This window comes from Streptomyces sp. NPDC001270 (assembly GCF_042896695.1).
Classification (GTDB): Bacteria; Actinomycetota; Actinomycetes; order Streptomycetales; family Streptomycetaceae; genus Streptomyces.
On record NZ_JBIAXM010000046.1, the window covers coordinates 1 to 55,466 of the forward strand.

Consider the following 55,466-nt stretch of genomic DNA (forward strand, 5'->3'; position numbering starts at 1 on the left):
GTTGACTTTTGGCACGCTGTTGAGTTCTCAAGGAACGGACGCTTCCTTCGTACTCACCCTCTCGGGCTTTCCTCCGGGCGCTTCCCTTCGGTGTTTCCGACTCTATCAGACCTTTTCTCGGTCCGATTTCCTCGGTGCTTTCCAGGGTCTCGCTCTCGCGTTTCCCTTTCCGGCGCTTCCGACTTTATCAGATCCTTTCGGCGTCTGATTCCCCGTCAGAAGGGGGTTGTCTTCCCGGCCGTTGGGCCGTTCCGACGTTTCAAACCTTAGCGGATCCTCTCGGCGATTCCCAATCGGGGTTTGCGTCCCGAGTGGTGCAAGCCGAGTCCCTGGAAACGGTGCGAATTGAATTCGGGCACGCCGAAATCGACCCGTTCGGGAGATCGTGCTGGTGGTTTGGGTGCCGCTGACGCGGCGGGAGTGTTGCCGCTCGACCGTTACGGCCACGCGACAACCCGCAGAACTTTACGAGTCCGGCGAGGGGCTGTCAACACCCCCTGTCAAGATCTTTTAATCGAGGTCGCTGAGGCGTCCGCCCGCGTCCGGCTGGGCGTGCTCCACCCTGCGCAGGAGTCGGGTCAGCACCTCGCCCAGCAGGCCCCGCTCCTCCGCCGAGAGGTCCTGGAGCAGGTCGGCCTCGAAGACCGAGGCGAGGTGCATGGCTTCCAGCCACTTCTCACGGCCTTCGTGGGTCAGCTCCACGATGACCCGGACGCGGTTCTGCTCGTCCCGCTCCCGGGTGACCAGGCCCTCCGCCACCATCCGGTCGATGCGGTGGGTCATGGCGGCCGGGGTCAGGCCGAGTCGTTTGGCGAGGTCGCTGGGGCCCAGGCGGTAGGGAGTGCCGGCGAGGACCAGGGCCTTCAGGACCTCCCACTCCGCGTTGCTGATGCCGAGGGCGGCGGTCTGGCGGCCGTAGGCGACGTTCATCCGGCGGTTCAGGCGGGACAGTGCCGAGACCACCTTCTCGACCTGGGGGTCCAGGTCGTGGAACTCGCGTTGGTAGGCCGCTATCTGCTCGTCGAGGCTCGGCTCGTTGCCGATGGCAGGGCCGGCTGCGTCGGGGGTGTCGGGGTGGTCGCCCATGGTCCGCAGTATCGCACGATGACGCTTGGTCTTAAAGTCCTTGGAGGTGTAGTGTTTACCTTCGAAATTTATCTTCGAAGTCTTCAGTTCTGAGTACTGGGCCTGCACTGACCGGCCCTACGACTTGAGAGAGGTGAACGTGACCAGGGCGATGGGCGCAGCGATGCGCCGGATACACGTGGGCAACGCACTCAGCGCGTTCGGGCTCGGCTTCACCGTCCCCTACCTGTACGTCTATGTGGCGCAGGTGCGGGGGCTCGGTGCCATGACGGCGGGGACGGTTCTCGCCGTCTTCGCCGTGGCCGCGTTGATCGTGCTGCCGTTCGCCGGCCGGGCGATCGTGCGGCGTGGCCCGCTGCCGGTGTTGCTCGGCGCCCTGGTCGTGGCCGCGCTCGGGGCGATGGGCCTGGGTCTCGCGGCCGACGCGACGGCCGTACTGGCCGCCGCGACCGCGCTCGGGGCCGGGCAGGCCGTGATGCAGCCGGCGCTCGCGACGATGATCGTGGACTGCTCGACGGCGCAGACGCGGTCGCGGGCGTTCGCGACGCAGTTCTTCCTGCAGAACCTGGGGCTCGGTGTCGGTGGCCTCATCGGCGGTCATCTCGTCGACACCACGCGCGTGTCGTCGTTCACGCTGCTGTTCGCGATCGAGGCGGCGATGTTCCTGCTGCTGGCCGCGGTGCTGTCGACGGTGCGGATACCGCACTCGTCGCCGGCCGGTGACGGGTCGCGGCCGTCGGCTCGGGGCAGCTGGCGGCAGCTGCTGGGCAACCGGGCGATGGTGCAGCTGGGCGTGCTGGGCTTCGTGCTGTTCTTCGCCTGCTACGGGCAGTTCGACTCGGGGCTGAGCGCATACGGCGTGGAGGCCGCCGGGGTGTCCACGTCCGCGCTGGGCACGGCGCTGGCCGCGAACACGGCGATGATCGTGGTGGCGCAGTTCGCCGTGTTGAAGTTCGTGGAGCGGCGCAGGCGGTCCCGGGTGATCGCCGCCGTGGGGCTGATCTGGGCCGTGGCCTGGGTCGCCGCCGGGTACGCGGGGCTGGGGCACGGCAGCCAGGAGATGGCCACGGCCGCGTTCGTCTCGACGTACGCCCTGTTCGGGCTGGGTGAGGCGATGCTGTCGCCGACCGTCGCGCCGCTGGTGGCCGATCTCGCGCCGGAGGGGATGGCCGGGCAGTACAACTCGGCCTTCGCCCTGGTCAAGCAGCTCGCGCTGGCGGTCGGTCCGGCGGTGGGCGGGCCGATGGCGGCCGCGCTGCACGGGCCGTACATCGTGACGTTCCTGCTGTTCTCCCTGGGGATCACTGCGCTCGCGGTGCGGCTCGGGCGGAGTCTCACGGAGGTCCAGGACCGGCCGTGGCTCGCCGCGAGGAGCAGGGTGGTGGCCCAGGGTGCCGCGCCGCGCGGTTCGGCGCGGTCCAGTCGCTCCGGTGTGTGAGGTCCGTGACCGCAGCGGGCGATGCGGCGGTCACGGGAAGGGGACCGTCGGGGGAAAGGGGACGGTCGGGTCGGGGGCGGCTTCGGGTCAGGGGCGGGGGAGCGCGAACTCGCACCAGACGGCTTTTCCGCCGCCCGGTGTTCTGCGTGATCCCCAGCTGGCGGCGATCGTCGCCACGATGGCGATGCCCCGGCCCGACTCGTCCCCCGGTTCGGCACGGCGGCGCCTGGGGAGGTGGTCGTCGCCGTCGGTGACCTCGACGATGAGGCGGCGGTCCGTGCGGCGCAGCCGCAACCGCATGGGCGGGGTGCCGTGCTGGAGGGAGTTGGCGACCAGTTCACTGGCCGCCAGGACGCCCAGGTCGTGCAGGTCGGTGGGGAAGCGCCAGCTCGTCAGGACGCCGGAGGCGAAGGCACGCGCGCGTGGGGCCGCCTCCACTCCGCCGAGGAGTTCCAGGGCGGCGTTGCGGAAGAGTTCGCCGTCGGTGCCGGTGCGGGCGGGGTGCTGGAGGACCAGGACCGCGACGTCGTCGTCGTGGTCGGCCATGACGCCGGCCGAGCGGACCAGGCGGTCGCACATCACCTGAGGGGTGCCGATGGCGCCGGCCAGGGCGTGTTCGAGCGCCGCGATCCCCTCGTCGAGGTCCGCGTCCCGGCGCTCGACGAGGCCGTCCGTGTAGAGGACCGCCGTGCAGCCGGGGCCCAGCGGGACCGAGCCGGAGGCGTGGATCCAGCCGCCGGTGCCGAGCGGCGGGCCGGTCGGTTCGTCGGTGCGCAGGACGGTGCCGTTCTCGTCGCGGACCAGGATGGGGAGGTGGCCCGCGGAGGCGTACACCAGCCGGCCCTCGTTCGGGTCGTGGACGGCGTACACGCACGTGGCGATCTGGTTGGCGTCGATCTCGGCGGCGAGGCCGTCGAGGAGCTGGAGGACCTCGTGCGGGGGGAGGTCGAGGCGGGCGTACGCGCGGACCGCGGTGCGCAACTGGCCCATCACCGCCGCCGCCCGCACCCCTCGGCCCATCACGTCGCCGATCACCAGTGCCGTGCGGCCGCCGCCCAGGGTGATGACGTCGTACCAGTCGCCGCCGACCGCGGCCTCCGTGCCGCCGGGCTGGTAGGTGGCGGCGATGCGCAGGTCGTCGGGTTGCTCCAGTTCCTGTGGGAGGAGTGAGCGCTGCAGGGTCACCGCGGTCTCGCGCTGCCGGCGTTCGCTGGCACGGAGGCGTTCGGCGGCCTCGGCGTGGTCGGTGACGTCGGTGGCGAACACGAGGACGCCGGTGCCGTCGCCCTGCTCCGCGGCGGGGGTGCAGGTGAACGTGTAGGAGCGGCCGTCGACGGCCTTGCGGGACTTGAGCGTGCGGGGCTTGCCGCTGCGCAGGACCTGGTCGAGGAGGGGCAGCAGGCCGAGTTCGGCCAGCTCCGGGAGGGCTTCGCGGGCCGGTTCGCCCAGCGGACGGGTGCCGAAGGCGGCGGCGTACGCGTCGTTGACGTACGCGATGCGGTGGTCGGTGCCGTGCACCAGGGCGACGAGGGCCGGGACGCGGTCGAGGACGTCACGGGCGGGGAGTCCGTCGACGGCGGGCATGGGGACCGGTTCGTCGGTCAGTTGTTCGGCACGGGCCGCGGGCACGGAGCCTTCCCCCCGCCGGTCCGGGGAGACCGCGTGTTCGGTCCGCGCTGCCGCGCGGCGCTGCGTTCCGGGGAGCCGGGCGCTCCAGCGCGTGAAGTTCACTTGGGAAGAAGCCTCGTGGGTGCTGAGGACGGGCGGGTGCCCGTCCGAGGTCGTGGGGCAGTCTGGCAGTGTGTCGGACCGCGGCGACATCCGTCAGACGCCGGGGCGGGCCGTGGAGTTCCTCAGTCCGGTCAGTTCGACCCCTTCGGGTCGTCCGAGGGGTCGGGGTGAAGCTTTCCGCCGGCCGCGAGTTCGAACTCGGCTCGGGGATGTTCGAGCGAGCCGAGGGAGACGATCTCCCGTTTGAAGAGGCCGGAGAGGGTCCATTCGGCGAGGACGCGGGCTTTGCGGTTCCAGGTGGGCACCCTGCTGAGGTGGTAGACGCGGTGCATGAACCACGCAGGGTAGCCCTTCAGCCTGCGTCCGTAGATCTGGGCGACGCCCTTGTGCAGTCCGAGGGAGGCGACGGACCCGGCGTACGAGTGGGCATACGTCTGCAGGGGTTCGCCGCGCAGGGCGTGGACGATGTTGTCGCCGAGGACCCTGGCCTGGCGGACCGCGTGCTGGGCGTTGGGGGCGGTCAGGGCGCCGGGTTCGGCCGCGGTGACGTCGGGGACGGCCGCCGCGTCGCCCGCGGCCCACGCGTGCTCGGCACCGTCGACGGTCAGCTGGGCGGTGCACTTCAGACGCCCGCGCGCGGTGCGGGGGAGATCGGTGGCGTCGAGGAGGGGATGCGGCTTGACGCCGGCGGTCCAGACGACCGTACGGGTGGGCAGGCGCTGGCCATCGCTGAGGACGGCGACGCGGCCCGCGCAGGATTCGAGGCGGGTCTCCAGGAGTACCTGGATGTTGCGGCGGCGCAGTTCGGTGACGGCGTAGCGGCCCATCTCCGCACCGACCTCGGGGAGGATGCGGTCGGCGGCCTCGACGAGGATCCACTTCATGTCCTCGTGCCGGACGTTGTGGTAGTAGCGCGCGGCGTAGCGGGCCATGTCCTCCAGTTCGGCGAGCGCCTCCACGCCGGCGTAGCCACCGCCCACGAAGACGAAGGTGAGGGCGGCGTCGCGGATGGCCGGATCGCGGGTGGAGGAGGCGATGTCCATCTGCTCGATCACGTGGTTGCGCAGGCCGATGGCCTCCTCGACGGTCTTGAAGCCGATGCCGTACTCCGCGAGGCCGGGGACGGGCAGGGTGCGGGAGACCGAGCCGGGGGCGAGGACGAGTTCGTCGTAACCGATCTCGTCGGCGCCGTCGCCCTCTTCGTCGGTGGCGAGGGTGGTGAGGGTCGCGGTGCGTTTCGTGTGGTCGATGGCGGTCACCTCGCCGACGACGACGTGGCACCGGTCAAGGACACGACGCAGCGGTACGACGACATGACGAGGGGAAATCGAACCGGCGGCTGCTTCCGGCAGAAACGGCTGGTACGTCATGTACGGGTCGGGCGTGACGACGGTGATCTCGACATCACCCTGCCTGAGCTCCCGTTTCAGCTTCTGTTGCAGGCGCAGGGCGGTGTACATCCCGACGTAGCCGCCGCCGACAACGAGAATGCGCGCACGTTCCTTCACCATCCCATGACGCACCCGGCGCTGGTGTTTGTCCACAGCCCCGGCAATTTGTGTGACCGGTGGTTCTGTGGGTCCGTGCTCGGCGCGGGCCTCGGCGTGGAACGAAAGCGGGCAGGTCAGCGGGGGCGTACGGGAGGGCATGGGGGTGTGCAATCCGGACGAATGTGCGCCGTACTCCGATCGGGGGGCGCTCCGTGCGGAACCTCCCTCTTCTGAATTGACCCCCTCTCAACTATGTTCGTGTCGACGGGGTGTAGGGGATGTGGTCGAACGGAGCCGCGACGGGCGGTCACGGTCGTGCCACAGTGCCCGTTCCGAGCACTCCGGATTCAGTGGCGCGGAGTCTCCGGGGGGAGACGTCATTTAACCGGGGGAACGGTATGCATATTCAGGACACGCATCATTGGTCATCCTCATCAGCCGTCGCGCCCGGGGGCGCGGCGGGCGGCTCCGCGGCGACCGGCGCCGCGGTGGGCTCCGCGGTGGGCGGCGGACGGCCGGACGTGCAGCGGGCGGCTCCGCTGCGGGTGGACGCACAGCGCAATCTGGAGCATGTGCTGCGAGCGGCGCGCGAGGTCTTCGGCGAGCTGGGCTACGGCGCGCCGATGGAGGACGTGGCGCGGCGCGCGCGGGTCGGCGTCGGCACGGTGTACCGGCGCTTTCCCAGCAAGGACGTCCTGGTCCGGCGGATAGCCGACGAGGAGACGTCCCGGCTGACCGACCAGGCGCGGTCGGCGCTCGGGCAGGAGGACGAGCCGTGGTCGGCGCTGTCGCGGTTCCTGCGCACGTCGGTGGCCTCGGGCGCGGGGCGGCTGCTGCCGCCGCACGTGCTGCGGGTCGGGGTTCTGGACGAGACCACTGCCGGGTCCGACGAGGCACGGGTGCCGCAGCAGCGGAGCCAGCCGGGCACGGGTGAGCTGCGGCTGGTGCCGGAGGACCCGGCGGTCGCCGAGGACTCGGGGGCGGCGGCGCTGCTCGACGTGGTGGGCCAGCTCGTGGAGCGGGCGCGCACGGCGGGCGAGCTGCGACCGGACGTGTCGGTGTCGGACGTCCTGCTGGTGATCGCGACAGCCGCGCCCTCGCTGCCGGACGCGGCCCAGCAGGCGGCGGCCTCCGCACGGCTGCTGGACATCCTGCTGGACGGGTTGCGGTCGCGGCCTGCGTGAGGGGTGGCGGTTCGCGGGTTGTTCGGGGTTCGCGGGGTGCGGGCGCGGCCTGTGTGGGGGGCGGTGGTTCGCGGGGTTCGCGAGGTGTGGGCGCGGGCCGCGTGATGGCTGACGGTTCGCAGGGTTTCGCGGGGCACGGGCGCGGGCCCTGCGACTGCGGCGGTTCGTGGGGGGAACGGTTGTGGCTCGTGTGTGACGGCCGGTGATTCACGGGTTGTGGTTGTGGCTCGTGTGGCGGTCAGTGATCCATGGGGTGCGGTCGTGGGTCGTAGCAGAGGTGGCGGCTCGCGGGCTGCGGTCGTGAGCCCGTGGCCAACGGTTCATGGGGTGCGGTCGCGGCCCCGGTGGCGGCCACGGGGCTTCGGTTGCAGGCCAACGGCCACGGGGCTTCGGTTGCAGGCCAGGTGAGGGCCCGCGGTTCATGGGTGCGGTCGTGGCCGTGTGACGGACGGTGATTCGTGGGCTGTGGTCGTGGTCCGGGTGCGGGCCGGTGGTCGTGAACGGCATCGTCGGTGGAGGGGAGCGTGAGGTGCGGCGCGGGGCGCTATGGTCGGTCAAGTCCCGGTCGGGGCGGGCCAGTTGAGTCTGCCCCGAGCGGGTGGCCGTCAGTACCACGGGATGCCAAGTCCGCTCGGACGAGTGGATGACTTGTCCGAGGGGTTCTGAACAAAAGCCAATATGGCACTCTGACCCGGTGATCGGGTCGGGCTGGGCGGGCTGCGGGGGCTTTCCACGATGAGCGTTGACGGGCGGGACGAGTCACGCGGCGAGGGCGACACGGGATCGGAGGGGCCGGACTCGCCGCAGGTGCCGAGCCAGGGCGGCCGGGCGGACGCCCAGCGGCCGGGACCCGGGCGAGTCGGACCGGTGGAGCGCAGCGTCCCGACGCAGCGCGAGGGCAGCGTCCTGCCGCCGCGCGAGCTGCCGCCGGCCGACGGCGAACTCATCGCCCTGATGCGCTCGGGCGACGACAGCGCGTACGAGGAGCTGTACCGCAGGCACGCCGACGCGGTGCGCCGCTACGCCCGGACCTGCTGCCGCGACGCCCACACCGCGGACGACCTGACCGCGGAGGTCTTCGCCCGGATGCTCCAGGCGGTGCGCGGCGGCTCCGGCCCCGAGTACGCCGTACGCGCCTATCTGCTCACCTCCGTCCGGCGGGTCGCCGCGCACTGGTCGAACTCGGCCCGGCGCGAGCACCTGGTCGACGACTTCGCGGTGTTCGCGGCACAGGCCGTGCGGACGTCCGAGGTGTCCGGCGACGACACGCTGGACCTCGGCGCCGATGTGCGCACCATGCACGAGGCCGAGCAGTCCATGGCCATGCGGGCGTTCCGCTCGCTGCCCGAGCGCTGGCAGGCGGTCCTGTGGCACACCGAGGTGGAGGACGAGTCACCCAGCGATGTCGCCACCCTGTTCGGTCTGGACGCCAACGGCACGCGGGTGCTCGCCAGCCGGGCCCGTGAAGGGCTCAAGCAGGCATATCTCCAGGCCCACGTCAGCGCCGCTCTCGTCGGTGACGAGGGGTGCGCCCGCTATGCCGACCAGCTCGGCAGCTACGCCCGGCGCAAGCTGCGCATCCGCGCCGAGCGGGGGCTGCGCAAGCATCTGGAGGAGTGCGCCAGGTGCCGGCTGGCCGCCGCGCAGATCGAGGAAGTGGCGAGCGGTATCCCCGCCGTCGTCCCGGTCGCGGTCATCGGCTGGTTCGGCGCCGCCGGGTACGCCAAGGCGCTCGGGCTTCTCGCCGGTGGCGCCGGAGTGGGCGCGGCGGGTACGGCCGCGGCGGCGACGAGCGGTGGTTCCGCGGGCGGGAGCGCGGGCGGCGGCGCGGCGGCCTCGGAAGGGGTGGGCGCGCCGATCAAGGCCGGTATCGCGGCGGGTGTGGTCGCGGTGGCCGTCGCCGCGGTGGCGCTCGCGCTGACGAACAACAGCCATCCGGCGAAGGAGGTGGCCAAGCCGTCGCCGTCCCCGTCGGTCGTGCAGCCGGAACCGCCGGCGCCCGCTCCACCCGAGCCGAAACCCGTGCCCAAACCCGAGCCGAAGCCCGCGCCGAAGCCCGCGCCGAAGCCCGTGCCGAAGGTGCCGGTCTCCGTTCCCCGGCCGGTCCCGACGCCGACGCCCACCCCGTCACCGCCCCCGTCGCGGACGCCCAGTCCGAGCCCCGAGCCGACCAAGACGCCTTCTCCCACACCCACCCCCACCCCCACCCCGACTCCGCCCCCCACGCCCACTCCGCCGCCCGCGCCGACCGTCTACCAGTGGAGCGAGCTGCGCTACGACATCACCGGCGACGGCACCGAACCGGAGATGCGGCTGGCCGGCAGCAGCTGGGTGTGGCAGCGGACCGCCGTGTCCATCGCCGGCCGGACCTACGCGCACGGCGTGACCGTGCACGGCAGGTCCTCCGCCACCATCGACCTCAACCGCACGTGCTCGGCCTACGACGCGCTGGTCGGCGTGGACGACCTGACCCTCGGCCTCGGCAAGGTCTATTTCTCCGTCTACGCGGACGGCGTCCGGCTGTGGAAGTCCGGGCTGGTCGCGGGCGGCGACCCGGCCGTCCCCGTCCATGTGAACCTGACCGGGCACAAGACCGTACAGCTGGTGGTCGAACCGCACAGCGGCCCCCTCGACGCCCTCGCGCTGGCGGACTGGGCCAACGCCAGGCTCACCTGCCAGTAGGGACAGCGGGGGCGGAAACGTTCACCTGGCGGCAGGGGGAACGCGTTGACCTGCCGCCGGGACGCGGAATGCATTCACCCGCCGCCAGGGTGCGGACCGCCTTCACCTGCCGCCGGGGCGCGGAACCCGTTCACCTGCCGCTCGGGGCAGCACGCCCGGTGGTGGTGTGCTGTCCGCCGAGCTGTTCCAGGACATCGTCCACGGTGAGCGCGGCGCCGCAGGCGCGCTCGGCCGTGCAGCGGTCCGCGGGCAGGCTCTCCCGGGCGGCGGCCTCGATCCGCTCGGCCTGTGTCCGCTCCGGCAGGGGGCGCGGCCGGCCGGCCCGCCAGTGGTCGGCCGCCGCGAGCAGCCGGAGTGCACCCGGCAGGTCACCGAGGGCGGCCAGCAGCTGCGCCCCGATGTCCGCGAGCCCCGCGGTGACCGTCTCGGCGCACCGCTCCGCCACCGCCTCCCGCAGGGCACCGACCAGGATCGGCAGGCCCTGGCCCGACCCGGACTCCGCTGCGGTGATCAGGGCGTCGAGGGCGCCCAGCGCGCTGGTGAACTGGGGTGGCGGGGTGCCACGCACCGCCTCCGCACGCGCTGCGTCGCACAGTTCGCGCGCGCCGGTGGCGTCGCCGCCGTCCAGCGCGATGTGCGCCCGCAGCATCAGGGTGAACGAAAGCGCGTCCGCCACCCCGTACCGTTCGGCACTCTCGCCCGCCTCGTCCAGGGCGGCCAGGGCGCCCTCCCGGTCGCCGGAGCGGTAGGCGATCTCGGCGAGCCGGGAGACGAGGAACGGCGACTCGGCCCAGGCGCCTACCTCGCGGGCGAGCCGCAGCGCCTCCTCGTACTCGCTCCTGGCCTCCTCGAACCGGCCGCGGGCCAGGGCTGCCTCCCCGGCCGCGCTGCACACCTGCGCGCGCATCCAGCGATCGCCCACCCGACGGCTGAGGATCCGCAGCTCCGCCAGGTCGTCGTCGACGCCCCGCAGGTTGCCCGGTGAGTCGACGACCATGTGGGTGCGGAACATCAGGATGACGCCGACCTCCCAGTCGCCGCCGTACGCACGGCAGTTGGCGAGCGCCGCGTCCATCGTCGGCCGGACCTCGACCGGATCGTCCAGGAAGTACGCGACCAGCGGCCACACCAGGCCCGGCATCCGGGCCGCCCGTGGACCGCCGTACCGGAAGGCGTCCCGCACGCGGGTGATGTAGGCCGGGGTCCGGTGGTCCGTCGCGAGATCCGAGGTGCCGGACTCGAAGGCCAGGAACGCGTGCAGCATCCGCAGGTCCATGCGCAGGGCCTGCCGTGGATGCCGGGCCTGCTCGTCGGTGGCGGCGAGGAAGGCGGCCACCGGGTCGGCGCGCTCGATGAGCCGGGGCAGTTCGCCGGCCGGAGCACCGTCGGCCACGGCGTCCAGGGCGGCACCCAGCCGCAGCACGAGGTGCACCCATTCGACGGCCTCCAGACGGTAGTTGCGCAGCCACCAGAACCAGCCGATGGCGACGACGATCGCTCCGGCGTCCTCCTCCCGGCAGTCGCGCACCGCACGCCGCAGGGCCGCGCGGATGTTGTCGTGCTCGCTCTCCAGGCGGCCGATCCACGGCAGTTGCTCCGCCGAGCGCAGCAGCGGCTCGGCCCGCTCGGCGAGGACGCGCACCCATGCGCAGTGCCGCAGTTCGGCCGCCGCACGCTGCTCGGGTGCCTCGTCCGCGCGCCCGGCGGCGTACTCGTGGATGGTCTCCAGCATGCGGTAGCGCATGCCGCCGGTGCTGGTGCCTGCACCTGTGCCAGCGCCAGTGCCTGTGCCGTAGGCGTGCGGGCCGTTTTGGACGTGCGGGTGGCCGAGGGGCCGGGCGCCGTCGGGGGTGGCCACGATCAGGGACTTGTCGACGAGTGCCCCGATCAGGTCGGCCGCGGGGCCGGTGCACACGGCCTCGGCCGCCGTGAGGTCCCAGCCACCGGCGAACACCGAGACCTCGCGCAGCGTCGTCCGCTCGGCCTCGTCCAGCAGGTCCCAGGACCAGTCGACGACCGCGCGCAGGGTCTGCTGGCGGGGCAGGGCCGTACGGCTTCCGGAGGTGAGGAGGCGGAAGCGGTCGTCGAGCCGGTCGGCGATCTGCCGGGGGGTGAGCAGTCGCAGCCGGGCGGCGGCGAGTTCGACAGCGAGGGGCAGGCCGTCGAGACGCCGGCAGATCTCGGTGACGGCCTCCTCGTCCCGGAGCACGACGGCCGCGTCGGGACGGACGGCGGTCGCGCGCTCCGCGAAGAGGCGGCGCGCCTGCTCGGGGGTGAGGGGTTCGACCGGGCGCACCGACTCGCCGGGGACGCCCAGGGGTTCACGGCTGGTGGCGAGGATCGTGAGCCCCGGGCAGCGGGTGAGCAGGGTCTCGGCGAGGGCGGCGGCCGCACCGATGACGTGTTCGCAGTTGTCAAGGATCAGGAGTTGGCTGCGCGGGGCGCAGTACTCGACGAGCAGGGCGACCGGGTCGCTCTGCGGGGTCACCAGGTCGTTGGTCATGAGCACGGTCTCGCGCAGACCGAGCGCGCTGACCACCGCGCCAGGCACCGCCTCCGGCTGGTCGAGCGGGGCCAGCTCGACGAGCCACGCCTGCGGAAGCCCCACGGCGGCTTCCTCGGCGAGACGGGTCTTTCCCGAGCCGCCCGGTCCGGTGAGGGTGACGAGGCGGGCCCTGTGCAATTCCGAACGAACGGCTTCGAGTTCGGGTTCCCGGCCGACGAAGGAATTCAGCCGGGGGCGGATGTTGCCGGTGCGCTCGGGGGGCGGGGCGAGGGAGGCGGCGGGCACGGCCTGCGCCGGTACGGCCGTCGGTGGGCTCTGCGTCAGCAACGTGCGGTGCAGCTCGCGGAGTTCCCGGCCGGGGTCGGTGCCGAGACCGTCGGAGAGGGTGCGGCGGGCCGTCTCGTACGCGGCGAGGGCGTCGCCGCCGCGGCCGGCGTCGCGCAGGGCGCGGACGAGGAGGGCGTGCAGGGACTCGTCGTAGGGGTGGGTCGCGGTCAGCTCGCGCAGCTCCGGTACGACGTCGTGGGCGCGGCCGAGCCGGAGCGCCGCCTCGGCCCGGGCCCGGACCGCCTCCAGGCGCAGCGCGTCGGCCCGGGACGCGGCGGTGCGGTCGGGAAGGTCGGCGAGCGCGGGGCCGCGCCAGAGGGCGAGCGCTTGGGTGAGGGTGTGGGACGCGGTGGCCGGGGCGCCGGTCTCCAGGGCGGCGGCGCCGTCGCGCACCAGCCGTTCGAAGACGAACAGGTCGATGTCGTCGCGGGCCGCTTCGAGGCGGTAGCCGCCCGGTACGGAGGTGACGGTCTGCCTGCCGAGGGCACGGCGGAGGCGGCCGACGAGCGCCTGGAGGGCGGCCGTGGCGTCCCGGGGCGGGTCGTCCGCCCAGACCGCGGCGATGAGGGTCTCGGAGGTGACGGTGCGCCCGGGGCGCAGGGCGAGGGCGGTGAGCAGCGTACGGAGCCGGGGGCCGCCGACGGGCACGCCGTCGCCCGCTTCGTCCGTCGTTTGGGCCACTCCCAGGATTCTGTACCGCACCGGGCCATTGTCGCCGGGTGCGCCGCCGGGGACACGGGGGTTTCGCGGAGGAGGGGCGGGCGAGGGGCCGCGGCATACGGGGGCCGCCGTACGAGAGCCGCTGTACGAGAGCCGCTGTACGAGAGTCGGCGTACGGGGGGCCGCGCCGCGCAGGTCGCCGTCGGCGGTGTACGGCCTTCTCGGCCGGCCCCGGGCAGCAGCCGCTCATCCGCCGGAGGCGAGCGCTCCCCGTCTGGGGGCTATGCCCGCCGGGACCGCACGCGCGCGTGCCGGTGTGCCGGTCCAGCAGGTGCCGCGGCGGGCCAGGAGGCGGCGCAGCCACAGCTCCAGGGAGACCAGGTCCGCGAGGCCGTCCAGGGGCAGCGGTTCGCCGGCCGCCGCGCCGCGCAGCGCCTTGCGCACCACCCTGCCCTCGATCAGGCCCGCCTCCGCGAGCAGCGGGTCCGTGAAGAGGGAGATCAGCGAGTCCGCGGCGACCCGCAGGCCGGTGCGGGCGGCGGCGGTCGAGGAGGCGTGGGAGGGGGCGCCCCAGCCGGGCGGGAGGTCGGTGACGCCGGCGCCCTCCAGGACCGTACGGAGGATCTCGGCGCGGGCGCCCGGCTGGACGCGCAGGGCCTCGGGCAGGGCGCGGCAGGCGCGCACGACCTGGTTGTCGAGAAAGGGCGCGTGCAGGCGCTGGGAGCGGACCTCGGCGGCCTGTTCCAGGACGCGCAGATCGGCGGCGTGCCGGGCGAGGGCGGCACGCGCGCGGTAGTCGCCGGGGCGCTGGCCGGGGCCGACGCCCGAGCGGTTCGTCGCGCTCTGAAGAAGAACCGATACTTCAGCCAGCGCCTCTCCGGTCAGCCAGCGGGCCGCCGGTCCGGGTCTGGCCCAGGTGAGCGCGGCGAGGGAGGCACCGACCGCGCCACCGGGGTCCTCGAAGCGACGGCGCAGCAGGCGGTCGGCGAGCGTCTCCACGCCCTCGTGATAGGGCGTCCGGGCCAGTCGCCGCGCCGCGCTGTACACGCGCGCGGGGACCAGCACCGAGCCGTCCGCCTTGGCCAGCGCGGCGACCGGGCGCACCAGGTGGCGCCGCTTGCGGTCCATCAACAGGTCCGCGAGGCGCGCGGGATGCGCGTCCAGGACCTGCCGGGCGCCGTAGCCGGTGAAGTGGTCGGCGCTGCCCGCGGCCAGGCGCACGCGGTGCCGGGCGGCCGACACCAGGGACGGCCCCGGCTCGTCCGTCAGCGGGCCTTCCAGGTCGCCGTACGGGAGCAGTTCCTCGCCGCCGGTCACCACCACGTGGTGCAGGCGCGGGTTGGCCGCGAGCGTCCCCGCCCGTTCCAGCTCGGCCTCCCGGCCGCCCACGGCGAGGTCGTTGAAGGTGACGGCCAGCAGGCGCTCGCCCGCGCCCGTGCCGTGTCCCAGGAGCGTGCCCGGTCTGCCCGGCAGGCCGGCCGCCAGCAGGGCGAGCGTCCCGGAAGCGGGACCGCCGGACAGGTCGGCGCCGATCCCCGGTACCGGCATTCCGCGCGCGGCACGCCGTTCGGCGGGCCCCATGCCGGGCACGGGACCGGGGTCCATGTCGGAGCCGGGTACGTGCCGGGGTGCGGCGAGACGGGTGCGTACGGCCTCCACGAGCGCGTCGCGCACGGCGTCCACGGCGCTGTCCGGATCGGCGGGCGGCGCCGCCACCGCGAGGGAGGAGACCGGCTCGTACCCGGCGACCTCGCGCGCACCGGCGCGCAGGATCAGCGCATGCCCCGGCGGTACGCGGCGCACGCCCTCGTACGGGGTCGAGTCGTGCAGCGCGGCCGGTACGTCCGGGGCCGCGAGCAGGGCCGCGAGGTGGCCGAAGTCGAGGTTGGCCTCGATGAGGTCGGCGAGCGGCAGGGCGGCGGTGGCGTAGGCGGTACCGCCCGCCCAGGGGGTGTGGAACACCGGGCGGGCGCCGGCGAGGTCACCGCAGACGGTGATGCGGCGGCCGACCTTGACGACGGCGGTGTAACTGCCCGGCCACGCGGTCAGATGGCGCAGTGCGCCCCCGCGCGCGGTGAACAGACCGAGCCGCAGTTCCTCGTCGGAGGCCCCGCAGGTGCCCAGTACGGCGATCCGGCTCTCCGCGTCGGCCTTCACCACGCGCACCTCGTCGGGCCGCCAGTCGCCGACCGCCCACAGCGGATCGGGGTCGCCCCACAGGAGCTGGGAGCCGATCGGGTGCAGGGTCTCGCCGTCGTATCCGGTGGTGCCCGCGGAGCCGGGCCCGAAGGCGCCCGCGGCGGCGCTGCTCCATCCCACCAACCACCGCATCGCCGCCTCCACAGGCTGTGGACAACCAGTGCCACCGTACGAACCGGTTCACCATGCTGCCATGAACAACGCGGCCCCGAGGGGCGGTGGCACGGCCTTCGATCGGGGGAACGCAACCACGCGCGCGTGCCCGTGACGAAGCGAATCCCCGTACGGTACAAAGCGGTTGCGACGCGAATGCGCCCCCAAATGCTCCCCAAAAAACGCCCTTAGCGCCCTCAACATCCATGGTCGGAGCGGTAGTCACCCGCACGGGACAGGGGCGAGATTCAGCCAATTCCCAGTCACGGGGACAGCCGCGCACACGCTCCGTACAGGCTCTGCGCAGCGCACGAGCGGCACGGCGGAGCGCACAGTCCGGGAGGCGGGCATCGCCTCCCGGACCGGTCCGCCACCCGCGGGGATGTAGGTGACGGTATCCCCCAGCCCACTGGATCCAGTACAGCGGGCCGACCCACGCACCAGCCATGGAACCGCTCCCGGGGTGGCCGGAGTAGAGCGCACGGGCAGGCGCACGGCCACACGGCGGGGGCACGTCGCGAGGGCCCGTGCACGGTGCGTACAGGACCCGTACTCCCGTACGGACCACAATCCCGCCATCCGGAACAATGCCCCTTAACGCTTGGGATGCGGCGAACTACGCTGGGTTTACGAATGCCGCGTGGTTATGCCACCGCGCGGCAGCCGTCTGTGTCGAGGGGTGGCGCATGTCCAGGGAGCAACGCGGGCCGAACGAAAAGCTCGGCACCGTTCTCGCCCTCGCGGGAATCAGCAACGCAGGACTCGCACGACGCGTCAACGACCTTGGCGCTCAACGCGGGTTGACTCTTCGCTACGACAAGACGTCGGTGGCACGCTGGGTGTCGAAGGGGATGGTGCCGCAAGGAGCGGCGCCGCACCTCATCGCCGCCGCCATCGGCCAGAAGCTCGGCCGCCCGGTGCCGCTCCACGAGATCGGCCTGGCGGACGCGGATCCCGCCCCCGAAGTGGGCCTCGCCTTCCCCAGGGACGTAGGACAGGCGGTGAAGTCGGCGACGGAACTGTACCGTCTCGATCTCGCCGGGCGCCGGGCCGGCTCCGGCGGCATCTGGCAGTCGCTGGCGGGTTCGTTCGCGGTGAGCGCATACGCAACGCCCGCCTCACGCTGGCTGATAACCCCCGCCGACAGCTCGGTGGCACGCGAGGCGAACCCGTCCGAGGGCTCCGGGGCACCGATCAAAGTCGGCCACAGCGATGTGCAGAAGCTGCGGGAGGCCGCCGAGGACGCCAGGCGCTGGGACTCCAAGTACGGAGGCGGCGACTGGCGTTCGTCCATGGTGCCGGAGTGCCTGCGGGTGGAGGCGGCGCCGCTGCTGCTCGGCTCGTACTCCGACGAGGTCGGCCGGGCGCTGTTCGGCGCGTCCGCCGAACTCACCCGGCTCGCGGGCTGGATGGCCTTCGACACCGGCCAGCAGGAGGCCGCGCAGCGCTACTACATCCAGGCGCTGCGGCTCGCGCGCGCGGCGGCCGACGTCCCCCTCGGGGGGTACGTGCTGGCCTCCATGTCCCTCCAGGCGACCTACCGGGGCTTCGGCGACGAGGGCGTCGACCTCGCGCAGGCCGCGCTGGAACGCAACCGGGGCCTGGCCACCGCCCGCACCATGAGCTTCTTCCGCCTGGTCGAGGCACGCGCGCACGCGCGCGCCAGTGACGCGCAGGCCGCCGGCACAGCCCTGAAGGCGGCCGAGGGCTGGCTGGAGCGGTCCCGTGAGGGCGACAACGATCCGTCCTGGCTCGGTTTCTACTCCTACGACCGGTTCGCCGCCGACGCCGCCGAGTGCTACCGCGACCTGAAGGCACCGCGCCAGGTCCGCCGCTTCACCGAGCAGGCGCTGTCGAAGCCGACGGAGGAGTTCGTGCGCTCGCACGGCCTCAGGCTCGTCGTCTCCGCGGTCGCCGAGCTGGAGTCGGGCAATCTGGACGCGGCGTGCGAGCAGGGCGTGCGGGCCGTGGAGGTCGCGGGCCGCATCTCGTCGGCGCGGACGACCGAGTACGTGAGGGATCTGCTGCACCGGCTGGAGCCGTACGGGGACGAGCCGCGGGTGGTCGAGCTGCGGGAACGGGCCCGGCCGCTGCTCATGGCTCCCGCGTAGGGGGGTCTGGGCGGGGGGCGCCTGCCTGGCGGGGGGCGCCTCCTGCCTGGCCGGGGTGGTGTTCGGCCGACGGGTCGTGGGGGGTACTCGCGCAGTTCCCCGCGCCCCTCCGGGAGCGTCTGCCTGGCCGAGGTTGTGTCCGGCCAACAGGTCGTGGGGGGTACTCGCGCAGTTCCCCGCGCCCCTCCGGGAGCGTCTGCCTGGCCGAGGTCCTGTCCGGCCTACAGGTCGTGGGGGGGTACTCGCGCAGTTCCCCGCGCCCCTTCAGGAGTGCCGGGTCTACCCCGCACAGGAAGGTCGCGCAGGCCGCCGCGCGCGGTCCCGGGGGCTCCGGTCTGCCGGGCGGTGCCGCGTTTGAAGCCGTTGTCAGTGGCGCAGTGCACTATCGGAAGCGGGAGGTGGTGCAGGTGCGGTCGGAAATCGCGTACGACTGTGACGTGCTGGTGGTCGGCGGCGGGATCGTCGGTCTGTCGACGGCGTATGCGATCACGCGTGCCGCACCGGGCACCCGGGTGACGGTGCTGGAGAAGGAGGCGGGTCCGGCCCGGCACCAGACGGGGCGCAACAGCGGGGTCATCCACAGCGGGATCTACTACCGCCCGGATTCGCTCAAGGCGCGGTACGCGGTGCGGGGCGCGGCCGAGATGGTGAAGTTCTGCGCGGAGTACGGCATCGCGCACGCCGTCACCGGCAAGCTGATCGTCGCCACCGAGCGGGCCGAACTGCCCCGGCTGCACACGCTCGTGCAGCGCGGCCGGGAGAACGGCATCCCGGTGCGGGAGCTGGGCCCCGCGCAGATCAGCGAGTACGAGCCGGAGGTGCGGGGACTCGCCGCCATACACGTCGGGACGACGGGGGTGTGCGACTTCGTCGGGGTCGCCCGGCAGCTGGCCAGGGCGTCCGGGGCGGAGATCCGGTACGGGGCGCGGGTCGTGCGGGTCGACCGCCGTCCGGAGCGCGGCGTCGCGGTCCTGACGGCCGCCGGGGACGTCGTGCGCGGCCGGGTCCTGGTGAACTGCGCCGGGCTGTACTGCGACGAGGTGGCACGGCTGACCGGGGACGAGCCCGGGATGCGGATCGTGCCGTTCCGGGGTGAGTACTACGAGCTGGCGCGGCCCGAACTGGTGCGGGGTCTGGTGTATCCGGTGCCGGACCCGGCGTTCCCGTTCCTCGGGGTGCATCTCACCCGCGGGATCGACTCCGGCGTGCACGTCGGCCCCAACGCGGTCCCGGCCCTGGCCCGGGAGGGGTACGGCTGGGGAACCGTACGGCCGGGCGAGGTGGCCGGGACGGTGGCCTGGCCCGGCGCGTGGCGGATGGCCGGACGGCACTGGCGGTACGGCGCGGGGGAGATTCGCCGGTCGGTGTCGAAACGGGCGTTCGCGGCGGCGGTGCGCAGACTCCTGCCGGCCGCGACGGAGGACGACCTGGTGCGGGCCGGAGCGGGGGTGCGGGCGCAGGCGGTGCTGCGGGACGGGACGCTGGTGGACGACTTCCTGATCCGCGAGGGGCCACGCACGGTCCATGTGCTGAACGCGCCCTCGCCCGCGGCCACCGCCTCCCTGCCGATCGGAAGGGAGGTGGCGCGCCGGACGCTGGCCGCGCTCGGAGTGCCGTGAGACGCAGTCCGCCGCGGTGACCCGACGGACGGCGTGGCCCCACTGAAGCAGGGCACACCCACCGGCACACAATCAGGCCCACGAACAGGCACATCATCAGCCCCAGAAACAAGCGCACGAACAAGCGCACAAACGGGCATACAAACCACCACTAAAATCGACTCACTGTGGCTGACTCCGTGAACACCCCCGAAACCCCCGGCGCCCACCCGACCGCACCCGGTGAGCTGCCGCACCCGCATGCCCCGGGCCTCTCCGTCCGGCGCTCCCGGGCCAAGGGCGAGCCGCGGTTCCCGGACGGCCCCCGCGCCGATCCCGCCGGATCGCACTTCGAGCGGCGGATCCGCAGCTTCCAGCCCCGCCGCAGCCGGGTCACCGCGGGGCAGGCGGACGCGCTCCAGCGGCTGTGGCCCAAGTGGGGGCTGGACATCGACGGCCGGCGGATCGTCGACCTGGAGGAGCTGTTCGGGAACGAACGGCCCGTCGTGCTGGAGATCGGCTTCGGGATGGGCGAGGCCACCGTGCGGATGGCCGCCGAGGACCCGGGGACCAACATCCTCGCCGTCGACGTGCACACCCCGGGGCAGGGCAACCTGCTCAACCTCGCCGACCGGAACGGTCTGTCCAACATCCGGGTGGCGAACGGGGACGCCATCATCCTGCTCCGCGAGATGCTGCGCCCCGGGTCGCTCGCCGGGCTGCGCGTCTACTTCCCCGATCCCTGGCCCAAGAAGCGGCACCACAAGCGCCGGCTGATCCAGCCGGAGTTCCTCACCCTGGCCGCCTCCCGGCTCGGACCGGGCGCGCTCGTGCACTGCGCGACGGACTGGGAGCCGTACGCCGAGCAGATGCTCGACGTGCTGACCGCGCACCCGGACTTCGAGAACACGCAGCCGGACGGCGGTTTCGCGCCCCGGCCCGGGTTCCGGCCGCTGACCCGTTTCGAGAGCCAGGGACTGGACAAGGGTCATGTGGTGAACGATCTGCTGTTCCGCCGCGTACCCCACCAGGGGCAACGCTGAGAACAGCGATGACAGCGGTTCCCCCACCGGATGCATCAGCAGGTGATCGTTAGGGTCGATGCCGTGGCCACCTTCTCCCCGTATCCGACACACCCCACCGGCGCCCCCGGCCCGGAGTTCCGGCCGGTGCGCTGGTGGCAGCGCGGGTGGGTGCGGTACGGGGCGCTGATCGCCCTGCTCGCGATCTCCGGGCTGGTCATCCTGGCGCTGGTGCGCGAGCAGACCGGCACGGAGGGGTTCCTGGTCGGTATCGGGCTGGCCGTGCTGCCCGTACCGCTGCTGCTGGCCGTCTTCCGGTGGCTCGACCGGGTCGAGCCCGGGCCCTGGCGGAACCTGCTGTTCGCGTTCGCGTGGGGGGCGTGCGCGGCAGCGCTGATAGCCATCGTCGCCAACAGCTTCGCCACGAAGTGGATAGCCACCGCGACCGCGGACCCGAGCAACGCGAACACCCTCGGCGCGACCGTCATAGCGCCCGTCGTCGAGGAGTCCGCCAAGGCCGCGGCCGTCCTCCTGGTCTTCCTCTTCCGGCGGCGGAACTTCACCGGGATCATCGACGGGATGGTGATAGCCGGGGTCGCCGCCACCGGTTTCGCGTTCACCGAGAACATCCTCTACCTCGGTACGGCCTTCGGCACCGACCAGCTCACCGGCGACCGCGGCATCACCTCCGTCACCGCCGCCACCTTCTTCGTGCGCGTCGTCATGTCGCCGTTCGCGCACCCCCTCTTCACCGTCCTCACCGGCATCGGCTTCGGCATCGCCGCGCGCGCCGCGGACCGCCGGCAGGTGCGGCGGGTCCTGCTGCCGCTGTGCGGGCTGCTGCTGGCGATGGGCATGCACGCGTTGTGGAACGGCTCCTCCGCCTTCGGCCGGTACGGGTTCTTCGTGGTCTACGCGGTGTTCATGGTGCCCGTGTTCGGCCTGCTGACCTGGCTGGCGGTCTGGACCCGGCAGCGGGAGCTGCGGACCGTGCGGGAGGAGCTGCCGGCGTATGTGTGCGCGGGCTGGCTGGGGCCCGCCGAGCCGTTCGCGCTGGGTTCGATGGGCGCCCGGCGGCTGGCCCGGGACTACGCGGGCCACCACCTCGGCAAGCAGGCGGCGCGGACCGTGGCCCAGTACGAGGTGTACGCGACGTCCCTGGCGTCCCTGCGGCAGCGCGGGCAGCGGGGCCGGGCCGGGGCCGACTTCGTCGTGCGGGAGCGGGAGCTGCTGGCGGAGCTGTGGCAGCGACGGCAGGTGGCCCGGCCGGCCCTGGAGTACGCGGCCCGGTCGACCGCCCCGCACCAGTGGCCGGGGCAGTGGCCCGGCCACTGGCCGGGCGCCTGGCCGGGTTCCGGCCCTTCGACGCCGTACGGCTACTCAGGGCCGCCCGGCGGCCGTCCCACGGTGCCGTACCCGGCGTACAACCCTTACCGGTCCTAGCGGTGGACACCGTGGTGAGCCGCGGGCGGCCTGAGCCGCGGGCGCCGGCGGTCGGGAAGGTCAGGCCGAGGCCCGGGTGAGGTGGTCCACCTCTTCCGTCGTGAGGGTCAGGTCCGCCACGGCGAGCAGCGCCGGGAGCTGGTCCAGGTTCCGGGCCGAGGCGATCGGCGCGGCCACCGTCGGCTGGGCCGCGAGCCAGGCCAGGGCCACAGTGGGGACGCCGGCGCCGTGGGCCGCGGCGACCTCGTCCAGGGCCGCGAGGACCCGCTGACCGCGCTCGGTCTCCGCGAGCTGGGCCGCGTTCCCGCCGCGCCCGCTGTCCGCCGTCGCACCGGGGCGGTACTTGCCCGTGAGGAAGCCGGCGGCCAGGCCGAAGTACGGCAGGACACCGAGACCGGCGCGGGCGGCGACGTCCCGCAGCGGACCCTCGTAGGTGTCGCGCGAGACCAGGTTGTAGTGCGGCTGGAGCGCCACGTACCGGGCCAGGCCCTCGCGGTCGGAGAAGTCCAGGGACTCCTGGAGCCGCTCCGCGCTGATGTTGGACGCGGCGATGTGCCGCACCTTGCCGGCCCGCACCAGTTCGTCGAGCGCGCCGATGATCTCCTCGACCGGCACTTCGGGCTTGTCGAAGTGCGTGTAGTAGAGGTCGATGTAATCGGTCTTCAGACGGCGCAGCGAGGCGTCCGCCGCGGCCTTGATGTTGGCCGCGGACAGGCCCTGGAATTCGGGGTGCTGGCTGACCTTGGAGGCGATCAGCACGTCCGCACGGTTGCCGCGTGCCGTGAGCCAGTTGCCGATGACCGTCTCGGACTCGCCGCCCTTGTTCCCCTCGATCCACGAGGTGTACGAGTCGGCGGTGTCGATGAGGTTGCCGCCGGCGGCGGTGTAGGCGTCCAGGACGGCGAAGGACGTCGGCTCGTCGGCGGTCCAGCCGAAGACGTTGCCGCCGAGGACGAGCGGGAAGACCTCCAGGCCGGAGGCGCCGAGTTTGTGTAGGGAAGTCATGGCCGGTTCAACGCACTCGTCGGAAGCCACGATTCCGTCGGGGGACGCAAAGACCCCGTAAACACCTGACCGGCAGCCCTGGCGTCGGGGGGATGCCGTCAGGACCGCCGGGGATCAGGGGTGGGTCAGGGGGTGAGGCCCTTGCCGCGCAGCCAGGCCATCGGGTCGATGCCGCTGGACTGGCCGCCCGGGTGGACCTCCAGGTGGAGGTGCGGGCCGGTGACGTTGCCGGTGGCGCCCACGCGGCCGATGACGTCCCCGGTGGTGACCTTCTGTCCGACGCTCACGTTGATCGACGACTGGTGGCAGAACCAGAGTTCGGTGCCGTCGTCGAGGGTGAGGATCGTGCGGTAGCCGTAGGAGCCGGCCCAGCCCGCCTCGGTGATCGTGCCGCTGTGGATGGCCTTGATCAGCGTGCCCGTGGGGGCGGCGAAGTCGAGACCGGTGTGATAGCCGGAGGACCACATGGAGCCCGGCTGCCCGAAGGTGCCGGTGATCGTGTACGAGGGGGTCGGCAGCGTGAACTGTTTGGCCAGCGCGGCCAGGCGCTCCTCCTCGGCCTTCTTCCTGGCGGCGGCCTCCGCCTTCTCCTTGGCGGCGGCGGCCTTGGCCGCGGCCTCCTTCTCCGCCTTGGCGGCCGCGTCGGCGGCCTGCTTGTCGGCGGCGGACACGGCGGCGGCGACGGCCTTGGTCTGGGCCTGGTCCTGCTGCTGCTCGGCCTGGGCCATGATGCGGTTGCGCAGCACCTCACCGGCGTCGGTGGTGCCGTCGGCGCTGTCGGCCTCGGTCACGCCGACGCTGCTCAGGGCGGTCGTGGAGCCCTTGGAGGGCTGCGCGGAGGAGTCGTCGCCCAGCAGGGAGCCGACGGAGGGCAGGTCGGGCATGGAGATGGACACCGGGGGCTTGCCGGTGTTGGCGCTGGCCATGCCGCCCGCGCCGACGGCGGCGATGACGCCGACGCCGAGGACCGTGGAGCTGCGGGCGAGTCCGCCGCGCTGCTTGGCCACGCGGTGCCGGCCGCGTATCGGGCGGACGGAGTCCTCGGTGGGGTTCCATTCCCCCCAGGTGCCCTGGCCCTCGTCGGCGCCGTAGCCGCCGTAGGCAAAGGTCTCGGTGCCGTACTGACTCGGCGCGTACGGGGCTTCGGGGGCAGGCCGATTGGACGCCACTCGGGCGTACTCCTTTCCTTCCTCCGCCTACCGGGTTAGCTGACGGGTTCGGAGCAGGAAGGTCTCCTACGCGCGTAACCAGCCGTGTCTCCACGGTGGTGTCCGCGTGATTCACCCCAAGGTGGTGGTTCCCCGGTTCCCTTACGGGATTCGGCGCGTGCGCACGGAGCCGCCTCTGGTGACGGCTGGGACGACCGCGCTGCGTTATCGAACGTTAATAGACTCGGCGGCCAGATTCCAAGCCGTTCGGCTTGATCCTTAACGCGATCGGGCGCGGACTTAGCGGTCATGACCGGCGAAAAACGGGCGACTTGACCTCGCCCGCAGAGAAAGTCTGAAGACCCGGCGGACTTGACGGTGTTTCAGTTGTTATGCGGAGGGAGGTCGTCCGATCACCCGCCGTGACAATGGTCAAGGGGCGATGTGCGGCGCCGGAAAACACTCAGGGCCGGAATCCTTGGAACTGGATTCCGGCCCTGAGCCTTCAGTAGCGGGGACAGGATTTGAACCTGCGACCTCTGGGTTATGAGCCCAGCGAGCTACCGAGCTGCTCCACCCCGCGTCGGTGATGACAACTATACGCCATGCGCAGGACAGCGAACGCACGCACGCCGGAGCGGCTCCCGTTCAGCCGAGCGGATGGCCCCCCTCGCCTCCCGCCCGGCCGAGCAGAAGGCCGACCGGCTCCCGCTCAGCCGAGCAGGTGGCGGTTCGGCTCCTTGGCCGCCGCCTCGTACTCGGGCAGTACGACGACGTCGGCGCCCGCGGCCGTCAGCAGCCCGCTCCCGTCGGCCCCCGCCACGAACGTGTCGGGCTCCCGCCAGGCGGTGACCACCCGCCGTACCCCCGCGTCCAGGATCAGCCGCGCGCAGGGCGCGGGGCGCGAGGCCCGCCGGGCGCACGGCTCCAGGCTGCTGTAGACGGTGGCCGAGGCCAGCCGCGGATCCGCCGGGTCGGTCTTGGCGAGCGCGGCCTCCTCCGCGTGGACCACGGGGTCGTCCGCCTCCCGGGAGAACCCGCGGGCCAGCTCCGTACCGTCCGCGGCCACCACCACCGCGCCCACGCTGAACGCGGTCCGCGAGGGCGGGCACAGCGCCGCCAGTTCGCAGGCGATCCGCATCCAGTGCCGGTCCGCGGCGGCGGCCGTCCGGCCGGTTCCGGGCGCGGTCGGCTCGTACCGCAGCAGGACGACGTCGTCGATCCGCCGGGTCTCCAGCAGCCTGAGGCGTCCGCGCTGGTACTCCCCCGGCCCGAACAGCCGGGGCGCCCCGGGGTCCCCGACCAGCAGCGGGGCGACGACGAGCTGGAGTTCGTCGGCGAGGCCCTGCCGGAGCAGCTGGGTGTGCACGGTCCCGCCGCCCTCGACCATCAGCCGCCGCACCCCGCGTTCCGCGTGCAGGTGCCCGAGGAGCGCCCGCCAGTCGAGGCCGGGGCCCAGCGGGACGATGTCGGCCGCGAGTCCGGCGCGCCGGGCCCGCTCGGCGCCCCCGTCCGTCGTGTAGAGGACCTTCTCGCCGCCGGTGTGCCAGAACCTGGCGTCCGGGTCGAGGTCGCCCGAACCGCTGACGGCGACCTTCAGCGGGTACTCAGGACGGCCGGCCGCGAGCCGGGCGGCCCGCCGTTCGGCCGCGTTGACCAGGAGCCGGGGGTTGTCGGCGCGGATCGTGCCCGCGCCGATCAGGATCGCGTCGACGGACGCCCGCACCGCGTCGACCCGGTCGAAGTCGGCCGGGGAGGAGAGCAGGAGCCGCTCGGGGCCGGTGTCGTCCAGACAGCCGTCGAGGGAGACGGCGGCGGACAGCAGGACGTACGGGAAGGGCATCTGCGTGCTCCAGTGGGAGACGTGCGGGTGGGGCGGTCGGTCGGTCCGGGCGGTCGGTCCGGGCGGCGGGACACGGGATCGGGGTCCGGGGATCGAGGTCCGGGGATCGGGGTCCGGGGATCGGGGTCCGGGGATCGGGGTCCGGGGATCGGGGATCGGGGGTTGCTCGGACGGGCTTGCCGCAAGCGGCGGGATGTTTCAGGACGGGCCTGCTGCCACAGGGGCTTGCTTCACGACGGGCTTGCTTCAAGGTTTGAGCAAAATTACACGGGCCACCTGACGACCCGCGGATCACCGCCTCGGTCACCGCCGCCGGCCCGGCAGCAGCCGCGCGGGCAGCAGCGCCAGGGCGAGCAGGCCCGCCGCGACGGCGTACGCGGTCCGGAAACCCGCCGGGTCCGGGCCGACGGCGCCCAGCACCACCGTGAGCAGCGCCGTCCCCACGGAGGCGCACACCTGCGAGTTGATGTTCAGCGCCGTGCTCGCCGCGGCCACCCGGTCGTTCGGCAGGTCGCGGGTGGCCGCGGTCGTCGTGGGCATCAGCACCATGCCGGTGCCTACGCCCATCACCGCCGCCGCGGTCACGACCCGCCAGGGCGGCACGCCGTCCTCGCCGACCTGAAGGGCGGTCAGTGCCATGCCGAGCGCGCCCACCGCCGTCCCGGCGGCGACCAGGCGCCGGGGCGGGACCCGGTCGACGAGCCGGGACGCCACCTGCATCGCCGTACCGACGGCGAGCCCGACGGGGATGCCCAAAAGCCCGGTGCCCGTCGCGCTGACGCCCCGCTGCTGCTGCCAGTAGAGCGGCCCGAGCAGGGCAGAGCCGAAGTAGCCGCAGGTGAACAGGGCGAGGGTGGCGATCCCGGCGGCGAACGTGCGGTCGCGCAGCAGCCGCAGGTCCAGCAGGGGTGCGCGGACGGTCAGCGCCCGGCGTACGAAGGCGGCGGCCAGCACCACGCCCGCCAGGGCGGGCACCAGCGCTCCCGGCGCGGCGAAGTCACCCCGCTCGCCGCCCCGCGCGAGCCCGAACAGCAGCAGGGCCAGGCCCGGGGAGAGCATCAGCAGGCCGGGGACGTCCAGGGCGGGCGCCGCCGCCCGGCGCGGTACGTCGGCCGGCAGCAGCCTGGCGGCGAGCACCAGGGCGAGCACCCCGACGGGCAGATTGACCAGGAAGATCCAGTGCCAGGACGCGACGTCGACGAGCCAGCCGCCGAGCACCGGCCCGGCCACCGGGCCGACCAGGACGGGCAGCCCGAGCAGCGCCATCGACCGGCCGAGCCGCGCGCGGTCCGCGACGCGCATGACCATCGCCATCCCGACCGGCATCAGCAGCCCGCCGCCCAGCCCCTGCACCGCGCGGAAGGCGATCAGGCCGGCCGCGTCCCAGGCACAGGCGGCGAGCAGCGAGCCGAGCGTGAACAGGACGAGCGCGGTCAGATAGGTGCGCCGGGCGCCGACGCGGCCCATCGCCCACGCGGCGACCGGGATGACGGCGGCCAGCGCCAGGGTGTACGCGGTCGCCGTCCACTGGATCGTCGCCAGCGGCGCGCCGAACGACTCCGAGAGGCTGCGCAGCGCGACGTTGACGATCGTCATGTCGAGCACCGACATCATGGAGCCGGTGATGACGACGGCGAGGATGCGGCGGAGCGCGGTGCCGTCCGGCGCGGCGTCGGCCGGGGCGGCGCGGGAGGACACCCGGCCGGCCTCGGACGCTGCCATGCCGACCCGCCCTCAGCCCGCGTAGGGCCGGTCGGTGCGGGCGGTCCGCAGCGCCCGTCCCCACCAGGAGAGCTGACCGAGCATGCCTTTCGCGGCGCCCGTGCACACGGCCGCGTCGCGCGGTGTGCCGTCCTCGCCGAGTCCCGACCAGGGGCCGTGCAGGCTGACCGAGTCGCGCATCGTCACCGCGTGCAACTCGGCGAAGACCAGGCGCAGTTGCTCGACCGCGCGCAGACCGCCGCCGATGCCGCCGTACGAGACGAAGCCGACCGGCTTGGCCTGCCACTGCACGTGGTGCCAGTCGATGAAGTTCTTCAGCGCGGCCGGGAAGCTGTGGTTGTACTCGGGGGTGACGACGACGAAGGCGTCGGCGTCGGCCATGCGCGGTGAGACGTCCGCCAGCGCGGCGACCGCCTCGTCGCTCGGCGTGCCGCCCCAGTCGGGCATGACCAGCGGCAGGACGAGGCCGGCGAGGTCGATGACGTCGAGGTCGAAACCGGCGTCGGCGGCGACGGCACCGGTGAACCAGTCGGCGACGGCCCGGCCCTGGCGCCCCGTGCGGACGCTGCCGACGACGACGGCGAGGCGGAGCGGTGACGCGTCGGGGGCGGGTCGACGGACGGTCGCGGGCGCGACGGCTGACGTGGGTACGGGCATGGGTGTCCCCCTCTGGGTGACCGACCGGTGGCCCGGCGCGGGCCGCCCTCCGGTAAAGTACAACGGGCGTTGTAAAACTACAACGCTCGTTGTACTTCGGTGGACACACCCCGGCGGTCGTGCGCCACCAGCGGTACGCCCCATCCACCCCCGAGGAGGCGGCGCGTGGGCAGCAGCAACGAGGCCCGGCTGGAACAGGCGCGGCGCGAGGTCCCGCCGCGCAGGCTGGCGAAGCAGATCGCCCTCGCGAGCGCGTCCTGCCCGGTCTTCGGCCGTGAGGGCTACACCCGCGCCTCCGTGGACGCGCTGGCGGCGGCGGCCGGCGTCTCCACGCGGACGCTCTACAACCACTTCCCCGGCGGCAAGGCGGACCTGTTCCGCACGGTCGTCACCTGGACCTCGACCGAGGTGCGGGACGCCCAGCTCGACCGCCTCCACGCCGTGCTGGACCCGCGGCGCCCGCCCCGTCCCGAGGACCTGGAACACGACCTGGTCGCCCTGGCCCGCGCCTTCATCGACCTCATGACCGAGTTCCCCGACCACTTCGCCCTCGTCCGCCACATCCACGCCGAGGCCGACCACGTACCCGCCGACGTCCTGGCGGCCTGGCAGGACGCGGGCCCGGTGCCGGTCGGCCGCGCCCTGGCCGACGCCATGGCGGCCCTCGCCGAGGCGGGCCTGATCGACGTGCACGGGGACGCGGCCCTGGCCGGGGCCCACTTCACGGCCCTGATCTCCCACTCGATCACCCAGCTCTCCCACTACGGCGTACGGCCGCTGCCCCGGACGGACACGGACCTGCTGATCAGGGGCGGGGTGGGGGCGTTCCTGAGGGCGTACGCCGCGCGCTGACGGACCGGAAGGGACGAGGGGCCTCGAGACGAGAAACCGGGGGACGGCGGACCCGGCGCTCGGGGCGGCGGCCGTTCGCGGGAACGGGCGAGCGGCGCCGCTCGCCGGTTCAGACAGCCGCCTGCCGGTGAGTGACGCCGCTCGTCGTCCTCCCGTGGAGCGCCGCGCGTGCCTGTGGAGCGCCCCCCCACACGTCTGCGGAGCGCCACGCACGTGTACGGAGCACCCCATGTGCTTACGGAATGCGTCAGTCCGCGCCGCGCGCGTGGTATACCTCCGTCGCGACCGCCGCCATCAGTTCGGGGTCCAGTACGGAGGCGTCGGCGAGCCGGGCCGGGGCGGTCAGGGAGTTCAGCAGCGCCTTGGTGACCCGCAGGGCCGGGGCGGGGCGCCGTATCACGGGCTTGGCCCATGCCGTGACGGCGGCGTCGAGTCCGTCCGCGGGCACGACTCTCTGGAGGATCGACATGCTCAGCGCCTCGTGGGCGCCGAACGTCCGTCCGGAGAGGATGAGTTCGCGGACCCGGGCGGCTCCGGCCTCGTTGATGAGGCGGGGCAGCAGCCCGCCCCACGCGGTCGGCAGCCCGAGGGCGAGTTCGGGCAGCCGGAAGGTCGCGGTGTCGGATCCGGCCCTCAGGTCACAGGCGAGGGCGAGGGCGACCCCCGCGCCGACGGCCTTGCCGTGCACACGGGCGATCGTGACGGCCGGGTTGGCCGCCAGGGCGTCGCACACGCGCCGCGCCTTGGCGCCCGAGGTGCGGATGCCGCGGCCCGCCGGGTCGCCGGCCAGGTGCTGCGCGTACTCGGTCCGGTCGCCGCCCAGGCAGAAGTCGTCACCGGCAGCCGCGAGCACCACGACCTTCACGGCTTCGTCCTGGTCACCGAGCACGGTCAGGAGATCGTCCAGCATGGCGTCGCTGACAACGTTGCCCTGCTCGGGTACGTGCAACTCGATGGTCTGAAGCGGTCCCTGCCGGTACGTGCGCAGGGTCTTGAGCGTCCGATCCGCGGGGAGATCGGCGGGGAGGTCGGCGGGAAGATCCGCAGAGGGATCCGAGGAGAGGTCTGGGGAGAGGTCTGGGGAGAGGTCCGTGGAGGGGGCCGTCATAGCGTCACTTTCAGGGAAGTCGCGCGCCGGAAGACCATACGGGGGGCGTAGGCAGGGGATGCGGACGGCCGCAGCGTAGGAAATCGATTCAGCGTCTGGGTCAGCAACTGGCGTGCTTCGAGGCGCGCGAGGCCCGCTCCGAGGCAGTAGTGCGCGCCGCCGCCGAAGGTGAGGTGGCTGCCGCCCCGGTGGATGTCGAAGACGTGCGGGTGCTCGTTGCGGCGCGGGTCGTGGTTGGCCGCTCCGTACAGGACGTGGACCACGGTGTCCTTGGCGATGGGCACCCCGGCCAGGACGGTGTCGTCGCCTGCCACCCGCGAGTTGAGGTGGATGGGCGGGTCGTACCGCAGCGTCTCGTCGATCGCGTCGTCGAGGTGGCCGGGATTGTGGCGCAGCCATTCAGCGCGCGCGGGATCCTGGGTCAGGAACGCCACGGCGTTGGTCAGCAGCGTCGCGGTGGTCTCCAGGGAGGCGATGGTGACGAACATCGTCAGGTCGTAGAGCGCCTGGTCCGCCCTCGCCCGGTCGTCGGGGTACCGGTCGTCCCAGAAGCGGATCAGGCCGGTGAGCGCGTCGTCGCCGGGCCGTTCGCGCCGCTGCCGGATGAGGTCGGTGAAGAAGGCCCGCATATCAAGGGTGGCCTGGGCCGAGACCGCCAACTCACTCTTGGTGGGCAGTAGTTCCTGGGCGAACACCTGCCGGTGGGTGAAGTCCAGGACGTGCGCGAAGTGCTCCGGTTCGATGCCGAGCCACTGGCCGACGGTGTGCACGGGAAGCTGCTCGCTGACGGTCGTCACGAAGTCGGCCTCGCCATCGGCACGCAGCCGCCGGTCGAGGTCGTCCAGGAGCCGGGTGACGTGGACGGCGATCTGAGCACCGAGGCCGTCCAGGGCGCGACGGTCGAACGGGTTGTTCAGGGACCGGCGATGGATCGTGTGGGCGGGGGCGTTGAGGCGGGAGAGGGTGCGGGTCATCTCTCGGGTGGCGGGTGCCTGCCAGCGCTCGGGGTTCGGCTGACGCTCCTGCCAGGCGAAATCGGGTGCGAGCCAGGTCCTGCCGCGCAGAACCTGGTCGCACGCATCGAATCCGGTGACGAAATAGGCGCCGCCCCACGGGGCGGCGACGACGTCACCCATCGCTCGCAGTTCCTGCCAGAGGGGCAGGGGGTTGGCTTGTCCCTCTGGAGAACGGAGGCGGCGGAGAAGGGAGATGACGGCTCGGCGGTCGGTGGTGGTGCCGCGTATGTCACCTACGGCGGTCACGCAAAGCTCCTTAGGGCTGGCTGGGCGTTACCGGTACCGCCGGAACCTACCCTTCCCCTCTCTGCCGTCATGCACCCCAGTGTGTTGCTCCGGTCACATGCCGCTCATTACGCACGGAAGATGTCCAGGAAGCTGCTCCAGAACCCCTTCTTCCTCCCCTCCTGTCGCTGGGACGATGCCTGAGCGGCCTGAAGGGCCGGGTCCGCCCCGGCCGTCTGGGGCCGGTTCTGAATCGCGGCCGCGATGCGGTTGGCCGGCGTGGGACTGAAGGCCACCGGCAGCGTCACCAGCGCACGGTGGAACGGCCCCGGGCGCCACTGGAGTTCCTCCTCGGGCACCGCCAGGGTGATGTCGGGCAGCGCGTTGAGGAGCTGCTCGATCGCGGTGATCGCGATGACCTGCGCCGGGTCCTTGGCCGGGCAGGCGTGCGGACCGGCTCCCCACGCCAGGTGGGCGCCCCTGCTGTGGGCGCGGCGGGCCTCGGCGAGCGCCGGGTCGCTGTTGGCACCCGCGAAGGAGATGACCACCGGAGTGTTGGCCTGGGCCACGACTCCGTCCAGATCGACGTCCTGGACCGGGAAGTGGGTGGCGTAGTTGGCGATGGGCGTCAGGTTCCACAGCACGTGATCGATGGCTTCCTCGATCATCATGCCGCTCTGCCGGCCGCCCGATCCGGACAGCAGCAGGAGCAGGACGTTGCCGATCAGGTTGCGCTCCGGCTCGACGCCGGCCCCCATCAGCATGACCAGCTGGTCCTTCAGCTCCTCGTCGGTCAGACCGGCCGGGTGCTGGATGAGCCACGAGGTCACGTCGTCGCCCGGCTGCCGCCGCTTCAGGGCGATCAGCTCCATCAGGCAGGCGTTGAGCTGCTCGTTCGCGCGCAGCGCGTCCTTGCCGTCGAAGATCGCCGACATCGCGGCGGTGAGGGTGTCACCGATGTCCGCGGGGCAGCCGAAGATCTTGTTGAACAGCAGCAGCGGCAGCAGCTTCGCGTAGTCGTTGAGGAGGTCGGCGCGGCCTCGCTCGCTGAACTGGTCGATGAGGTAGTCGGCGATCGGCTGGACGTCCCGGCGGATCCGGGTGATGTTGAGCTTGGCGAGGCTGTCGGTGACGGCCTTGCGCAGCCGAAGGTGGACGGCACCGTCGGTGAACAGGCAGTTGGGCCGGTACGCCATCATCGGCAGCACGGGGCTGTCCAGGCCGATGAGCCCTTCGTTCAGGGCTTTCCAGCGGCGGGCGTCACGGGCGAAGAGGGACGAGTTCTGGAGCACGCGCAGCGCCATCTCGTGGCCGACGACCAGGGTTGCGTCGACTCCCGGGGCGAGTTCCACGGGTCCGGCCGGACCGTGGGCGCGCAACTGGTCGTAGACCCGCTGCGGGTCCGCGGCGAACGTGGCGTCGTGCATGGGGCATCTGGCGCCGGTGGCAGCGGGCGCTGTCTGACGGTCCATGTAGATCCTTAGTGCGTGGGGGGGGAGCGGGGTGTCGTCGAGCCGCGGATCAGGCTGCGCGCTCTAGCAGGTGACGTACCAGTCCGATCAGCGCACGGGCCGACGAGACGCGGTCCCGGGCGTCGCAGTAGATGACGGGGGTGTCCGGCAGCAGGTCCAGCGCCTCGCGGACCTCCGCCTCCTGGTACACCTTCTCCGGGTGGAAGCCGTTGACGGCGATGGCGTACTCCAGGCCGTACCCCTCGATCAGATCGATGACGGGGAAGGACTCCTCCAGCCGGGCCGGGTCGACCAGCAGCAGCGCGCCGAGCGCGCCGCGGGCCATGTCCTCCCACAGCTGCATGAAGCGCTGCTGACCCGGCGTACCGAACAGGTACAGCACCAGTTCGTCGCTCAGCGTCAGACGGCCGAAGTCCAGGGCGACGGTCGTCGTGCTCTTGTCCGTCACCCCTTTCAGGTCGTCCACGTGCAGCGACGCCTTCGTCATCTTCTCCTCGGTGCGCAGCGGAGTGATCTCCGACAGCGAGCCGATCAGGGTCGTCTTGCCCACCGCGAAATGGCCGACGACCAGGATCTTGGCGGCGTTGGTGACCCCGCTGGAGACGTAGATGGATGATCCGGCGGCCGTCTCAGCCGATGAGGGATTGGAGCCCATGGAGAACCTTCTCTAGGGTCGCTCTGTCAACGTTCTCGGCCCGGGGCGGCTCCGCGCGGCGGAGCAGGTACCCCTGTTCCAGTAAATCGGTGAGCAGCAACCGGGTCACGCCCACCGGCAGACCCAGGTGACCGGCCACCTCCGCGACCGCCAGATAGCCACCCGAGCACAGGTCCCAGATCGCCCGGACCTCGGGGCTGGCCCCCAGCGGAAGGGTTCGCTCGGGGGCCAGGATGACCAGGGTGTGCAGCGCCAGTTCATCGGACGACGGCAGGGACCGGCCGCCGGTGATGACATAGGAGCGGACGAAGTCGCTGGTGACAGACGTTTCCTCGTTGGGTGTCGTCATGCGCCCACACCATGGTCCGAACGGGGTGCCACGCTCATCGCCTTGCTCAGCGCGGTCACCGTCTTCTGCATCCGGAAGGACATCGCCTCCATGTCCACGTCGAGGGCGGCCGAGACGGCGAGGTAGGAGCCCTGTCCTGCCGCGATGAGGAAGATCCAGCCGTCGTCGTACTCCAGCAGCGTCTGCTTCCAGAAGCCGTGTCCGCCGCCGGAGAACCCCGCGACCGCGCGGCTCAGTGACTGCATGGAACTCATCGCCGCCGCGTTGGTCTCGGCGTCGTCCCGGGAGATGTCGGCCGAGCGGTGCAGCAGCAGACCGTCGCCCGAGACGAGGATCCCGTGGCGGGCTCCACGGACCTCCAGGACGTCGTTCAGCACCCACGACAGGTCGGTGTTCACTGCTGAGGTCCTTCCGTGGTGTTCAGGGTCCGCCCGCTCCGGGTTCCGCGCGCGAACGCTCCGAGACGTGATGCGGTCACCTCACTGGTCGGCTCGGGGACCGACTCGGAGGACGCAGGGTCGGGCGTGGGTACCACCGCGATGGGGCCCTGGCGCCGGCGGCGCTTCGGGAGACCTCCCGTGGTCGTGCCCACGACGTGCGAGGGGCCGACCGGGACCGGGGCCAGTCGCTGCCGGGCGGGCTGGTCCTCCTCGACGTCCTCGGCTTCCGGGGCCGGCGCGGGGACGTCCACCGCAAGGAGACTTTCCGGGACACGGATCACGGCACGCACTCCTCCATAGGGGGAAACCGAACCGACGGAGACCGAGAAGCCGTAGCGCGCGGCGAGCATGCCGCACACCGCGAAGCCGAAGCGCGGCGGATCACCAAGGCCGGTGATGTCGACCGTGCTCTCGGCGGACAGCAGGCGCGCCGCCCGGTCCTTGGTCTCCTGGTCCATGCCCAGACCGGCGTCGTCCACGATGAAGCAGACGCCGGTGGGTACGGCCTGGATGTTGACCTCGACCGGAGTGCCCGGCGCGCTGTACGTGGTCGCGTTGTCCAGCAGTTCGGCCAGCACGACCGCCACCGGTTCGACCGCCTTGCTGGCGACGGACACGCTGACCTGCGAGTGGACGCTGACCCGGTTGAAGTCCTTGATCCGGCCCTGCGCGCTGCGGGCGACGTCGTACACGGTGGCGAGGCCGTCACGCCGGCCCAGCCAACCGCCGCACAGCACCGCGATGCCCTTCGCACGGCGGCCGAACTGGCTTCCGGTGTGGTCGACGGCCATCAGGTCGGCGAGGACTTCCGACTCGTTGCCGTACTTCTTCAGCAGCCGGTCGAGCATCAGCTGCTGTTCCTCGGCGAGGGACTGGAGCGTTCCCATGGCCGACTTCAGCACGGCCTTGGTCCCCGACTCCGCGTCCGCGCGTACGTCGGACAGGTCGCGGTGGTGCTGATCGTTCAGGGTGGTGATGTGACCCTGGAGTTGCGCGACCTGCCCCTGGGCGAGGCTCAGGCCGCTCTCCAAGTCACCTTGTTTTCTTCGGAGTACGAGATTGGTTCTGCGCGCCCGCGGTAGGGCGAACGCCGCGGCGGCGAGCACCACGATCAGGATCCACAGAAGCGGATCCTGGAGAATTGACTTCATGAGACTCTCTTCAACTCGCATCGCGCCGGATGCGCGGTTGGTCCGCTGTGTCTGCGGATGGCCCGGTCCGCAGAAGCTCTGCGGACCTACAGGCGGACCAAGCCTTACTCCTTAGCGATGGGGCCTTAGAGACTGTCCCCCGTACGCGTACATGACGCGCCGTCAGCCTACGAAAAGTGCGATGATCGTATCAGGGGCGATGGGCCGACGGCCAAGGCTTCACCGGTCCTGAACATGACCCGGCCCTCACGTCCGGATCGTCCGCCGGGGTCGTCCGCAAAGGACCGTAAAGGACGGTAGGAGCACCGGCGCGCGGCGCGGGATCGCTCACGCGCGGCCCCGGAACAAGCCGGCGCCCGAGCCGGCCGAAGCCGACCCGGACGCCGTGCGGCAGGTCGGAGGCCATGTCCCCCGCCTGCCCAGCCGTAGGCCCTGTGGGACTCGAACCCACAACCAATGGATTAAAAGTCCACTGCTCTGCCAATTGAGCTAAGGGCCCAGGCGATGTTGCCTCCCCGAGCATAGCCGTACGTGGCCGTATCGCCGATCGGGTATCGGGACACGGCCGCGTCGGCGGGACGGATCGGGACGGTACGGGCCGGAACGAGCCGGTACGAGCCGGAATCGGGGTGCGGGGCGGGCGGGCCGGGGGGTGCGGGACGCCATCGGTTGTTACGGCATCACCGGCTGTTACGGCACCCCGGCTGTCACGGCTCCATCGGCTGTTACAGCTCCGCCGGCCCTACGGCTCCACCGGCTTTACGGATCCGCCGGTTCCGGAGCTGCCGGGCGGGGCTGGTCCTGGGGCTCGTCCCGGGGCTCGTCCGGGGTGTGGTCACGGGGCGGCTCGTCCCGGGGCTCCTCCGGTGTGTGGTCACGGCCCCGGGTCCGTGCGTGGTCGGGGGCGAGGAACCAGTGCCGGGCCGAGGCCAGCCACCAGGCCGCGGCGAAACCCAGCACGACCAGCACCGCGACCGGTGCGTAGTTGAAGGTCTCCCAGGTGACCGGGGAGACCTGGGGCAGCATGAAGAGGACCGTGATCACGCCGACCCAGGCCACCGCGACGATTCCGATCGGCTGCGACCAGCGCCCCAGGTGCCACGGCCCGCGCTCGAACGCCGCGCCCTTGCGGACCCGCAGCAGCGTCGGGACGACGTAGGCGATGTAGAGGCCGATCACGGCGATCGAGGTCACGGCCGCGTACGCGGTCCCGTTGATCAGGTAGGGCAGCCCGAGCACCAGCGCGCCCGCCGCCGCCAGCCAGACCGCCGCCACCGGGGTGCGGGTGCGCGGGCTCACCGTGTGCCAGACGCGCGAGAAGGGCAGTGCCCCGTCGCGCGAGAAGGCGTAGATCATGCGGCTGTTGGCGGTCACCGAGGCCATCCCGCAGAACAGCTGCGCGCCGATCACCACGAGCAGCAGCAGCTTGCCCGCGGTCGCCCCGAGCGCGTCCAGCAGGATCTGCGCGGGCGGCGCCCCCGTGGGCGACGCCAGCTCCTGGCCGTACGACTGGATCGCGAAGGTGAAACCGAGCAGGAGGACGAGACCGGCCAGCCAGGACGTCCAGATGGAGCGGACGATGCCTCGGGGGCCCGCCGTCGCGGCGTCGTGCGTCTCCTCCGTCATATGGGCGGAGGCGTCGTAGCCGGTGAAGGTGTACTGCGCCATCAGCAGGCCGATCAGCACCACGTACACACCGCTGCCCCAGCCCGTGTTGTTCACGAACTCGGTGAACACGAAGGACGCCGACTGGTGCCGGTCCGGTACGAAGGCCAGCGCGCCGACGATCAGACCGACGCCGAGCACGTGCCACCACACGCTCACGCCGTTGAGGAAGGCGACGATACGGACGCCGAAGGTGTTCAGCAGGCCGTGCAGCAGCAGGATCGCCGCGAACAGCAGGATGGTGCGGCCCGGGGTGACCTCGAAGCCGAACTGGAGGTTCAGGTAGGCGCCGAGGAAGGACGCCGCGCCGAAGTCGATGCCCGCGGTCACCGCGACCTGGCCGAGCACGTTGAACCAGCCCGTGAACCAGGCCCAGGCGGCGGCCGACCGTGGCGGCGCCAGGCGGTGCGCCCAGAAGTACAGGCCCGCCGACGTCGGGTACGCCGAGCAGATCTCCGCCATCGACAGGCCCACGAACAGGGTCATCAGGCCGACCGCCACCCATCCCCAGGTGATCACCGCCGGGCCGCCGGTGTTCATCCCGAAGAGGTAGAGCGTCAGACAGCCGGACAGGACCGAGATGATCGTGAAGGACACGGCGTAGTTGGAGAACGCCGACATCCGGCGGGCGAGGACCTGGGTGTAGCCGAGTTGGGCCAGCCGTTCCTCGTCCGACGGCCCGCTCTCCCTCGTGTCATCTGTCATGCCCCCAGCGATTCCCTCCCCGGCGGCGTGACATGCGCCACATGGTGGCCGGGAACCGGCGCAGACGACGACTTGGGACGGGGCGGGCGAAAAGACGAAGGGCCCGCACGAGCGCATCGTGCGGGCCCTTCGTTCGTAGGCGTCCGTCGGCGTCCGTCGGCTTCCGTCGGCGTCCACCGGCCTCCGTCGGCGGCGGACGGCTACGTCAGCCGTCGGCTGCTGTCAGCTGTCAGCCGTTGCGCTTCCAGCGCGGCTTGTCGTCGCGGCGACCGACCGAGCCGGTGCCGCGGTGGTCGTCGCGGCGGGCGTACGGGCGGTCGTGGCCGCCGGTCCGGAAGCCGGGCCGGTCACCCTGGCGGTCCCGGTTGAACGGACGGTCACTGCCACGGTGTCCGCCCCGGTCGTCCCGGCGGAAGCCACCACGGTCGTCCCGACGCTCGAAGGAACGCCCACCGCGGTCACGATCCCGGTCACGGTCCCGGTCGAACGGACGGCGGTCGTCACGACGGTCGTCGCGGCGGTCGTCACGACGGTCGTCACGACGGAAACCGGCACGGTCGTCCCGACGCTCGAAGGACCGGCCGCCCCGGTCGTCCCGGCGGAAGCCACCACGGTCGTCCCGACGCTCGAGGGAACGCCCACCGCGGTCACGATCCCGGTCACGGTCCCGGTCGAACGGACGGCGGTCGTCACGACGGTCGTCGCGGCGGTCGTCGCGGCGGTCGTCACGACGGAAACCGGCACGGTCGTCCCGACGCTCGAAGCCACGGTCCCGGTCACGATCGCGGTCCCGATCCCGGTCACGGTTGAAACCGCCGCGCTCGCCGCGCTCGCCGCGCTCGCGACGCTCGTACGAGCCCGCGCCCGCCGTGCGCTCGGCACGCTCGGGCCGGTCGACGTCCTGCGCCGTCGGCTGCTCCGGCACCGACACCTCGGCCACCGCCTCCGCGGCGGACGCCTCCGCCGCCTCGGCGAGCGCCGCCGCCGGGTCCTCGCCCCGCTCACGGGCGGCCCTGGCGACCAGCCGGTCGGCCTCGTCGCGCAGCTCGCCGGCCCGCCGCTGGGCGCGCTCCAGCTGCTTGGTGAGCTGGGCGACCTCGCGCTCCGCCTGCTGGGCGGCGTTGCCCGCGGACTCGGCCTGGACCTCGGTCATGGAGCGGGCGCCGGTGATCTCGGCGACCTCCGGGTCGAAGACGGCGCTGCCCTGGATGATGTGGCGCGCGGCGTCCACGCCCGCGTCCTCCATCAGCCGGAAGATCTGCCGCCGCTGGTGCGGCAGCGAGAGGGAGACGACCGTGCCGGTGCGGCCCGCGCGGGCGGTGCGGCCGGCCCGGTGCAGGTAGTCCTTGTGATCGCCCGCCGGGTCGACGTTCAGGACCAGGTCGATGCCGTCGACGTGAATACCGCGGGCGGCGACGTCCGTGGCGACCAGGACGTTGACGTACCCGTCCTTGAAGTCGGCCAGCGTCCGGGTGCGGGCGCCCTGGGTCATGCCGCCGTGCAGCGCGTCGGACTTCACGCCCGCGTCGCGCAGCTGCTCGGCGACGCGGTCGGCGCCCATCTGCGTACGGACGAAGATGATGGTGCGGCCCTTGCGGGCGGCGATGGCCGCGGTGACCGGCGCCTTGTCCTTGGGCTTCACGATCAGGATGTGGTGGGACATCGTCGTGACCGCGCCCTGGGCGGCGTCCACCTCGTGCGAGACGGGCGAGGAGAGGTAGCGGTCGACGAGGGTCTGGATCTCGTTCTCCATGGTCGCGGAGAACAGCATGCGCTGGCCGCCCGCCGGGACCTGGTCGAGCAGCTCGGTGACCTCGGGCAGGAAGCCCAGGTCTGACATCTGGTCGGCCTCGTCGAGCACGGCGATCTGGACGTCGTCCAGGGAGCAGGCGCCGCGGTCGATGATGTCGCGCAGGCGGCCCGGGGTGGCCACCAGGATGTCGACGCCCTTCTCCAGGGCGTAGATCTGGTTGCCCATGGACGTACCGCCGCAGACGACCTTCATCTTCAGGCCGAGGACGTCGCCGTACGGCTGGAGCGCGTCGGCGACCTGCATGGCCAGCTCACGGGTCGGGGTGAGGATGACGGCCCGGGGGCGCTTCTTCTCGGTGCGGCCGCCCGCGAGCCTGGCCAGGGTGGGCAGACCGAAGGAGAGGGTCTTGCCGGAGCCGGTACGGCCGCGGCCGAGGATGTCGTGGCCGGCCAGGGCGTCCGGGATGGTCGCGGCCTGGATCGGGAACGGGACACTCACACCGTTCTGCGCGAGCTTGCGCACGATGCCCTCGGGCAGACCGAGGTCGGCGAAGCTGATCTGAGGGGTGTCACCGGACTCGCCCGACTCATCGGACTCGCCGGCGTCGGCAGTCCCGACGGCCTCGGCGGGCTCTGCGTGCGCGGTGTTCTCTGCGTGCTCTACGTGCTCTACGTGCTCTGCGTGCTCGGGCGCTGCGACGTTCTCGGACCCGTCCACGTGATCGTTCTCGGACGGCACGACGTGGTCAGTACTGGACACGGACATGCGAATGCGAAACCTTCCGGAGTCTCGTCGGCACGCACCCGTCAACTCCGTGATGCGCAATACGACCGCCTCAATGCGGTCAGCCACGGCAAAGGAGAGAACGCGCCACACGGCGCGCTCTGCGTTGGCGCCGGGCAAATGGGATCAAACGATCTACCACCATACGCACCCTCCACCCCCCAAGGCAAACCGAGCCCGAACCCCCGGACGGGCCGCAGGTCCGGGCTAGTGCCTCGGCAGGCAACGTTTGCCCGTCAAGGAGCGGCGTTCGGTGCGTGCTCTGGGGGTCCCCCCTGCTCGAAGAGCTTGGGGGAGCGTGCCTGGGGGTACCTCCCGGCCGAAGGCTGGGGGAGCGTCGCGACGGGGCGAACGTTGCCTGCCGGGGCACTAGGCCGGCCGACCCGCTGCCGGCGCCGGCTCGCGCTGCACCAACTGCGGGGAGGGATCTTCGTGCGCCGACGAGGACGGCTCCGCGGTCGGCGGCGGAGTCGGCGACGTGGGTGGTTCGACGGTCGGCGGCGGAGTCGGCTCCTCGGTGCGCGGATCGGGCGGCTGCTCCTCGGTCGGCACCGGATCCCCCGGCTTCGGCGTGTGCCGCGGCCCGGTCGGCGTGGCGGGCGCGCTGCGCCGCCCCGACGGCGTTTCCGGCGCGGACGCCGACTCCCCGGGCTTCGCCCCGTCGCGGTCCTCGCGCCGGTCGCCGTCGGCCGCCGGGCCGCCGTACCCGGCACCGGCGCCGGGCACCGCCGCACCCCCGTCGGGTGCCTTGCCGCCCTGCTGTCCGGTGGACCGCGACGGCCCGGGGCGGGCGGTGTCCGCGCCGACGTTCACGCAGCCGGCGGCCGCGGAGACGGCCAGTACCGTGGCGGCGAAACGGACTGGTACGTACAAGGGGCGCACGGAAGCCACCTCCGAGGGCGGGCAGGCGAAGAAGTCGCCCTGCCCAACTCCCGCCGCCCGCAAGAAGACACGCGGGCGCCGCTCACCCGTAGCCGAGTGCGTGCAGACGCGCGTCGTCGATCCCGAAATGATGGGCGATTTCGTGCACCACGGTCACCTCGGTCTCCGCCACGACCTCCTCCCGCGTCTCACACATCCGCACCGTCGGCCCCCGGTAGACCGTGATCCGGTCCGGCAGCACCCCCGCGTACCACTCACCGCGCTCGGTCAGCGGCGTCCCCTCGTACAGGCCGAGCAGTTCGGGGTCGTGGGCGGGCGGCTCGTCCTCGACGAACACCGCGACGTTGTCCATCAGCCGCGTCAGCTCGGGCGGAATCCGGTCGAGCGCCTCGGCGACCAGTTCCTCGAACTCCTCGCGCGTCATCTCCAGCACAGGGCCATTGTCGGGCACGGGACCGCCGTACGAGTGTCACGGACCGCCGCATATCCGCTTCCGTGCTTGGGCATACGGGACCAATGGTCCGCGTCCGCTTCCCCGTACCGAAGCGCCTCGTCTCCGTGTACGAGCGCTTCCGCGTACCCGAGCGCGCCCCCCTGCCGCCCGCCCTCGAACTCGCCGCCCGGCCGCGCCCCTGGGCCCGCGCCCTCGGCCTGACGGCGGTCGTCCTGGCCGGCGCCTGGCTGGGCCTGCTGATCGTCGGCAACGTACGGACGTCCGTCGGGCCCATGAACACGACGATGACCCTGCGCCCCTCGCTCACCGGCGGCACGAAGATCAATGTGTCCCCGCTCGGCGCACTGACCCTCGACAGCCATGTCGCGCCCTTCCGCCTGGACGTGAACGTCGACCAACTGGACCCGGTGCGTTCCCAGGCCCTGGTCGACCACCCCGAGCGGCTCTCCGGCCTCCAGGACGAGGTCACCCGGGATGTCGAACACGGCACCCTCGACCTCGCCGTGCGCTCCTGCATCGCCGTCGTCGCCGGTGCCACCGCGCTCGGCCTGGCCGTCTACCGCCGCCCGGGGCGCGCCCTCACCGCCGGCGGCCTGGCGCTGGCCCTCCTCGCCGCCTCCGGCGCGACCGCGTTCGCCACCTGGAACCCCAAGTCGGTCCTGGAACCGAAGTTCTCGGGCCTGCTCTCCTCCGCGCCCTCCGTGGTCGGCAACGCCCGCAGCATCGTCACCGAATTCGACGTCTACCAGAAGGAATTGGCCCGCCTGGTGACGAACGTGACCAAGCTCTACGACGTCACCTCCACGCTCCCGGCCTACCAGCCGGACCCCTCCACCATCCGGGTCCTGCACGTCTCCGACATCCATCTCAACCCGGCGAGCTGGAAGATCATCGCCTCGCTGGTGAAGCAGTACAAGGTGAACGTGATCGTGGACTCCGGCGACACCATGGACCACGGCACCACCGCGGAGAACGGCTTCCTGGACCCGATCGCCAACCTGGACGTGCCCTACGTCTGGGTCCGCGGCAACCACGACTCCCACGCGACCCAGCGCTATCTGGAGCGCATGAAGAACGTGCAGGTCCTGGACGACGGCCGGGCACGGACCGTGGCCGGCCTGCGCTTCGCGGGCATCGGCGACCCGCAGTTCACCCCCGACCGCTCGGTCGCACCCGGCGGCGACCAGGCAGAACAGCTGGCCGGAGACCAGTTGGCCTCCGCGCTGCGCGACCAGCGGGCCGCCGGGACACCGGTGGACGTCGCCCTCGCGCACGAGCCCTCGGCGGCCCGGGAGACGGACGGCGAAGTGCCGATCGTCCTGGCCGGCCACCTCCACCACGAGCAGACGGAGGTCATGCGGTACGGCACCCGGCTGCGCGTCGAGGGATCGACCGGCGGCAGCGGCCTGCGCGCCGTGGAGGGCACGTACCCGGACCCGATCGAAGCCTCGATCCTCTACTTCGACCGGGACACCCGGCGCCTCCAGGCATGGGACGAGATCGAACTGGGCGGGCTCGGGCTGACCACCGCCGAGGTCAGCCGCCATCTGCCGGAGGAGAACCTGCCGGGCGCGAGCCCGGCCACCCCGTCTCCCGGCACCCCCACGCCACCCACGGCCCCCTCCCGGACCCCCGCTCCCTCCGCCCCGTAAACCGTTTTGGCGATACCCCCCGCCATCCCATATGCTTCTCACGTCCCCGACGCGCTGAGAAGCGCCCAGGCGGGCCGATAGCCCTCATCGTCTAGCGGCCTAGGACGCCGCCCTTTCAAGGCGGTAGCACGGGTTCGAATCCCGTTGGGGGCACGCAACACGGTGTGCAACACTGTTTGCACGTCACGCAAGGTCCTGTGGAGCAGTTTGGAGTGCTCGCCACCCTGTCAAGGTGGAGGCCGCGGGTTCAAATCCCGTCAGGACCGCCAGGGTTTCACGTGAAACCCTGCGGCTGGGTAGCTCAGTTGGTACGAGCGTCCGCCTGAAAAGCGGAAGGTCGCCGGTTCGACCCCGGCCCCAGCCACCATCGCCCTGAACAGGGCATACGGCCCCATCGAAGATCATCGGATGGGGCCGCTTTTATGTCGCCTACGCCAACCGGTACGCCAACGGCCCTCAGGAAAGGCTGTCCCCCAGCTTCCGAAGCGCTTTCCGCTGCTCATCCAGCGAAGCGTGGGCGTAGACCTTCATGGTCACCCCGATATCGCTGTGCCCGACGATCTGCCGGACGATGTGCGGCGGCACCCCGAGATCGAGCAGCAGCGAGACGGCCGAGTGTCGAAGATCATGGAATCGGATCTCCAGACCGAGCCGCTTGCGGAGCGGGTCCCAGCTCCGTCGGAGGTTGTCCGGCTCCAGCGGAGTGCCGATGCGGGACGTGAAAATCAGTCCGCGTTCCTTCCACTCCATGCCTGCCGCCGCTCGCTCCTGTGCCTGCCGCTCGCGGTGATCGGTGAGTGCCTTCACCACGATTGGCGGGAGCGGGACCGTGCGGACCGACGCCATGGTCTTGGGCTTGACCAACCTCAGCTCGCCGTCAACACGCTGGAGTGCCCGCTCAACGGTCAGCGTCTCGCGGTCAAGGTTCACAGCGTCCCAGCGAAGTCCCAGAATCTCCCCCCGCCGCATCCCTAGGACCAGGGCGAGCACGTAGAGCGCATGCAAGCGGTCCTCCGCGCACTCACGAAGCAGGAGGCGAGCCATGGCGACGCTCAGCCCCTTGCCGGTGTCGTACGACGGCGTGGGGACCTGCACCAGTTGAGCGATGTTCCGAACAATCAACTCCTCTCGCACAGCGTTCTGAAGCGCGTTCCGCAGCACGGCATGGATGGACTGCACCATGCGACGCGACAGAAGGGTCTTGCAGCACTCCCCCGCGGCACAGCACTGGGACTCGGCGCGCTCCTTGTCCCACCCGTGTTTGCAGCACTGGCACTCGGAGGCGACCCGAGCAAGCCACGTCCGAACTTCGGCCGCCCGAAGAGTGCGGATCTTCTTCCGGCCCAACCCAGGGACCAAGTGGACACGGGCCGCGCTCTCGTAGCCCTGGTAGGTCTTGGGGCGTCGGTGGACCTTGACCACAGTCGCAAGCCAGTAGGTGAGGTAGTCCTCCAGGTTCATATTCGTGTCGGGCACCGGGATGCCCTGGTTCTCCTGCGCCTGAAGTTCAGTGATCTTCTGCCGCACCTCGTCACGAGTCTTGCCGTAGACGGAGACACGCTTGCGGATCCCGCTGGTCGTCGTCACGTACACGCGGCCGTGATAGGTACCGTCCTTGCGGATGGTGATACTGCCTTCGCCGTTGGCGCGCTTCGCCATCAGTTGTTGTCTCCCAGTTGGTTCTGGATGTAGGTGCGCAGGGCATCGGCCGGGACACGACGGGCACGGCCGATGGTGAAGCTCTGGAGTTGCCTAGACCTGATGAGGTCGTAGACCTTGAAGCGGCTCAGACGCAGCGCGGCCATGACCTCAGGAACCGTGAGCGCCTCGTGACTCGGGGGCAGGGCGGTGCTCATGCCGTAACTCCTCCGGGCAGTTCTTCGGGGGGCTGTGCTGTCCGAAGCTGGGATTTCTGCGTCATTGCGTCACCTGCGTCAATCAGGCTTCTGACCTGCGGGTTCCGGTGACGCAGCAGGGTGGGCGCTGCGTCACCGATGACACGGGCGCTCGTCACGGGGTGACGCTGATGACGCGGGATGACGCAGGGATCGGCCGTCTGCGTCACCGCTGTCGCGGCAGGTCAGCGGCCGTCTGTCGGGCTGGTGGTGACGCAGTGACGCAGATCTTCCCTACTTAGGAAAGAGATGGGGTGGTGTCTGTGGCCTTACGTCCGCTCAGGGCTTGAAGAACGAGCCGCTTCGCGGCGCGACCGGTGGCAGGGCGGCTGCCGCCGCCGGAACAGCAAGAGGAGCACCCGGCGCGCGGCGTGCTCCTCTTGCTTGTCGCCTGTCCCCGGGCGTGCGGTCAGAACGCGGTCTGCTGCTCGGGCGGCGGGGCGGGGGCCTGGCGGCTGAGTTCGATGTAGCGGGCGGCGCTGGTGCGTCCCCAGTCGACCAGGACGCCGCGGGCGGCCAGGGTGGGCTGGATCCGCCTGAGCCGGTCGGAGAGGACCTTGCCGGTGGTGGGCCAGCCCTTGGGCAGGGGACGGCAGTCCTCACCGCTGTAGAGGGCGCTCAGGGCATGGAGCCACTCCGCCGACGTCATCCGCTCTTCCTCGCCCGGGGCGAGTTCGGCGGCGCGCCTGAGAACCGTCTGCGCCAGCAAGTCGCCCTCAATGACGTCGTCGTTGAGATCGTCCAGGCTGGCCCTGTAAGCGTCCAGCGTCCCGAAGCCGGTGGCGATGTCGAGCTGGGCGCACAGGTGGGCGAAGTCGGCCATCCGCAGGTCGGTCGGAGTCTCGGCCTGCACCGCGCGGACCTTCACGGTCAGGTCGAGCAGGGAGCCGAGGACGACGGGCAGGATCTCGGCGTACTCCGCCCACAGCTCCGCCTCGGTGCGCCGCACCCGCGGCCTTTCGAGGCGCAGGGTGAGGAGCCGTTCGGCGAGGTCGGGGCGGATCACGCCGACGTCGATTCCGGTGAGCAGCATCGGGCGGCGGTAGCGGGAGCGCACCACGTCGCCGTCGGTGAACAGCGCGCGCTTGATGCTCTCGGCCCCGGTGATGATGCAGCACATGAGGTCGGACAGGTCCGGGGGCAGGTGGGAGAGGTTGTCCAGGGCGGTGACCCATCCGGCCGCGACCGCCGTGATCATGTTCTCCTCGTCCTTGGGCGCCCGGCGCAGGTCGCCGGTCATGCCCTCGATGATCCGTACGAGCATCCGCCCGCCGGTGGACTTGCCCGCGCCCTGCGGCCCGGTGAGGAACGGGGCCGGGACCGGCGCCGACGGTTCCAGGCAGCCGATCAGCCACGCGATAGCGAGGGCTTCGGTCTGGGCGTCGGCGAAGTTGCACAGCCGCATGAGCAGGTCGATGCCCTTGCCGTTGGTGTCCCTGGCGGGCAGGGGGAGTTCCCCGGTGAGCTGGGTGCGCCGCCAGCACACCTCCTGCGGGTCGGGGGTGCGGATGTCCCAGCCGGTGGGGTGGATGCGCACGGACTGTCCGTCGTCGCGGCCGAGGTCGAGCCAGGTGGCGCCGTCGAATCCGGGGGCGACGCGGATGTGGGTGGGCTGTACCTGCTCGGTCAGGGCGAGTGCCTCGATCAAGTCCAGTGCCTCCTTGAGGGCGGTTCCGTTGAAGGCGCCGAACCCGTCGCGGAACAGGCCGACCATGAGTTCCTGCCGGTGGCTGCCGGTGGTGCCCTGGGAGCGGATCGGGCGGGCCACGGGGTGGCCGGTGCGCTGCGCGTACACGGTCCCGTCGGCGGTGCGGAAGTAGCGGAAGTGCGCTTGCGCGTAGTCGGTGATGATCTCGCGGGCAGGGGTCTTCTCGTCGTCCGTCATGGCTCACATCCCCAGTGTGGTCAGGGCGTTGGTCCACGCGTCGGTGCAGTGCCGGGGGGACTCGCCCTTGGCCTGCGCTGCGGTGAACAGCCGCGCGACATGGGCGTCCGTGAGACAGCCGCACCGGCCATGAGCGGACAGCACGGCGAGGAACGTCCGGTACACCGTGGTGTGGATCGCGCTTTGGGCCTCGGTGATGCGCTGCTCGGCCATGGCGATCCCACGGTCCAGGTAGACGGGCGTACGGTGACGGCACTCCCCCTGCCCGCTCCTCAGAGGCACTGTGAGCGACTGTGGCGCCCTGCGGGGCGGGGACGGTTCCTTTACTGCCAGAGCGCGTACAGAGTCCCGGAGAGCGGCCGTGGCGCCGGTGCCGGGTCCCAGCCAACGGGCGTAGGCCATGGTCGACTTGATGTCCACGCCAGGCCGTACCCCGTTGGCGGAGGGCATGGTCCCGCGGTAGAGCCAGTGTTGGCCGCGGCTGGTGGGAACGGTGCGGGTGGCGGGCAGGGACTGGCGGGCCCAGTCGACGGCCGCGGCGTTGTCCAGGTCGACCACCGTCACTCCGGCGCCGCCGGGGTGGTAGGCGACCGTCGCCGCGTGCTGCCACGCCGACGCCCACGCACGGGAGTTGAGGACGTGCGGGTCGGTGGTGGCGGCAGCCCAGCCGTGGCAGGGGCGCGGGCACTGGCAGGGTCCCGGGGTTTTCATGTTCGGTCGGCCCCCGCACGCGTTGCCGGTGCAGGTGGGGCAGTTGCCGAACGGTCCCTTGCCTGCCCGCAGGGGCAGCACTGGCACGCCGGACGCGGCCAGATGCAGCGCCGTGGACAGCAGCGCGGATTGGGCGTCATGGGTCATGCTGGATGTCTCCAGTTCCTTGATGGGGTGCTGGTCAGGCAAGGGCGGCCCCGGACTTTGGCGAGACGGGGGCCGCCCTTGGCGCAGCTAGAAGGGTGGTTCGTCGCTGTAGTCGCCGGGGGCCCACGGGTCACGCCCGGTGTCGCGGCGACGCAGCCACCGGGGCCTGCGCGGGAGGGTCAGCAGGGTCCAGCGGCGGTTTTCGTTCCAGCAGTCGCAGGGCTCCCATTCGGTACCGGCGTACTCGCCGGTGTGGTCGCCGTAGTCGTGCTCGAAGCCGCCGTCTCCCTCGCAGTTGGCGCAGTCGGGGTCGGGGGTGTCGGTGAGGATCAGCGTGCGGCGGGTCCAGCCGTGGACGTGGATACGGAGTCGGGGCATAGGGGGTTGGTCTCCTTCTCAGCCGTGGAAGTGGTTGCGCTTGAAGATGGCTTTGCGGATGGTGACCGTGGTCCCGGCGTGGTCGTGGTGGCCGCGGGCGGTGAAGACCTGCACGGCGATCCAGCCGCCGAAGATGACCGCGGCGAGGATGATCAGTTGGGTGATCAGGGCGGTGAGTGCGGCGATGAATGAGGTGAGCAGGAGCAGGCCGCCGCACACAGCGAGGAAGCCGACGCCCCCGAGGGCGACGTTTACCGCGGCGTGGGAGACGGCCGGTTTGGCGGTGACCGGTTCGGGCTGGGCGGTCGGGATGGCGTAGCCGGTGACGATCCGTCCGTCCGGCAGGACCACGCTCGCGACCGTCGGGACGGTGTCCGGCTGGACGGGGACGACCGGCGCCGTCACCGGTACGGCCGGGGTGATGGGGGTCGGCTGGTGGACTTCCACGACCCCCGTGGCGGGGGCGTGGCGGATGTGTTCGGGGTACATGCGGAATCCCTTCCGGGCAGGGTTCAGGGAGGCTGAGACACCCCCTGCCGGGGGCGTATGGGAGGGGGTTTCGGGGGTCTGACCAGGGGTGCCTCCCTGCCTCCCTGAACGATCATTCGTGCAGGTCAGGGGCAGGGAGGCGGGTCAGGGAGGGGTTCAGGGAGTTCTCCCTGCCTCCCTGACCCGCCGGGGGTCGGCTCCCTGTCATCCGTCGGCAGAAGCGGAACCCTCGCCGTTGCTGTCGCCGTCGCGGTTGGTGAGGGCGCGGGTGAGGCGGTCACGGCCGACGACCATCCGGCCGTCGGACTTGTAGGGTTCGGCTCCGGTGCCGTCCAGGACGCGCTTGAGGTCGAGGAACGACCACTTGCTGTAGGCGTCCGCGTTCAGTGCCGCGAGCCGCTTCAGCACATCCTGAGTGAGCACCCGGGACGCATCGCCGACGACGGACGCGATGTCGGTGAGCGGGTCACGGTCCTCGCCCCGCTCGATCACGGTCAGCGTGGTGACCCCGTCGCGTAGTGCCTTGGCACGGTCGGTGATGGCCACGGCGGCGTCGTCGTCGAGGTAGTGCGTGCGGACCGTGATGGACGACTGCCCCTTGGGAATGTCGATCCCCGACGACGCGACGACCAGGGTTCCCTGGTCCAGACCGGGACGCAGCAGGTTCGGAGCGGCGCCGCCGTCAACGGCCTTGTCCCCCAGCGCCATCCGGGCCTGTGACTCCGTTCCCAGCGCGAGCGACGCACGCGTGTGCGCGCCCTCACGGACCAGCTTGGGAAGGTTCTGGTCCGTGGGGTCCTGGGTGCCCTGCCACATCAGCACGTTCACCGCACGGCCCTGGTTGTGGATTTTCCGGACGGCCATGAAGTACCGGGACGTGGCCTTCGAACCGCCGTAGTAGCGGCCGTCCTCGTCCTTGAGCGGGCACATGAACGCCACCTGCGCTTCGTCGACGAGGACGATGAGCGCGGGGAACACGGTGCCGGGCGGCGCCATCAGGCGGCGGTTCATCTCATCCACCGCGCCCTCAACCATTTCGGTCACCTGGATGACGTGCTCGTCGGTCGGCCCCTGGATCAGGGTGTCGGCAAGGCCGTCGAACATGGCCCAGTCCCCTACGCCCTTGAGGTCGCCCATGAGGAACCGCACCGACCTGTCCAGCGCCAGCCACAGCGCCAGGGAACGCAGGGCAACGGTCTTGCCCTGGTTCGACAACCCGGTGATGAGCAGATGGCGCTGATACAGCGAGAGGGCGGCGGCGTCCCCGCGCAGGTCCTGGCCCCATGGAGCCTTGCCCTTGGCGTAGTCGGCGGTCATCGTGTCATCGGTGACCAGCGGCGACGGGCCGATCGGCTCATCCAGCGCCCCCGAGTCCGCGATCCACAACCTGACGGTGCGGGCGGCTTCGGGGATCGTGATGAACACCTCGTGCTCGTGCCGGGTCAGGTTCTCCGCCAGCTTCCGCCGCCGGTTCTGTACCTCGATCGTGGAGACGCCGGAGGGAAGGGTGACGTCGACTTCCACGCCGCATCCGGCGATCCGGATCGGCCCGAGCATCGCGGCACCCGCGTCACCCATCTCCTTGATGGCGTTGCGCAGGGCGGATACCCCGAGGTCGCGCAGGGCCTTGACGACGATGGACGGGGTGATCGGCTCACCCTCGCCCGACCGAACGGTGGCGGGCAGGGCCCACTGGGGTGCGGCTTGCTGTTTGCTGCCGACGGCCCACAGGGCGAGCAGGGCGAGGAACGGGCCGATCGTGACCGCCGGGCCCCACACCACCTGAACGATCCGGATCAGAGTCGCGATGAACTCGATGGTGGCGGCGAGCGGGGTGATCACGTCGGCCGGGTGCTTGGTGCTGAGAGCCATGATGACCCCGAGGGCGACCAGGACCCCGGCACCCAGACCGGTGCCGACGGCGACGCCCTTGGCGGCTTCGGCCGGAGAGTGCAGGAGGTCCATGCGGCGCCGGTGGCGTGCCTGCTTGAAGCGCTGGAGGCGTTCCTCCCACTCCTCAGCCACCTCAAGGTTCCCGGCGGCTTCCGCGGCGCGGATCATGCGTTCGTAGCGGGCGCCGGTGCGGCCGTCCCAGGTGCGGCGGGCCACGATCCGGCCCCCGTTGAACGTGTACAGGCCGTGCCGGGCCACCGCCCGCACCACGGTCTTGGTGGTCTCGTCGGTGGCGGCGGCCTTGATGGCGCGGCCGGAGCGCACCCACAGGGGTACCAGCGGGGCGGCCGGGGGGTCGGGGACGACGGTGAGGACGGTCGGGGCGTCGGCGCCGGTCGGCGGGTCGGTGGGCTTGTGGAGGTGAACGACGTTCCCGGTCATGCTGGGAGTGCTCCTGACTGCCCCGGATCGGGGCGGGAGTTGAGGGAGGGCACCGGGACGGGCCGGGTCCGTGGAAAGAGCAGGTCCGTCCCGGTGTCATGCGTTGTGGCTGGTCACCACCAGTTCGACTTCTTCTTGGGCACGAGGTAGGGGCAGCCGTTGCGCATGTGGTCCACGCACTGCGGGCAGTCCTCACGGGGCCGGAGGTGGCCGTGTGCGCGCCGGTCGTGGGCGTGCTGCCAGCACTGCGGGCACTCGCCCGGCGGCGTGTCCCGCGCGTCCACCGTCACCACCACCCCGAGGACTTCTTGGCGGCCTTGTCGCGGGCGGCCTCGGTGATGAGCCGCTGCCGCTCGCCGTACAGGGCGCTCAGTTCGGCGGTCAGGCGGGTCTCGGCAGCGGAACCGATGGTGTCCATCCGGTCGTCGGCACGGCCCGTGTCGCGGCCCTGGTGGATGCTGCGGGCGCCGCCGACCATCGCGCGGGCCATGTCGCGGCGCTCACGGCCGGTCAGCGGCCACCACTCGCCCTGACGGACGGCTTCCAGCTTCCTGGCCGTCTTGGTGATCTCGCGGTCCAGACGGCGGATCTCGGAGTTGCCCATGGTCAGGCAGTCCCTTCGGATTCGTGCGGGTCGGGGTAGGCGCACGGCACGCACGTGCCGAGCGAGGGCGGAATGACGTAGCCCGCATCCCGGCAGCACTGCGGGCAGGTGCGGCGGGCGGTGTTGGCCCGCTCCAGCGCCGCCCATTTGGCGGGGGTCATCGGCCGTACGGGCTTGGCCCGGTCGATGCGGTACAGGTAGGCGACCAGCGGCCCACGGCGGCGGCGTGGCCGCTCCAACTGAGCAGCCACCCCCTGACCACCGGGCCGCAGACCGCGCGCCCTCAGTTGGCGGTAGGTGGCGTATCCATCCGGTGCCAGGCGCCACCGGAACACCGGCAGCGCGGCCATCACGCGGCCGTGGCGGCGCGTTCGGCGAGCAGCACGTCACGCAGCATGCGGGCATTGGCCGGGGACGTGTGCAACTCCCGGCGGATCCCCTCCGCCGTGACCTGCCCGACCGGCCAACCCTCCGTCGCCTTGCGCGCCTCGGTCAGCAACTGCTCCGGGGTGCGGCGGGTGCGGGGCGACTTCGCCGACGCCGGGACACGGCCCGTCACCCGGCGCTGCCGGGCCGACTCAGCGGGAACCGACCCGGCGGGTACGGCGGGCGCTGCCTCGATCGGGACGGGCTTCACCGCCGGTGCGACCGCCGGAGTCGGCTTCCCGATCGTGTCCGACTTGCCCAGATCGAAGGGCAGCGGATCGGGCACGGTGAGGCGGGTCAGGGTGACCGTGGCGGGGGTCGATTCCGGCAGGTCAGCCATAGACCGTTCTCGACTACTCTCAGTCGATTCCTCCGCATTTGGGATCGGGGTGGGTGCTGGTCCGGTGCCGCCGAACATCGACGCGAGTGCGGCATCCGCTCCGGCGGTGACCCGATCGCGCTGGACGTCCAGCAGCCTCGATCCCAGCGCCGTATCCCCGACCCCGACCTTGCGGGCCAGACGCCACGACACGCGGTCCGACCGCTTCCTGACCCAGTCGGTCGGGTGATGCGCGGCGCGGGCGCGGTGGTAGGCGAGTGCCTGTACCAGATCGGCGGTACGCCGTTCGTTCTCGGCGTCGCGGCCGTCGGTGTGGACGACGATCCGCCGGGCGAGGAACGCCATGCCCTCCGCCGACACCGACATACCCATGGGAGTCAGTGCGTAGATCACCATCCGGCCGGTGTCGGGCGCGGCCATGGCGCCCATGACAGCGGCACCGGCAGGCAGGGCCCACAGACCCGAGCGCACGATGCGCGGGGAGGACTGGCCCAGCATGGTCAGCCCGAGCAGGACCAGGGCGAGAACGGCCGTGGCACCCTCACCGGCCGCGAGAGCCCCGAGCGCGGTGCCCTTGCCGTAGGCGTGCCCGATGTTGCTGTAGGTGCCGATACCGCCGAACACGCCGGTGGCCAGCATGGGCACGAACGCGGCCGTCAGGACACTGATCTGCGTCTTCGTCAGGGATGTTCGCTGGTTCATGCCGCGTCCTTCCTCTGCGTGGTGTGGGTGCCGGGCCGTCCCGTGCGCCGCCCGGCCGTCGTGCCCGCCGCGGGAGCTCCCGCGGCGGGGTAGTGCCAGCCGCCGCCGGTGCGCTTGGCCGCGTACATGGCTTCGTCCGCCAGCCGCAGCAGCACCCCCAGCACGTCACCCGAGCCGCCCACGGCGGGCGCGAGGTCGTTGGAGAGAGCCGCGCCGATGGAGACGCCCACGGTCAGGTCACGTCCGGCGTGCCGGAACGGGGCGGTGATGGCGTCGTGCAGGCTGCGCAGCAGCCACGGCAGCGCGACCGGATCGGGCAGGGGGATGACGGCGGCGAACTCATCCCCTCCCAGCCGGGCCGCCAGCGCCCCCGGAATCTTGCTCAGGGCGTCGGTGAGGCTCGCGGCGGAGGCACGGATCGCAGCGTCCCCGGCGGCATGCCCGAACGTGTCGTTGAGGGCCTTGAAGCCGTCCAGGTCGGCAAGGATGACCCCGGTGTGCGGGCGGCGGGCCAGCACCCGGGCCGCCCGCCGCTCGAACGGGGCCCGGGTCCACAGCCCGGACAGCGGATCACGCCGCGCCGCCGATAACCGGCGGCGCATCCACACCCCGTGAACACCCCACCCAGCCGCCAGCGGACCCGCAGCAGACACAACCGTCAGCAGATCGTTCACGCCGCACCCCCGAAGAAGGTGAGGAGAGCAGCGAGGATGAGCAGAGCCCCACCCGCGCGGATGAGGCCGACCGCGCGGCGCAGGCAGGTGAACTTGGTGACGGCCAGCCGGGACAGCCCGGCGATGTCCGCGGCCAGGTCATGCGAGACAGTCTCGGTGATCTCTTCGGGGGTGAGGGTGGCCCACAGGGGGAAGCCGTGTCGGCCGCTCAGGTTCGGGCGGACCGACCGCAGCAGCCGCTCAGCCGCACCGACCAGCAGCGCCACGCCCACACCGCCAACGATCGCGGCGGGCCAGTTCAAGGGCAGGTCACGGCCGACAGTCCAGGCACCGGCCAGCACTGCACCGACGAACGCCAGCAGCAGCGCGACCTTGTTGTCCGTCCGCGCGATCTCCGCCTTCACCTCAGCGTGCGCGGCCGTCAGGTTCTCGTCGCGGGTCGTCATCGACGGCCCCCGTTCCGGCGGCCGTTGACCACCCAGCCAGCGAGCTGGAGGGCGAAACCGACGGCGGCCACGCCCATCAGCGAGCGGTGCCCGCTCACGAGGGCGGTCAGGGAAGCGGTGAGCGCGATGAGCGCGCCCACGGTGATCAGGACCTGGGCGAAGCCCTTGGGGGCCGGAGTCGGGGCGCTCATGCTGCTACCTCCAGCAGGAACGAGCCGTCACCGGCGTGCGGCAGCACCGACACGGGCACCTTGTTCTCCAGGTCCCGGCGGGCGGCCAGCAGACGGCGGCGGGCCCGGCGGATGCGCTGCGTGTCCACCTCGTTCGGGACGCGGTCCAGGGCCGTGATCTGCGCGTCCAGCAGCTCGACGTCCGCCCGGATGACGTCCGTCTCCCACTCGATCGCGTTCAGCTCCGTGGCCGTCGGCTCACGGTCGTACTCGTCGGCGGTAACAACCGCCTGATCAGCAACGATGTGCTTCATGGGTCGTGGTTCCTCTCACAGGGTGGACGGCCCGAAGGCACCCCCGGAGCTGCTACTCCGGGGGTGCGGCCGTATGTACGGGGTGGGTCAGGGACGGGACAGGACGTGCGCCGTGCTGGCGGTCAGCGCGTCGGCCGCGGATACGGCCGCCTCCCGGCGCGATGCCAGGACCTCGGCGGACTGGGCGCCACGCATCTCGTATGCGGCACGTACGGCCGCGTCCACGTCGAGACGGAGTTGCGGCAGCAGCACCGTCAGGGCGATCTGCGGGGCGGTGACGGCGGACCGGGTGACGTGGCTCGCCTCGCGAGCGGCAGCGATATCGGCCGGGGCCGCACCGGACAGGCGCAGGTCCTCGCGGACCCACATCGCCCGCCGGTGATCCGCCAGTGCGGTGCTCAGCTCGGACAGGGCCGTCAGGGCCCGGTCCCGCAGCGTCTGTCGGCGCTGGGAACGAGCCGCGTAGGACTGCTGGACACCGACAACACCGGCACCCAGAACGGTGCCGATGACCGCGACAACGGCGGCGGCGATCTCCATGGGACTCCCCCTTTTTCGGGGCCAGACTCTCCGGCTCCCCTCAGCGCTGCTCGTACGAGACGAGCAGCGGAGGCAACCGGCCGCGGAGGCGAGCGCCGCGGATCGATCGATGCGCGACGTAGCCGCGCGGTCCGTCTTTTCGACTCGGGGAGACGGGGCCCACCTATGCAGTTGTCAAGGAACGACCAGCTCAGGGCCCCACCTGCACGAGCTATCCCGAACCGAACGGCGATGAAGGCAACCC

At 71.8% G+C, this 55,466-nt stretch carries 45 protein-coding genes, 5 tRNA genes, 1 pseudogene and 1 riboswitch; of the genes and pseudogenes, 12 read left to right on the forward strand and 39 right to left on the reverse strand.

Annotation, left to right across the window (positions count from 1 at the left end):
- Window positions 1-510: 510 nt before the first annotated feature.
- On the reverse strand, window positions 511-1,086 hold the full coding sequence (locus ACFY2B_RS41045) for a MarR family winged helix-turn-helix transcriptional regulator (protein WP_390768169.1): 576 nt from the start codon (window positions 1,084-1,086) through the stop codon (window positions 511-513).
- A gap of 139 nt (window positions 1,087-1,225) precedes the next feature.
- On the opposite strand from ACFY2B_RS41045, the gene ACFY2B_RS41050 reads away from it, so the two are divergent.
- On the forward strand, window positions 1,226-2,524 hold the full coding sequence (locus ACFY2B_RS41050; RefSeq protein WP_390768208.1) for an MFS transporter: 1,299 nt from the start codon (window positions 1,226-1,228) through the stop codon (window positions 2,522-2,524).
- Between the two features lie 87 nt (window positions 2,525-2,611).
- Here ACFY2B_RS41050 and ACFY2B_RS41055 read toward each other — a convergent pair whose 3' ends face one another.
- Both ACFY2B_RS41055 and ACFY2B_RS41060 read right to left on the reverse strand, forming a co-directional pair.
- Entirely contained in the window at window positions 2,612-4,255 is a 1,644-nt protein-coding gene (locus ACFY2B_RS41055; RefSeq protein WP_390768170.1) for a SpoIIE family protein phosphatase, read from the reverse strand.
- Window positions 4,256-4,386: 131 nt separating this feature from the next.
- Entirely contained in the window at window positions 4,387-5,766 is a 1,380-nt protein-coding gene (locus tag ACFY2B_RS41060; protein ID WP_390768171.1) for an NAD(P)/FAD-dependent oxidoreductase, read from the reverse strand.
- Window positions 5,767-6,143: 377 nt separating this feature from the next.
- Between ACFY2B_RS41060 and ACFY2B_RS41065 the strand changes: the two genes are divergently transcribed.
- Window positions 6,144-6,929: a TetR/AcrR family transcriptional regulator gene (locus tag ACFY2B_RS41065; RefSeq protein WP_390768172.1), complete on the forward strand. Its 786-nt coding sequence runs from the start codon at window positions 6,144-6,146 to the stop codon at window positions 6,927-6,929.
- A 735-nt stretch (window positions 6,930-7,664) separates the two neighbouring features.
- Window positions 7,665-9,611 carry a sigma-70 family RNA polymerase sigma factor gene (locus ACFY2B_RS41070; RefSeq protein ID WP_390768173.1) on the forward strand — a complete coding sequence of 649 codons (1,947 nt, stop codon included), beginning with the start codon at window positions 7,665-7,667 and terminating at the stop codon, window positions 9,609-9,611.
- Window positions 9,612-9,741: 130 nt separating this feature from the next.
- On the opposite strand, the gene ACFY2B_RS41075 is transcribed toward ACFY2B_RS41070, so the two are convergent.
- Together ACFY2B_RS41075 and ACFY2B_RS41080 are read right to left on the reverse strand one after the other, a co-directional pair.
- Window positions 9,742-13,146, reverse strand: a complete 3,405-nt coding sequence (locus tag ACFY2B_RS41075; protein ID WP_390768174.1) for a BTAD domain-containing putative transcriptional regulator — start codon at window positions 13,144-13,146, stop codon at window positions 9,742-9,744.
- Window positions 13,147-13,350: 204 nt separating this feature from the next.
- A complete protein-coding gene (locus ACFY2B_RS41080) occupies window positions 13,351-15,435 on the reverse strand; it encodes an asparagine synthase-related protein (protein WP_390768175.1) in 2,085 nt (694 codons plus the stop codon).
- Window positions 15,436-16,142: 707 nt separating this feature from the next.
- Between ACFY2B_RS41080 and ACFY2B_RS41085 the strand changes: the two genes are divergently transcribed.
- From ACFY2B_RS41085 to ACFY2B_RS41100, 4 genes are all read left to right on the forward strand, one after another.
- Window positions 16,143-17,567: an MFS transporter gene (locus ACFY2B_RS41085; protein ID WP_390768176.1), complete on the forward strand. Its 1,425-nt coding sequence runs from the start codon at window positions 16,143-16,145 to the stop codon at window positions 17,565-17,567.
- A gap of 398 nt (window positions 17,568-17,965) precedes the next feature.
- The gene (gene lhgO, locus ACFY2B_RS41090) at window positions 17,966-19,186 is read left to right on the forward strand and encodes an L-2-hydroxyglutarate oxidase (protein WP_390768209.1); all 1,221 of its coding nucleotides are present in this window, start codon (window positions 17,966-17,968) and stop codon (window positions 19,184-19,186) included.
- Between the two features lie 167 nt (window positions 19,187-19,353).
- The gene (gene trmB, locus ACFY2B_RS41095; protein WP_390768177.1) at window positions 19,354-20,208 is read left to right on the forward strand and encodes a tRNA (guanosine(46)-N7)-methyltransferase TrmB; all 855 of its coding nucleotides are present in this window, start codon (window positions 19,354-19,356) and stop codon (window positions 20,206-20,208) included.
- 63 nt (window positions 20,209-20,271) lie between these two features.
- On the forward strand, window positions 20,272-21,630 hold the full coding sequence (locus ACFY2B_RS41100; protein WP_390768178.1) for a PrsW family intramembrane metalloprotease: 1,359 nt from the start codon (window positions 20,272-20,274) through the stop codon (window positions 21,628-21,630).
- Between the two features lie 60 nt (window positions 21,631-21,690).
- On the opposite strand, the gene ACFY2B_RS41105 is transcribed toward ACFY2B_RS41100, so the two are convergent.
- The 6 genes from ACFY2B_RS41105 to ACFY2B_RS41130 form a co-directional block, all read right to left on the reverse strand.
- Window positions 21,691-22,635 carry an aldo/keto reductase gene (locus tag ACFY2B_RS41105; RefSeq protein ID WP_390768179.1) on the reverse strand — a complete coding sequence of 315 codons (945 nt, stop codon included), beginning with the start codon at window positions 22,633-22,635 and terminating at the stop codon, window positions 21,691-21,693.
- A 125-nt stretch (window positions 22,636-22,760) separates the two neighbouring features.
- A complete protein-coding gene (locus ACFY2B_RS41110; RefSeq protein WP_390768180.1) occupies window positions 22,761-23,804 on the reverse strand; it encodes a M23 family metallopeptidase in 1,044 nt (347 codons plus the stop codon).
- Window positions 23,805-23,811: 7 nt separating this feature from the next.
- Window positions 23,812-23,970, reverse strand: a riboswitch (cyclic di-AMP (ydaO/yuaA leader).
- 322 nt (window positions 23,971-24,292) lie between these two features.
- A tRNA-Met gene (locus tag ACFY2B_RS41115) sits at window positions 24,293-24,366 on the reverse strand.
- A gap of 129 nt (window positions 24,367-24,495) precedes the next feature.
- Window positions 24,496-25,626: a dihydrofolate reductase family protein gene (locus ACFY2B_RS41120; RefSeq protein WP_390768181.1), complete on the reverse strand. Its 1,131-nt coding sequence runs from the start codon at window positions 25,624-25,626 to the stop codon at window positions 24,496-24,498.
- Between the two features lie 303 nt (window positions 25,627-25,929).
- Window positions 25,930-27,348: a DHA2 family efflux MFS transporter permease subunit gene (locus tag ACFY2B_RS41125; protein WP_390768182.1), complete on the reverse strand. Its 1,419-nt coding sequence runs from the start codon at window positions 27,346-27,348 to the stop codon at window positions 25,930-25,932.
- Between the two features lie 12 nt (window positions 27,349-27,360).
- A complete protein-coding gene (locus ACFY2B_RS41130) occupies window positions 27,361-28,005 on the reverse strand; it encodes an NADPH-dependent FMN reductase (protein ID WP_390768183.1) in 645 nt (214 codons plus the stop codon).
- Between the two features lie 165 nt (window positions 28,006-28,170).
- On the opposite strand from ACFY2B_RS41130, the gene ACFY2B_RS41135 reads away from it, so the two are divergent.
- The gene (locus ACFY2B_RS41135) at window positions 28,171-28,857 is read left to right on the forward strand and encodes a TetR/AcrR family transcriptional regulator (protein WP_390768184.1); all 687 of its coding nucleotides are present in this window, start codon (window positions 28,171-28,173) and stop codon (window positions 28,855-28,857) included.
- Between the two features lie 247 nt (window positions 28,858-29,104).
- Here ACFY2B_RS41135 and ACFY2B_RS41140 read toward each other — a convergent pair whose 3' ends face one another.
- The 12 genes and pseudogenes from ACFY2B_RS41140 to ACFY2B_RS41195 form a co-directional block, all read right to left on the reverse strand.
- On the reverse strand, window positions 29,105-29,965 hold the full coding sequence (locus tag ACFY2B_RS41140) for an enoyl-CoA hydratase/isomerase family protein (RefSeq protein ID WP_390768185.1): 861 nt from the start codon (window positions 29,963-29,965) through the stop codon (window positions 29,105-29,107).
- Window positions 29,962-31,227, reverse strand: coding sequence for a cytochrome P450 (locus ACFY2B_RS41145; protein ID WP_390768186.1), 1,266 nt, complete (start codon window positions 31,225-31,227; stop codon window positions 29,962-29,964). The genes ACFY2B_RS41140 and ACFY2B_RS41145 overlap by 4 nt, the downstream gene beginning before the upstream one ends.
- A gap of 107 nt (window positions 31,228-31,334) precedes the next feature.
- On the reverse strand, window positions 31,335-32,633 hold the full coding sequence (locus tag ACFY2B_RS41150; protein ID WP_390768210.1) for a cytochrome P450: 1,299 nt from the start codon (window positions 32,631-32,633) through the stop codon (window positions 31,335-31,337).
- A gap of 94 nt (window positions 32,634-32,727) precedes the next feature.
- Complete coding sequence (locus tag ACFY2B_RS41155) at window positions 32,728-33,333, reverse strand: ATP/GTP-binding protein (RefSeq protein ID WP_390768187.1); 606 nt, start codon at window positions 33,331-33,333, stop codon at window positions 32,728-32,730.
- Window positions 33,308-33,682 (reverse strand): DUF742 domain-containing protein, encoded by a 375-nt coding sequence (locus ACFY2B_RS41160; RefSeq protein ID WP_376527944.1) that lies wholly within the window; start codon window positions 33,680-33,682, stop codon window positions 33,308-33,310. Before ACFY2B_RS41160 ends, ACFY2B_RS41155 begins: the two co-directional genes overlap by 26 nt.
- Entirely contained in the window at window positions 33,679-34,080 is a 402-nt protein-coding gene (locus ACFY2B_RS41165) for a roadblock/LC7 domain-containing protein (RefSeq protein ID WP_390768188.1), read from the reverse strand. Before ACFY2B_RS41165 ends, ACFY2B_RS41160 begins: the two co-directional genes overlap by 4 nt.
- Window positions 34,077-35,273 (reverse strand): ATP-binding protein, encoded by a 1,197-nt coding sequence (locus ACFY2B_RS41170; protein ID WP_390768189.1) that lies wholly within the window; start codon window positions 35,271-35,273, stop codon window positions 34,077-34,079. The genes ACFY2B_RS41165 and ACFY2B_RS41170 overlap by 4 nt, the downstream gene beginning before the upstream one ends.
- A gap of 426 nt (window positions 35,274-35,699) precedes the next feature.
- Window positions 35,700-35,772 (reverse strand) — tRNA-Lys (locus ACFY2B_RS41175).
- 374 nt (window positions 35,773-36,146) lie between these two features.
- A pseudogene (locus tag ACFY2B_RS41180) lies at window positions 36,147-37,643 on the reverse strand (amino acid permease); the annotation flags it as partial.
- Between the two features lie 229 nt (window positions 37,644-37,872).
- Window positions 37,873-40,161 carry a DEAD/DEAH box helicase gene (locus ACFY2B_RS41185; RefSeq protein ID WP_390768190.1) on the reverse strand — a complete coding sequence of 763 codons (2,289 nt, stop codon included), beginning with the start codon at window positions 40,159-40,161 and terminating at the stop codon, window positions 37,873-37,875.
- Window positions 40,162-40,548: 387 nt separating this feature from the next.
- Window positions 40,549-41,061 (reverse strand): hypothetical protein, encoded by a 513-nt coding sequence (locus tag ACFY2B_RS41190; RefSeq protein WP_390768191.1) that lies wholly within the window; start codon window positions 41,059-41,061, stop codon window positions 40,549-40,551.
- Between the two features lie 82 nt (window positions 41,062-41,143).
- Window positions 41,144-41,494 carry a metallopeptidase family protein gene (locus tag ACFY2B_RS41195; protein WP_390768192.1) on the reverse strand — a complete coding sequence of 117 codons (351 nt, stop codon included), beginning with the start codon at window positions 41,492-41,494 and terminating at the stop codon, window positions 41,144-41,146.
- An 83-nt stretch (window positions 41,495-41,577) separates the two neighbouring features.
- On the opposite strand from ACFY2B_RS41195, the gene ACFY2B_RS41200 reads away from it, so the two are divergent.
- The 4 genes from ACFY2B_RS41200 to ACFY2B_RS41215 all read left to right on the forward strand — a co-directional run bounded on the left by ACFY2B_RS41200 (window position 41,578) and on the right by ACFY2B_RS41215 (window position 43,534).
- The gene (locus tag ACFY2B_RS41200) at window positions 41,578-43,167 is read left to right on the forward strand and encodes a metallophosphoesterase (protein WP_390768193.1); all 1,590 of its coding nucleotides are present in this window, start codon (window positions 41,578-41,580) and stop codon (window positions 43,165-43,167) included.
- An 80-nt stretch (window positions 43,168-43,247) separates the two neighbouring features.
- Window positions 43,248-43,320 (forward strand) — tRNA-Glu (locus tag ACFY2B_RS41205).
- A 38-nt stretch (window positions 43,321-43,358) separates the two neighbouring features.
- A tRNA-Asp gene (locus tag ACFY2B_RS41210) sits at window positions 43,359-43,436 on the forward strand.
- A 21-nt stretch (window positions 43,437-43,457) separates the two neighbouring features.
- Window positions 43,458-43,534 (forward strand) — tRNA-Phe (locus ACFY2B_RS41215).
- Between the two features lie 89 nt (window positions 43,535-43,623).
- On the opposite strand, the gene xerC is transcribed toward ACFY2B_RS41215, so the two are convergent.
- From xerC to ACFY2B_RS41295, 16 genes are all read right to left on the reverse strand, one after another.
- Complete coding sequence (xerC, locus tag ACFY2B_RS41220) at window positions 43,624-44,826, reverse strand: tyrosine recombinase XerC (RefSeq protein ID WP_390768194.1); 1,203 nt, start codon at window positions 44,824-44,826, stop codon at window positions 43,624-43,626.
- The gene (locus ACFY2B_RS41225) at window positions 44,826-45,023 is read right to left on the reverse strand and encodes a helix-turn-helix domain-containing protein (RefSeq protein ID WP_390768195.1); all 198 of its coding nucleotides are present in this window, start codon (window positions 45,021-45,023) and stop codon (window positions 44,826-44,828) included. The genes xerC and ACFY2B_RS41225 overlap by 1 nt, the downstream gene beginning before the upstream one ends.
- A gap of 448 nt (window positions 45,024-45,471) precedes the next feature.
- Window positions 45,472-46,947 (reverse strand): ATP-binding protein, encoded by a 1,476-nt coding sequence (locus ACFY2B_RS41230; protein ID WP_390768196.1) that lies wholly within the window; start codon window positions 46,945-46,947, stop codon window positions 45,472-45,474.
- Window positions 46,948-46,950: 3 nt separating this feature from the next.
- Window positions 46,951-47,805 (reverse strand): bifunctional DNA primase/polymerase, encoded by an 855-nt coding sequence (locus ACFY2B_RS41235; RefSeq protein WP_390768211.1) that lies wholly within the window; start codon window positions 47,803-47,805, stop codon window positions 46,951-46,953.
- An 87-nt stretch (window positions 47,806-47,892) separates the two neighbouring features.
- On the reverse strand, window positions 47,893-48,183 hold the full coding sequence (locus ACFY2B_RS41240; RefSeq protein WP_390768197.1) for a hypothetical protein: 291 nt from the start codon (window positions 48,181-48,183) through the stop codon (window positions 47,893-47,895).
- An 18-nt stretch (window positions 48,184-48,201) separates the two neighbouring features.
- Window positions 48,202-48,672 carry a hypothetical protein gene (locus ACFY2B_RS41245; RefSeq protein WP_390768198.1) on the reverse strand — a complete coding sequence of 157 codons (471 nt, stop codon included), beginning with the start codon at window positions 48,670-48,672 and terminating at the stop codon, window positions 48,202-48,204.
- Between the two features lie 204 nt (window positions 48,673-48,876).
- A complete protein-coding gene (locus ACFY2B_RS41250) occupies window positions 48,877-51,006 on the reverse strand; it encodes an FtsK/SpoIIIE domain-containing protein (protein ID WP_390768199.1) in 2,130 nt (709 codons plus the stop codon).
- A gap of 113 nt (window positions 51,007-51,119) precedes the next feature.
- Window positions 51,120-51,299 carry a pRL2-8 gene (locus ACFY2B_RS41255; protein WP_390768212.1) on the reverse strand — a complete coding sequence of 60 codons (180 nt, stop codon included), beginning with the start codon at window positions 51,297-51,299 and terminating at the stop codon, window positions 51,120-51,122.
- On the reverse strand, window positions 51,293-51,610 hold the full coding sequence (locus ACFY2B_RS41260) for a hypothetical protein (RefSeq protein ID WP_390768200.1): 318 nt from the start codon (window positions 51,608-51,610) through the stop codon (window positions 51,293-51,295). The genes ACFY2B_RS41255 and ACFY2B_RS41260 overlap by 7 nt, the downstream gene beginning before the upstream one ends.
- A 2-nt stretch (window positions 51,611-51,612) precedes the next feature.
- Complete coding sequence (locus tag ACFY2B_RS41265) at window positions 51,613-51,960, reverse strand: RRQRL motif-containing zinc-binding protein (protein ID WP_390768201.1); 348 nt, start codon at window positions 51,958-51,960, stop codon at window positions 51,613-51,615.
- Window positions 51,960-53,078: a conjugal transfer protein gene (locus tag ACFY2B_RS41270; RefSeq protein WP_390768202.1), complete on the reverse strand. Its 1,119-nt coding sequence runs from the start codon at window positions 53,076-53,078 to the stop codon at window positions 51,960-51,962. Before ACFY2B_RS41270 ends, ACFY2B_RS41265 begins: the two co-directional genes overlap by 1 nt.
- On the reverse strand, window positions 53,075-53,680 hold the full coding sequence (locus ACFY2B_RS41275) for a GGDEF domain-containing protein (RefSeq protein ID WP_390768203.1): 606 nt from the start codon (window positions 53,678-53,680) through the stop codon (window positions 53,075-53,077). Before ACFY2B_RS41275 ends, ACFY2B_RS41270 begins: the two co-directional genes overlap by 4 nt.
- Before the next feature lie 68 nt (window positions 53,681-53,748).
- A complete protein-coding gene (locus tag ACFY2B_RS41280; protein ID WP_390768204.1) occupies window positions 53,749-54,198 on the reverse strand; it encodes a Pycsar system effector family protein in 450 nt (149 codons plus the stop codon).
- Entirely contained in the window at window positions 54,195-54,389 is a 195-nt protein-coding gene (locus tag ACFY2B_RS41285; RefSeq protein ID WP_390768205.1) for a hypothetical protein, read from the reverse strand. Before ACFY2B_RS41285 ends, ACFY2B_RS41280 begins: the two co-directional genes overlap by 4 nt.
- On the reverse strand, window positions 54,386-54,682 hold the full coding sequence (locus ACFY2B_RS41290; RefSeq protein ID WP_390768206.1) for a DUF6284 family protein: 297 nt from the start codon (window positions 54,680-54,682) through the stop codon (window positions 54,386-54,388). The genes ACFY2B_RS41285 and ACFY2B_RS41290 overlap by 4 nt, the downstream gene beginning before the upstream one ends.
- An 87-nt stretch (window positions 54,683-54,769) precedes the next feature.
- Window positions 54,770-55,222 (reverse strand): protein kilB, encoded by a 453-nt coding sequence (locus ACFY2B_RS41295; RefSeq protein ID WP_390768207.1) that lies wholly within the window; start codon window positions 55,220-55,222, stop codon window positions 54,770-54,772.
- Window positions 55,223-55,466 lie beyond the last annotated feature (244 nt).

Bases quoted from the DNA above. Each gene is read 5' to 3' on its own strand.
- ACFY2B_RS41045 (WP_390768169.1), bottom strand. From the start codon at position 1,086: ATGGGCGACCACCCCGACACCCCCGACGCAGCCGGCCCTGCCATCGGC.
- ACFY2B_RS41060 (WP_390768171.1), bottom strand. From the start codon at position 5,766: ATGGTGAAGGAACGTGCGCGCATTCTCGTTGTCGGCGGCGGCTACGTC.
- ACFY2B_RS41065 (WP_390768172.1), top strand. From the start codon at position 6,144: ATGCATATTCAGGACACGCATCATTGGTCATCCTCATCAGCCGTCGCG.
- ACFY2B_RS41070 (WP_390768173.1), top strand. From the start codon at position 7,665: ATGAGCGTTGACGGGCGGGACGAGTCACGCGGCGAGGGCGACACGGGA.
- ACFY2B_RS41080 (WP_390768175.1), bottom strand. From the start codon at position 15,435: ATGCGGTGGTTGGTGGGATGGAGCAGCGCCGCCGCGGGCGCCTTCGGG.
- ACFY2B_RS41085 (WP_390768176.1), top strand. From the start codon at position 16,143: ATGTCCAGGGAGCAACGCGGGCCGAACGAAAAGCTCGGCACCGTTCTC.
- ACFY2B_RS41105 (WP_390768179.1), bottom strand. From the start codon at position 22,635: ATGACTTCCCTACACAAACTCGGCGCCTCCGGCCTGGAGGTCTTCCCG.
- ACFY2B_RS41120 (WP_390768181.1), bottom strand. From the start codon at position 25,626: ATGCCCTTCCCGTACGTCCTGCTGTCCGCCGCCGTCTCCCTCGACGGC.
- ACFY2B_RS41125 (WP_390768182.1), bottom strand. From the start codon at position 27,348: ATGGCAGCGTCCGAGGCCGGCCGGGTGTCCTCCCGCGCCGCCCCGGCC.
- ACFY2B_RS41130 (WP_390768183.1), bottom strand. From the start codon at position 28,005: ATGCCCGTACCCACGTCAGCCGTCGCGCCCGCGACCGTCCGTCGACCC.
- ACFY2B_RS41140 (WP_390768185.1), bottom strand. From the start codon at position 29,965: ATGACGGCCCCCTCCACGGACCTCTCCCCAGACCTCTCCCCAGACCTC.
- ACFY2B_RS41150 (WP_390768210.1), bottom strand. From the start codon at position 32,633: ATGCACGACGCCACGTTCGCCGCGGACCCGCAGCGGGTCTACGACCAG.
- ACFY2B_RS41155 (WP_390768187.1), bottom strand. From the start codon at position 33,333: ATGGGCTCCAATCCCTCATCGGCTGAGACGGCCGCCGGATCATCCATC.
- ACFY2B_RS41160 (WP_376527944.1), bottom strand. From the start codon at position 33,682: ATGACGACACCCAACGAGGAAACGTCTGTCACCAGCGACTTCGTCCGC.
- ACFY2B_RS41170 (WP_390768189.1), bottom strand. From the start codon at position 35,273: ATGAAGTCAATTCTCCAGGATCCGCTTCTGTGGATCCTGATCGTGGTG.
- ACFY2B_RS41185 (WP_390768190.1), bottom strand. From the start codon at position 40,161: ATGTCCGTGTCCAGTACTGACCACGTCGTGCCGTCCGAGAACGATCAC.
- ACFY2B_RS41200 (WP_390768193.1), top strand. From the start codon at position 41,578: ATGGTCCGCGTCCGCTTCCCCGTACCGAAGCGCCTCGTCTCCGTGTAC.
- xerC (WP_390768194.1), bottom strand. From the start codon at position 44,826: ATGGCGAAGCGCGCCAACGGCGAAGGCAGTATCACCATCCGCAAGGAC.
- ACFY2B_RS41225 (WP_390768195.1), bottom strand. From the start codon at position 45,023: ATGAGCACCGCCCTGCCCCCGAGTCACGAGGCGCTCACGGTTCCTGAG.
- ACFY2B_RS41230 (WP_390768196.1), bottom strand. From the start codon at position 46,947: ATGACGGACGACGAGAAGACCCCTGCCCGCGAGATCATCACCGACTAC.
- ACFY2B_RS41235 (WP_390768211.1), bottom strand. From the start codon at position 47,805: ATGACCCATGACGCCCAATCCGCGCTGCTGTCCACGGCGCTGCATCTG.
- ACFY2B_RS41240 (WP_390768197.1), bottom strand. From the start codon at position 48,183: ATGCCCCGACTCCGTATCCACGTCCACGGCTGGACCCGCCGCACGCTG.
- ACFY2B_RS41245 (WP_390768198.1), bottom strand. From the start codon at position 48,672: ATGTACCCCGAACACATCCGCCACGCCCCCGCCACGGGGGTCGTGGAA.
- ACFY2B_RS41250 (WP_390768199.1), bottom strand. From the start codon at position 51,006: ATGACCGGGAACGTCGTTCACCTCCACAAGCCCACCGACCCGCCGACC.
- ACFY2B_RS41260 (WP_390768200.1), bottom strand. From the start codon at position 51,610: ATGGGCAACTCCGAGATCCGCCGTCTGGACCGCGAGATCACCAAGACG.
- ACFY2B_RS41265 (WP_390768201.1), bottom strand. From the start codon at position 51,960: ATGGCCGCGCTGCCGGTGTTCCGGTGGCGCCTGGCACCGGATGGATAC.
- ACFY2B_RS41270 (WP_390768202.1), bottom strand. From the start codon at position 53,078: ATGAACCAGCGAACATCCCTGACGAAGACGCAGATCAGTGTCCTGACG.
- ACFY2B_RS41275 (WP_390768203.1), bottom strand. From the start codon at position 53,680: ATGCGCCGCCGGTTATCGGCGGCGCGGCGTGATCCGCTGTCCGGGCTG.
- ACFY2B_RS41280 (WP_390768204.1), bottom strand. From the start codon at position 54,198: ATGACGACCCGCGACGAGAACCTGACGGCCGCGCACGCTGAGGTGAAG.
- ACFY2B_RS41285 (WP_390768205.1), bottom strand. From the start codon at position 54,389: ATGAGCGCCCCGACTCCGGCCCCCAAGGGCTTCGCCCAGGTCCTGATC.
- ACFY2B_RS41290 (WP_390768206.1), bottom strand. From the start codon at position 54,682: ATGAAGCACATCGTTGCTGATCAGGCGGTTGTTACCGCCGACGAGTAC.
- ACFY2B_RS41295 (WP_390768207.1), bottom strand. From the start codon at position 55,222: ATGGAGATCGCCGCCGCCGTTGTCGCGGTCATCGGCACCGTTCTGGGT.